This is a genomic window from Nakamurella endophytica (assembly GCF_014646215.1).
Lineage (GTDB): Bacteria > Actinomycetota > Actinomycetes > Mycobacteriales > Nakamurellaceae > Nakamurella > Nakamurella endophytica.
Genome location: NZ_BMNA01000003.1, coordinates 287,188 through 342,006, shown reverse-complemented (window position 1 = coordinate 342,006; position 54,819 = coordinate 287,188). Strand labels below are relative to the sequence as shown.

Below are 54,819 nucleotides of genomic sequence, written 5' to 3'. Positions count from 1 at the left end.
TGGACGCGGTGAGCGTCTGCACGCCGTCCCCCACGCACGCCGACCTGGCCGTCGCCGCCCTGGCCGCGGGCACCCACGTGCTGTGCGAGAAGCCCGTCGCGCGGACGCTCGCCGACGCCGACCGCATCGTCGAGGCCGGCCAGCGAGGGCCCGGTGTCCTGATGGTCGGCCACGTCTCGCGGTACGAGCCGGACCACCGTGCGGCGCGTCGGGTCGTCGCCGAGGGCACGCTCGGCCCGGTGCGGATGATGTCCCAGTCGCTGGTCGGGCCGTTCCCGGACTGGAGCGCGGGCGGTTGGCTCGGCGACGAGACCCGCTCCGGGGGACCGCTCGTCGACCTGGCCATCCACAGCTTCGACTTCCTGACCTGGGTCGTGGGTGACGTCCCCGAGCGGGTGCACGCGGTCGGGTCGCGCCGGCCGGACGGGCTGCTGGACTACGCCGTCGCCACCGTCGTCTACCGGGGAGGGGCGATGGCCGTCGTGGAGACCAGCTGGGGTCACCCCGCCGTCGCCGGGCTCACGCTGAGCTGCGAGATCGTCGGCACCGAAGGCCGGCTGGCGTGGGACTACCCCGGCATCTCGGTCGGCCGGCTGCACACGGCGTCCGGGCACACCCGGGACTTCAGCCCGCTGGGTCGGCGCGGGTTCCACGACGAGATCGCCGCGTTCGTCGACGCCGTCCGGGCCGGCGGTCCGGCGCCCATCCCCGCAGAGGACGGTCGTACCGCGCTGCGCATCTCGCTCGGCGCCGTGGAGTCCGTCCGGACGGGCACCGCGGTCGACCTCACCGGCGATCCCGCCGTCCTGGACGGTGCGCGGTGAGCGGCCCGCTGACCGTCGCGCTGCTCGGGTGCGCGCACGGGCCGCATGCGGCGTCCTACGCCGCCGCGCTGGCCGCCGGCGACCTCGGGCGGCTCGTCGCCGTCGCGGACAGCCACCCCGCGCTCGGCGAGCCGTTCGCCCGCGCGGCCGGTGTCCCGTACCACCGCCAGGCGGCCGACCTGCTGGAGCGGCACCGGCCGGACGCGGTGCTGGTCTGCAGCATCACCGCGGACCACCGCCCGCTGGTCGAGGCAGCAGCCGCGCACGGGGCCGCGGTGCTGTGCGAGAAGCCGCTGGCCACCACGGCTGCGGACGCTGCCGCGATCGTCCGGGCCTGCGACGAGGCCGGCGTGCAGCTGCACACCGCGTTCGTCACCCGGTTCTACCCGGTCGTCCGCGAGGTGCGGGAGCTCGTCCGCGGCGGCGAGATCGGCGCGGTGCGCGGCATGGTCGGCGGCAACCGCGGCCGCCCGCCGCTGGCGCCGCGCTACCCGGCCTGGATCACCGACGCCGGGCAGGCCGGTGGCGGTGCGCTGATCGACCACAGCGTGCACGTCCTGGACGCCATGCGCTTCGTCACGGGCCTCGAGACGGACGGCGTGCTGGCCGAGGTCGGCACGCTGTTCCACGACATCGCTGTCGAGGACGGCGCCCTGGTGTCGCTGGTGTTCGACGGCGGCGCCGTCGGCAGCATCGACCCGAGCTGGTCGGTGCCGGCCGCCAATCCCTGGAGCTACGACTTCTACCTCCGCATCCTGGGTACGGACGGGTCGCTGGCCATCGCGTCGGCGCCGGAGGCGCTGCGGGTGGCAGCCCGGCAGGGCGACCGGACCCTGGTCGACGCGTCGTTCGAGCCGGACGTCAACCGCGACACCGTGGACGCGTTCCTCCGCTCCGTTCGCGCCGGCACGTTGCAGGAGCCGTGCGCGACCGGCGTCGACGGCCTCCGCGCCGTCGAGGTCGCGGAGGCCGCCTACCGGTCCTCCCGGACCCGGCGGCTGGAACCGGTCGCCCGGGCGACGGTGGCGGGTGGCTGATCTCCGCGTCCTCGCCGGGGACCTGGTCGTCGACGGGCGGGCGACCGGCCCCTCGGTGGTCGAGGTGACGGCCGGCCGGATCTCCGCGATCGTCCCCGGGGGCCGGGCCGGCCCCGGTCCCGTGTTGGACGCCCGCGACGCCACGGTGGCCGCCGGCTTCGTCGACCTCCACACGCACGGCGCCGCCGGCGCGCAGGTGATCGACGGCCGCGCCGACGACGTGTCCCGGATGGCGCGGTTCTACGCCGCCCACGGCGTCACCGGGTTCCTGGCCACCGTCGGCGGCTCCGACGAGCACATCGAGGCCGGACTGTCCGCCGTCCGCGCCTATCTCGACCGGCCGGACCCGTCGGGCGCGCGATGTCTCGGCGTCCACCTGGAGGGCCCGTTCATCAGCGGGTCCTGCCCCGGCGCCTTCCGGCCCGACTCGGTGGTCCCGGCCGACGCGGCCGTGCTGGCGCGCTACCTGGACCGCGCAGGCGGCACGCTGCGCCTGCTGACGCTGGCGCCCGAGCTGCCCGGTGCCGACGAGCTTCTCGGGCTGGCCGCCGCGCACGGCGTCGTGTGCTCGGCGGGCCACTCGGCCGCCTCGGCGGCAGACATGACGCGGGCCGTCGACCTCGGGGTGCGCGGCGCCACCCACCTGTTCAACGCCATGGCGCCGCTGCACCACCGCCGGCCGGGGATCCTCGGCGTCGCGCTCACCGACCCGCGGGTCGTCACCGAGGTGATCGCCGACGGCGTGCACGTCGACCCGCTGCTGCTGCGACTGACCGCCCGGGCCAAGGGTCTCGACGGGATGGTGCTGATCACCGACTCCATCGGGGCGACCGGGCTGCCGGACGGCGTGCACCACTTCGAGGAGCAGGAGATCGTCGTCGACGGTGGGGCCGCCCGGCTCGCCGACGGCACGCTGGCCGGCAGCGTCCTCGACATGGCCACCGCCGTCGCGAACTTCGCCGCCGCGGCCGGGGTCTCCTGGGAGCGGGCGACGATCCCGGCGACCCGGGTACCGGCACGGGTGCTGGGGCTGGGCCGGGAGACCGGGACGGTGGCCGTGGGGTTGGCGGCGGACCTCGTCGCCGTCGACGCCGCGCACCGCGTGCTGTGGACGCTGGTCGGTGGTCGGGTGGTCCACCGGCGCTGACGGACCCCGGAGCGGGACGGGCTCAGGACAACCGGTCCTCGGGGTCGTGCACCGCGCGCCCGTCGACCATGGTGGCCAGTACCGGGATCTCGCCCAGCGCCGCGGGTTCCACCGACAGCGGGTCGCAGCCCAGCACCACCAGATCGGCCAGCCGACCCTCGGCCAGCGACCCGATCTCGGACTCCGCGCCGGCCGCGAACGCCGCACCTGCGGTGTACGAGTGCAGGGCCGCCGCGACCGGGATCCGTTCCTGCGGCCCGTAGCAGGCGCCCGTGCCGGTCCGTCGCTCGACCAGCGCCTGCAGCGCCGCCAGCGGCGTGGCCGGCGCCACCGGGCGGTCCGAGCTGGCGGCGACGGGGACACCGGCCGCCAGGAAGCTCGCCGCCCGGATCGACCAGGGCACCCGGGCCGCGCCGAAGCCGTCGGCGAGCAGGTCGCCGAACAGCGGGATGAACAGCGGCTGGATGACGGCCAGCACGCCCAGGTCCGCCATCCGCTGCACCTGGTCCGGCCGCACCAGGCCGGCATGCTCGACGCGGTGCCGGCGGGCGCGGAGCTCGTCGACCGGGCCGGCGGAGGCCAGGGCGTCCAGCAGGAGGTCGACCGCGGCGTCGCCCATCGCGTGACCGGCGACCTGCCAGCCGCTGCGATGGGCGTCGGCGATCTGCCGGCGCATCCGCACCGGGTCGTCGGCGAAGGACTGCCGCGCCGGCGGTTCCCCGGCCGGTCCGGTCACCGCGGCGGTCCCGGCGGTGCCGGCTCCGTCGATCCAGATCTTCATGGCCCCCAGCCGCAGCCACGGATCCCCGAGACCGGTCCGGGCACCGAGGTCCAACCCGCTGGCCGGCGTCTCACCGCGACTGCCGGCCACCTCGTGCAGCAGCTCGCTGTAGACCATCAGCTGCGCCCGCGCGTGCAGCCGACCGGTGGTCCGCGCCCGCTGGTAGGCGCCGATCTCGGCCGGACCGTGGTCGATGCCGGGACAGCCGATGCCGGCCTCGGTGAAGCTGGTGATGCCCTCCGCGACGTACCGCCGGGTGGCCCGGTCCACGGCGTCCGCCAGCTGCTCCTGCGACGCCGGGCCGACGAGGTCCTTGACGGCGTCCATCGCCGTCTCCTCGAGCAGTCCGGTCGGCCGGCCGGTGCCGTCCCGGTGCACGAACCGGGCGGCGTCACCCGGTAACGGGTCCGCCAGCTCTCGCAGCACCGCGGAGGACACGGCGCAGGAGTGACCGGACCGGTGGGTCAGCCACACCGGCCGGCCGGATCCGGCACGGTCCAGTTCGGCGGCGGTCGGGAAGCGGTCCGGTCGGGACCGGTCCAGGTACCCGAACCCGATGACCCAGGCGTCGTCCGGCAGGCCGTCCGCGTACACCGCGACCCGCTCGAGCACGGCGTCGGTGGAGGCACATCCACCGAGATCCAGGTGCAGCTCCTCGATGCCGACGGACGTGGTGTGGCAGTGCGCGTCGTGGAACCCCGGGACGACGGTGGCGCCTGCCAGGTCGACGCGGCGGCGGGCGGGCAGGTCGTCGATGTCGCCGTCCAGGCCGACGATCCGGCCGCGCCAGATGCCGACGCTGTGCGCCGGCGGACGATCCGGACACACGGTGTGCACCACGGCGTTGTGCAGCAACAGGTCCAGCACGCAGCCTCGTCTCGTCGGCCGACCGGTGGGCCGAGCCTAGCGCCGCACCGCCGGGACGGCGCGCTACCGGACGGCCGGGGCAGGCAGGGCCGTCCGCGGACGGGCCGGTGCCGCTGCGGCCCGGCGGATCAGCGGGGACCGGCGGCGTGCTGCCCGGCGTGCGAGCGGTCGTCCGGAGCGGCGGTGTCCACGACGCCGTCCGGACGGGTCGAGGTGTTCCGACCGCGCAGGTACAGGAACCAGTAGGCCCCGGCCACGAACAGGCCGCCGCCGATGAAGTTCCCGACGTAGGCCTCCCACAGGTTGTCCCAGACGTCACCCCAGGTGAGCCCCGGCACGTGGGCGAACATGGCCGCCGGCAGGAAGAACATGTTGGCCACGACGTGGTCGAATCCCATGGCCACGAAGGCGGTGATCGGGAAGACGATGGCCAGGACCTTGCCGGCGATGTCCTCGGCGGCCAGCGCCATCCAGACGCCCAGGCACACCAGCCAGTTACAGGCGACCGCGCGCAGGATGACTTGGAGGTGCGTCTCCACCAGCGCCTTGCCGTCGGCGATGCCGCTGAGCCGCTGGAAGGTCAGCGCGCCGGTGCTCCCGGGTGCCGACGACGGGGTGCCGATCACCCCGGTCTTCACCGCGAAGACGTAGGCGACCAGCAGCGCGCCGAGCAGGTTCCCGATGGTGACCAGCGCCAGGCTCATCCCGACCCGGCCGACGGTGATGCGCCGGGAGAAGAACGCCAGCGGCAGCAGTGCCATGTTGCCGGTGAGCAGCTCGGAACCGGCGACGATCACCAGGATCAGCCCGAGCGAGAAGGCCAGCCCGAAGATGAGCGTGGGCAGCGTGCCCCAGGTGGCGGTCGGCAACCCGGAGGTGCCGATGATGCCCACCAGGCCCGCGAAGCCGATGTAGGCGCCGGCGAGCACACCGCCGACGAGCATCCGGTCCGGCGACAGGTTCGCCTTCGCGATACCGCCGTTGACGGCGGCCACCGCGATCTGGTCGGGAGTCTTGTAGCCCATCGGTCCTCCAGCGCGTCCGACGTCCTGCCGGTGCGCAGGGCGGAAGTCCGGTTCCCGGCGGACCGACACGCCAACCGGCCGGCGGTGCGCCGGGCCGGAGGACCTTTCCGCCCGCGGGTCGGACGGTCGCGCTGCCCGGTCAGCAGGTCCGGCGCCGCCGGAGGAACGGGTCGGTGAGCGCGTCGGTCGGGTAGGCGTCGTCGTCCTGCGAGACCGTCCGTCCCGGCGGCACGATCTCGTCGATCCGGTCCAGGACGTCGCCGGACAGCCGCACGTCGGCCGCACCGAGCTGGGTCTCCAGCTGGTCCATGGTCCGTGGACCGATGATCGGCGCGGTGACCGCCGGGTGCTGCAGGACGAAGGCCAGCGCCAGGTGGATCAGCGACATCCCGGCCTGCTCGGCGAGCAGCGCCAGCTGCTCGACGGCCTCCAGCTTGGCCTGGTTGCCGGGCGCGGACAGGTCGAAGCGATCGGGCATCCGCTTGGCCCGGTTGGTCTCCGGTGCGTCCTGACCCTTGCGGAACCGGCCCGTCAGCCAACCGCCGGCCAGCGGGCTCCAGGCCAGCACACCCATGTGGTACCGCTCGGCCACGGGCAGCACGTCCCGCTCGATGCCACGGTGGATCAGCGAGTACGGCGGCTGCTCGGTGACGAACCTGCCGAGGCCGCGCCGCTCCGCGATCCACTGGTCCTCGACCATGCGGTACGCGGGGAACGTGGACGACCCGAACGCGCGGATCTTGCCGGCGCGCTGCAGGTCCGTGAGGGCGGCCAGGGTCTCGTCGTCGTCGGTGCCGGTGTCCGGACGGTGCACCTGGTACAGGTCGATCCAATCCGTCTGCAGGCGCCGCAGGCTGTTCTCGACCTCCTGCACGATCCACCGCCGCGAGTTGCCACGCCGGTTCGGGTCGCCGCCGGGCGCTCCCATCTCGACGTCCATCGGCCCGTGGAACTTCGTGGCCAGGACGACGCCGTCCCGGCGCCCGCGCAGCGCCTTTCCGACGATGGTCTCGGACTCGCCCTGCGAGTACACGTCGGCCGTGTCGACGAAGTTGATCCCGGCGTCGAGCGCGCGGTGGATGATCGCCACGGAGGTGTCGTGGTCGGGTTCGCCCCAGGCACCGAACATCATGGCGCCCAGGCACAGCGGGCTGACGAACATTCCGGTGTGGCCGAGGTTGCGATGCTCCATACCGGTCAGCGTAGGCGCGGCCGCGATCGACGCTCCTCCGGTGTCCGCCGGCCCGGCCCCGTCCGCCGGCGCGCGGGCCGCTGCCGGAGCGTCCTGCCGGGCCTCGTCAGGACAGCGAGGCGCAGGCCGGGATCCTGGCGACCGCGCGGCTCACCTCGGGACTGAGGTCGAGACCCTGGAGCGCCTTTCCGGCCTCCTCGGTGGTCTTCTGCAGGTTGCCCAGGATCTGCCGCCCGGCGGCGGCGTCGTTCACGTCGAGCGTGCTGAACTGCTGCCCGTACTTGGTGAACGCCTGGCCGGTGCGGGTCAGCCCCTGCGAGGCCGTGGCCGCCAGCTTGCTGCCGCCCTCGAAGGTCGGCGCGGGCAGGCTGCCGAGCTTCTGTCCGGCCTGCACCAGGCCGGCTCCGGTGGTGCGCAGCAGCGTGGCGAACGCGGCCAGCGCCTGCTGCTTGCCCTTGGGCGTGGAGGTGGCACCTGCAGAGATCTTGGAGAACTCGTCGTCGAGCCGGGTGAGCGGCGCCAGGCCCGTGCACGCCTGCTCGAACCAGGCCGTGGACCTGGCGTCCAGCGCGGTGGTGGTGCCACCGACCGTCGTGCTGGCCGATCCCGACCCGCTCCTGGACGCGGTCGCCGACGGGTCGCTGCCGGAGGACTGCCCTTCGGACGGCGCAGCAGCCGACGAGGGGGTGGCCGCCGTCGAGCCGGCCGTCCCGGACGTCTGCGCGGCCGTCGACGAGGGCTGGGTGATGGACGCCGCCGCCGAGGTCGAGGACGCCGAGCTCGACATCGAGGAGACGGACGACGCTGCCGAGGACGAGGACGCGGACGCGACGCTGCTGCTCGACGCCGAGGACGGCGAGGAGGCGTCGTTCGACCCGCAGGCGGACAGCGCGAGAGTGGCGGCGGCCGCGAGAGCGGCCCAGGTTGCGGTCCTGCGCTGCATCGAATGACCTCCGGCGTCGACCCTGTGGACGCTGCGCGACGCTACCCGCCGGCGTGCGGTCGACCGGCGCCGCCTCCGGACGGTCTGGCCGGCTGCGACCGCATCGACGGCCGGCGGTCACCACACCGGGCGACCGGACCCGGGCGACGTCCGGTGTGGCACCTACATCGTGAAGGCCGCTGGGCGCCGCGGCACTCCACGGGGTGGCGGGCGACATCGCCCGTCCGGTCCGCGGTGTGCGAGCTCGGCAGGGGAGGCTCCTGCTGCACCAGGCCGCCCGGCCCCGTTCAGCCGTGCTCGACGTCCTCGATGAGCCCCCGCAGTTCCGCCACGGTGCGCGGATCGGTGACCGGCGCCGGCCCGCGGACGGTGTCGTGCCGGATGATCCCGCGCTCGACGAACAGCTGCTTGCGGATCGACACCCCGCCGACGCCCAGCTGGGCCTCGTACCGGATCAACGGCAGGTGCTGGAAGAACGTCCGGCGCGCGCCGGCCCGGTCCCCCGCGGCGTGGGCCGCGCAGATCCGGACCAGGACGTCGGGCAGCGCGAAGCCGGTCATCACGCCGACGGCGCCCCGGTCCAGCTCCTCGACGGCGTAGAGCCCGCCCAGGCCACCGAAGCACCGGGCGTCCGGGTTGGCGTCCAGGATGGCCGAGATCTTCGTCGGGCTGGGGACCTGCTCGACCTTGACGGCGACAGCCGTCGGATGGCGGACGATCTCGCCGAGCGTGGCGCCGGACATCGCCACGCCGGTGGTCACCGGCTCGTCCTGCACCACCACGGGTACGTCGGCCGCGTCGCAGACGGCGCGGTAGTAGGCGACCTGCTGGCCGGCCGCGCCCGCCAGCGCCCGGGGCGGCGCCACCATGACGCCGGCGGCACCCAGCTCGGCGGCGCGCCGGACTCGTTGCACCGTGGCACGGGTCGACTCGGCGGTGCAGCCGGCGATCACCGGGACCCGTCCGGCCACCGCGGACACCACCCGCTCCACCACCAGGTCCCGCTCGGCGTCGGTGAGCTTGTGCGCCTCACCCATGATCCCGAGCGGGATGACGGCGGACACCCCCGCCCCGACGGCGTAGTCGACGACGGACGCGAGCCCGTCCTCGTCGACGCTCTCGTCCGGCAGGAACGGCGTGATCATGATGTGGCCGAGGCCGGTCAAGGTGTGCAGGGAGGTCATCGGCGAGCTCCGGAAGGGGTGGGGGCGGGAAGGGTAGTCACAAAGGTGCGGAGCGCCTGCAGGCCCGTGGTGAGGTCGGCGGTCGGCACGGCGAGCGACACCCGCACGTGGTCGTCCTGCGGCGCGCCGAAGGGGCCGCCGGGAAGGACGGCGACGCCGGTGCTCTCGAGCAGGCGGGCGGCGAACGGGCCTGCCTCGAGGCCGGTGCCGCCGACGTCCAGGTAGCCGTATAACGCACCCTCCGGCGGGGTGAACCGGAGTCCGTCCGCGCCGTCGAGGATGTCGATCAGCAGATCCCGCCGGAGCCGGTAGGTCTCGACCATCTCGCGGGTGTAGCTGTCACCGGCGGTGAGTGCGACGACCGCGGCGTCCTGCACGAACAGCGGCACGCAGCTGAGCATGTGCTGGTGTGCGACCAGGGCGGTGGAGACCACGTCCGCCGGACCCGACAGCCAGCCGAGCCGCCACCCGGTCATCGCGTAGGCCTTGGACACCCCGTCGACGACGACCGTCCGGTGCGGTGCCGCCACGGCGGGGCTGCGGTGCTCGCCCCGGAAGACCAGGTGCCGGTAGATCTCGTCGCTGACGATGACCAGATCGTGCTCCTCGGCCACCCGGACGACCGCGTCGACCTCGGCGGCGTCGAGGACCCGCCCGGTGGGATTGGTCGGACTGTTGACCAGCAGCACCCGGGTGCGCGGGGTGCAGGCGCCGGTGAGCGCCTCGGCCGTCACCCGGAACCCGTCCCTACTGTCCAGGTGCACCGGCACGGGGACGCCGCCGTGCAGGCGGACCAGCGGCAGGTAGCTGACCCAGGCCGGGGTGAGGACGAGGACCTCGTCCCCGGGGTTCAGCAAGGCCTGCAGGGCCAGCGACAGGGCGAACTTCGCCGAGCCGGTGACCAGCACCTCGCTGTCCGGGTCGCGGGTGACGCCGACGGGCAGGGCCTGCGCGACGGCGCGACGCAGCTCGGCGGTTCCCCGGCTGGGCCCGTAGTGCGTGCGCCCGGCCCGCAGGGACGCCACCGCGGCGTCGACCACCGGCGCGGGGGTGTCCGCGTCCGGGTCACCCGACGCGAGGTCGACCACCCGGCGGCCCGCGGAGCGGAGCGCGGCGATCCGGTCGGACAGGCCGACCGTGGCGGACCCGGGGATCCCGTCGAGCAGGCGGCTGGTCCGAGACTCCGGATGGCTCACTCCTTCGGTGGGTTGCACGCGACGGCGACCGTCATGCCGTCCGGGCCGATCTCGAGGTCGTAGTGGAACTCGAGCGGCAGGTAGATGGCGGCACCGGGGGACATCTCGCGGCGCACCCCGTCCTCCGTCGTCACCTGGGCGGACCCGTGGGTGCAGTACATGACCACCTCGTGCACGCCGTCGCCGTCGACGGACGCGGTGAAACCGGGTGCGTATGTGGTGACGTGGAAGCTGAGCGCCTGGGACCCCTGGCGCTTGGTGGTCACCACGCGGTGGCTGTACTCCTGCTCCGGATTGATCCAGAGGCGTTCCACGTCCTCGGCTCTGGTGATCGAGATGGCGGTCACGCTGGTTCTCCTCGCTGCTGGGGTGCGCTGGTAGGGACGGTGCCGGCGGCTCAGGGCAGGGACAGCACGAGGCCGCCGTCGACGGGGACCACGGCGCCCGTGACGTAGCCCATGGCGCTCGAGGCGAGCAGGGCGACGACCCGCCCGAACTCCTCTGGCGTGCCGTACCGCCCGAGCGGGATGCGTGCGATCGCCTGCCGGCGGACCTCGTCGGCGCTGATGCCGGCCGCGGTGGCGCGTCGCTCGTCCAGGCCGGCCACCCGGCCCGTCGCGATGCGCCCGGGCGCCACCCCGTTGATCCGGATCGGGGCGATCTCGGAGGCCAACGACTTGATCAGCCCGACCAGGCCGGGCCGCAGCACGTTCGAGGTGACCAGGCCCTCCAGCGGCATCCGCACGGAACTGGACAGCACCACCGTGATCGACGGCGCTGCGGAGGCGCGCAGGTGCGGCAGCGCCGCCCGGATCAGCCGTACCGCGGCCATCAGCGTGCCCTCGACACCCTGCTGCCAGCCGTCGTCGTCGACCGAGCCGAAGGTGCCCGGCGGCGGCCCACCGCCGTTGACCACCAGCACGTCGAGCCCACCCAGCTCCTGCACCGCACGCTCGACGGCGGTCGCCGGTCCGTCCGGTGCGCTCAGGTCCACCCCCACCGCCACCCCGCCGACCGTCCCGGCGGTCGTCGCCAGGCGTTCGCTGGGCCGGGCGGCCAGGGCCACCCGCGCGCCTTCACCGGCCAGCGCGGCGGCACAACCGGCGCCCAGCCCGGCGCTGGCCCCGCCGACGAGCGCCCGCAGTCCCTGCAGTCCCAGATCCATTCCGTCCTCCGTCCCGCCGCTCAGTGCCCGAGCCGGTCGATCCACGCGGCGTAGCGGACCTGTTCCCGGTCCAGCACCTCGCGGAAGCCGGCGCTGTCCCAGTCGGCGTCCTGCATGCCCGCGCCAGTGACGTAGTCGCGCCACGGCGGCGTCCGGCGCGCACCGGCGAGCAGCCGCTCCCACGCGGCGAGGTCCGACGCGGCCAGCCCGGGCGGAGCCACGACACCGCGCCACAGCGGGAACCGGACGTCGATGCCGGCGTCGGCCAGCGCCGGTCGATCCGGCGTCCCGTGCTCGGCGAAGGTACCGATCACCCGGAGCCGGCCGTCGCGGAGGCCGGCGGCGAAGTCCGAGCCGACGCCGGTCGTCCAGTCGGCCGTGCCGGCGGCGACCTCCTCGACCGCCGCGGCCGGCGAGTCGACGATCCGCACGTCGACGCCGGGCACCTGGTCCCCGACGAGCAACGCCTGGATGTGGGTGTTGCCGCCGTACGGGGCCGCCGCCGCGACGGTCGGTGCGTCGAACAGGGAGTCGAGCCCGGCACGCGGATGGTCGGTCCGCACGGCCAGCAGGTAGGTGTCCTGCACCAGGCCCGCGACCGCGGTGAAATCGGCTGCCCGCCAGGGCAAGTCCTGCTTGAGCGGCGTCGTGAGGTAGGTCGGCGTGCAGCTGCCCAGGACGGTCGCGTCGCCGGGACGCTCACCGAGGTGGGTGATCGCCTCGGCGCCGTCCCGCGCCGGCAGGTCCACGGTGCGGATCTCCAGGTCCGGCTGCACCGCCCGGACCGCCTCAGCCAGGGCGGCCATCATCAGCGATGGGCCGCTGCCGGCGGGACCGTGGGAGACGAACGTCAGCACACGCACTCCTGTCAGAAGTCTTGTCTCAGAGGATCTTGTCGAGGAACTCGCGCACCCGCGGCCCGACAGTGCCGGTGAAGAACTGCTCGGGCTCGCCCTGCTCGACGATGCGCCCGCCGTCCATGAACACCACCCGATCGGCGACCTCGCGGGCGAAACCCATCTCGTGCGATGCGATCAGCATGGTCATGCCACTCTCGGCCAGTTCCTTCATGGCGCCGAGGACCTCGTGCACCATCTCCGGGTCGAGCGCCGACGTCGGTTCGTCGAAGAGCATGACCTTCGGACGCATGGCCAGCGCCCTGGCGATCGCGACGCGTTGCTGCTGTCCCCCGGACAGCTGGGCCGGGTAGTTGTCCGTGCGGTCGCCCAGTCCGACGCGGCGCAGCAGCGCCCGCGCCTCCTCCTCGACCTCCGCGCGCGGGCGCCGGAGCGTCTTGACCGGTGCCAGCATCACGTTCTGCAACGCGGTGCGGTGCGGGAAGAGGTTGAAGTTCTGGAACACCATGCCGACGCCCAGCCGGGCCCGCACGAGTTCCCGTTCGGGCAGCACCCGGTGGCCGTCCCCGGCCTCCCGGTAGCCGTGCAGGCGGCCGTCGAGGAGCACGCACCCGGTGTCCAGCGGGGCCAGCAGTGCGACGGCCCGCAGCAGCGTCGTCTTGCCGGACCCGCTGGGACCGATCAGGACGGTCACCGACCCCCGGGGCACCGACAGGTCGACGTCGTCGAGGACCCGCAGCCCCGACCCGAAGGTCTTGGAGCCCCAGACATGGAGGAAGTCGCCGTCCGGCGTCGTCCGGGTGGCCGTCCGCGTCATGTCCCTCTCCTGCCCGTTCACAGGTGTGCACCGGGGATCTCGATCAGCCCGGACAGCCGGCGCCGCGCCAGCACCCGGCCCGGTCCCACCGCGGCCTTGCCCGCGGCGACCCGCTGCTCCACGAAGCGCTGCAGCGCACCCCATACGGAGGTGATCGCCAGGTACACCGTCGCGGTGGCCAGGTACACGGCCAGCGGCGCGTTGGTGAACTGCGCGGCCTGCTGCGTCTCCCGCAGCAGCTCGACGATGCCGATGAAGGCCACCAGCGAGGTCGTCTTGAACATGTAGTTCATCTGGTTGCCCAGCGGACCGATGATGAGCCGGGCCGCCTGCGGCAGCACCACCCACCGCGCCGTCGCCCACGGGCCCAGACCCAGTACCCGGGCGGCGTCCGTCTGCCCGCTGTCCACCGACGACAGTGCGCCACGGACGATCTCGGTCATCCGGGCACCCTCGTTGACGCCCAACCCGAGGATGCCGACCGCGATCACCGGCAGGTCGACGCCCACCAGGGGCAGCACCGAGTACCACGCCAGGATCTGCAGCAGCTCCGGGGACCCGCGGAAGAACCAGACGTAGGCCGCGGACACCCAGCGCAACGGGGCCAGGCGGGAGCGGCGCAGCGGCGCCATGACCAGTCCGATGACCAGTCCGAGCAGCTGCGCCACCACGGCGAGCCAGATCGTGGTCCAGGCTGCCGCCCACAGCGAGCCGCTGGTCAGCGAGCCGAGGAAGCCCGGGTGCGGGTTCATTCCGGCGCGGACCCGACCTGCTCGAGCACGATGTGCCCCGGCCGGGACGCCGCGCCGTCGACCAGGTAGCGCAGGTCCGACCGCGGGGTGCGCGTCGGCAGGTCCAGCACCGACACCAGGCCCAAAGGAGCCGCCGGCAGCAGCGGCACCGTGTTGGCCAGGACGATCGCGGCACCCAGGATCGACACGGACGCCGGCTCGATGCGCAGGTGGATCCGGTGCAGCCCCTCCAGCACGATCTCGTCGTGCGGGGACTCGAAGCCCTCGCCGTAGTACATCGCGAGCCGCGCGGTCATCACCTCGGCCGAGCCGCTGAAGGCGTGGGCCTGCTGGACGATGCCGACGACGTGACCGGGCGCGATGTCGCCGATCGCGGACGGCGTCACCCGGTCCACCGACACCGGCTCCCAGGACTCGGTGATCCGCTCGATCGGCAGGTCCAGGCGCTCGGCCAGCAGCGCGAACGACTCGGGCAGCCCCATGTGCCCCTCGACGTGCCCGTCCGCGACGCGCCGCCGGAACTCCTCGACCGACAGGCCGAACCCGACGTGCTCGACGTCGCCAGGGCCGGTGTCGGAGACCTCGACCGCGCGGCTGAGCCGGATGCCGGTGATCCCGGTGCTCGCCGCGGCCACGTCCAGCACCAGCTGGTCCGAGACGAAACCCGGGTTGATGCCGGTGCCGGTGACCGTCACGCCCGCCGCCGTCGCGGCCTCGTGCAGGCGCCGGGCGTGCTCGGGGTAGCGCAACCACGGGTGGAACATGCTCTCCGCGGCGGACAGCACGTGCAGTCCCGCGGCGATGCCGTCGAGCAGCGGCTGCAGGATCCGGTCGGGCCGCGACTCGGTCATGTGCACGAGGACCTGCGGCCGCACCGGGACCTGCCGGATCAAGGTCGCCAGGTCGCCGGCCACGGGCAGGCCCGCACCGGTGGACTCGCCGGTCACCTGCTCCACGGTCCGGCCGATCTTGGCCGGATCGGTGTCCACCGCGCCGACGATCGCGATGCGCGGGTCCGCCGCGGCGGCCCGGACGAAGAACCGGCCGAGGGCGCCGAGCCCCACGACGACGACGGGAACCGAGGCGGAGTTGTTCACGGGGCACCGATCCGGGAGAGCTGGGCAGGGACGGCGGGGCGGCGGCGGCCGCCCCGGCGGGTGACGTCGGACCGGCGCTCGAGCGCCCACTGCACGAGGTTCCACAGGCTGGAGATGGCCAGGTAGTAGACCGTCGCCACGGCGAAGGCCTCGAAGGGGCGGTACGTCTCGGAGACCGTGTCCCTGGTGTGCGCCAGCAGTTCCTGCACCGACAGCACGGAGACCAGTGACGTCGTCTTGATCATGCTGTTCACCTGGTTGCCCAGCGCCGGCAGGAAGGTGCGGATCGCCTGGGGCAGCAGGATCAACCGGATCCGTTGCCATCGACGCAGTCCCAGCACGCGCCCGGCGTCGGACTGTCCGACCGGGACGGCGAGCAGGTTGGCGCGCAGCAGGACGGCGATGTACGCGCCCTCGTTCAGCACGAGTCCGAGCAGCGCCGCCTGCAGGACGCTGGGCCGGATGCCGATCTGGGGCAGGCCGAAGTACAGGACGAGCAGCTGCACCAGGATCGGCGTGCCGCGCCAGATCCACACGTACAGGCCGCTGATCGCCACGACCGGTCGCGAGGTGCTGAGCATGCCCAGGGCCACCACGCCGCCGAGGGCGACCGCGAGACCCTCGGCGACGACGGTGAGCCACACCGTGGTCCACGCCGCCTCCAGGAAGCCCGTGCTCGTCAGCTGCTCGACGAAGAGGTCCCAGTCCCAGACCATGCCGTCCCTCCTCCCGCTCGGTCCCCGCGCACCGCCGGACGGGTCAGCTGGCCGGCGCGGGGTTGATCGTGAAGTCGTCCACCCCGGCGATACCCCAGTCCTTGAGGATCTTCTGGTAGCTGCCGTCCGCCTTGATCGCCTGCAGGCCGCGGATCAGGGCATCGGCCAGCGCGGTGTTCTTCTTGACCGTCGTGAGCGCCAACGCCCGGGACTCCACGCCGGTCATGACGGTGGCGTACTCGTCGCCGTTGGTCTTGTTGAAGTACGCGAACTGCGGGTCGTTGACGTACGCGGCGTCGACCGAGTCGTTCTGCAACGCCTGGTAGACCTGCACGTTGCTCTCGAAGGGCAGGATCTGCATCGGCGGCGAGAGGGTCTTGTTCGCCTCCTGCAGCTGCGCCACCTCGCTGCCGCCGCTGGGCGCCGCCACCTTCTTCCCGGCGAAGGCCTCCCAGCACGGCGTCTTCGGGCAGTCGTACCCGGCCTTGGCGGCCTTCTTGACGCCCATCGTGTTGCCCCACTGCACGTACGGCACCATGTTCATCACCTTCTCGCGCTCGGCGGTGATGAAGACCGAGGTGCACAGGGCGTCGTACCGGCCGGCCTGCAGACCGGGGATCAGGCCGTCGAACGCGAGGTTCGTCCACTCGATCCGCACCCCCAGCTTGCCGGCGATGGCGGTGCAGAGCGCGGGGTTGAGCCCGTCCTCCTTGCCGTTGTTCAGGAACTGGTTCGGCGAGGACGAGAAGTCCGCCGCCAGCTTGAGGACACCGGGTGTCTGCGTGCCGATGTCGCCGGTCTGGCCGGTGGCGGTGATGGTGCTCGCCGTCGGGCTGGGACCCGTGGTGTCGGCGGACGAGACGGCCGCCGACGACGACGCGCTCGTGGACGACGCGCTGCTCGACGGCGCGCTGCTCGACGACGTGCTGCTCGACGACGTGCCTGCGTCGGAACTGCCGCCGCAGGCCGCCAGTGACAGCGCGACGGCGACCACGGGGACGGCGAGCATCGTGCGACGCACGGATCGGTACCGGAACACGGGATGCCTCCAGGAGTGTCGGTCGGACAGTGGGGTTTGTCAGCTCACCGCAGTGGTCACTATAGTGAGGACTGTAGGGATGGGGCGTGGACTGGTCAAGCCGCACGGAGTGGTGCGGATACGGGAGTGGGGGCGATCACGTGGCGCGACAGGCGCTCTGGGAAGGGGTGTATCGGGCGGTGCGGCAACGGATCCTGACGCTGGCCATCGCGCCGGGCACGCGGCTGTCCGAGTCCGGGCTCGCCCAGGAGTTCGACCTCAGCCCCACCCCGGTGCGGGATGCCCTGGGCCGGCTGATGCAGGAGGGCCTGGTCGTCTCCGGGCGCGAGCGCGGCTACTGGGTCGCCGGCCTGGACATCGGCGACCTGCAGCAGCTCGCGGCCTTCCGCTACATCCTCGAACGCGGCGTGGCGGAACTGCTGGTCGCGGACCCGCCCGACTACGGCCCGCTCCGCGAGCACAACGCGGCCCTGCGAGCGCCCGGCCTCACGCTCGACGAGGTGGTCGACGTCAATGCCGACTTCCACATGGGCCTGGCCGAGCTCACCGGCAACCAGCGCCTGGTGCGGACCCTGCGACGCGTCCTGGAGGACTCGGCGCGGTACTTCCGGGTCGGCGCGCACCACTACTCGGCCGCCCAGATGGCCGATGATCACGACGATCTCGTGGACGCTCTGGTCGAGGCGGACATGGCGCGGGTGGGCCGGCACCTGCACCACGAGGCCTTCGGCACCCGCGACCGGGTCATGGACGTGCTCGTCCGGTCGCCCCGGGCGCTGTCCGGACTCATCGGAACCCCATTGACGGGAGCGCACCGTGGCCCCACCGGCTGACGGCCCACCGGGCACCGATCCCCGCACCGCGGTCGTCGTCGGTGCGGGCATCGTCGGCGCCAGCTGCGCCTACCACCTCGCGCGCCGCGGGCTGCGCACCGTCGTCCTGGACAGCGGGGGGATCGCGCAGGGAGCGACCGGCCTGGCCTCCGGCGGCGTGCGGACGCAGTTCCGGTGGCCGCTCGAAGCGGCGATGACCGTCCGGAGCCGGGAACTGTGGCGGGACTTCGAGACGGCCCACGACGTGGACCTCGGGTACCGGCAGGTCGGCTACCTGTCGCTGGCCGCGGACGACGCCTTCGCCGGCGAGCTCCGCGGGCGGCTGGACGCGCAGCGGGCGCTCGGCATCCCGGTCGAGGTCCTGGACCAGGCCGGGGTGGGGCGGATGCTGCCCGGTGCACGCACCGACGACCTGCAGATGGCGGCGTTCACACCGCTCGACGGCTTCGGATCACCCGGGGACGTCACCACGGAGGTCGCGGCACGCGGGCGCGACCTCGGTGTCCGGTACCGCCTCTACGAGGGCGTCGTCGACGTCCAGCAGGCGGGCGGCCGGGTGACCGGCGTGCGTACCGCCGCGGGGGAGCGGATCGCCGCGGACATCGTGGTCAACGCGGCGGGTCTCGGCTCACCGGCCCTCGGCGCCCTGGTCGGGGTCGACCTCCCGGTGACGCCGTACCGCCAGCACCAGTTCCTCACCGAGGACCTGCCCGACCTGGACACCTCGCGCCTGCCGAACGTGCTGGAGCCCGACCTTGACCTGTACCTCCGCGGTGAGGGCGGCGGCGTCCTGCTCGGCGTCGCGTCCGACGCCGAGGCCGGCCGGTCCGACACCACGGTCACCTGGGAGCTGCTGGAGAAGCTGGGCGAGGCGCTGGAGCACCGGTGGCCGCGGCTGGCCGGCGCCGGCATCGCCCGGGGCTGGGTGGGCTGCTACGAGGTCACCCCCGACCGCCGCGCCCTGGTGGGCGCCGCGCACGGGGTCGACGGCTACTTCTACGCCACCGGTTTCAGCGGCCACGGCTTCATGCACGGCTTCGCCGCCGCGGAGGCCGTGGTCGGCCTGGCCCTCGACGGTCACTGGCCCACCGTGGACCTCACCGAGCTGTCGGCGGATCGGTTCGCCACGGCCGCCCACCGGACGGCCACGCATGGCTGACTCGCTGGTGCTGTCCGGGGCCCTGCTGCCCGACCGGCCCGAGCTGGGCCCGGTCGACGTGCGGGTGGACGGCGAGCGCATCGGCGCGATCGGCCCGGCCGGCACGCTGGAGGCGGGCGGGACGCTCCACGTCGATGGCGGCTGGCTGCTGCCCGGCGTGGTGGACGCCCACGTCCATCCCATCCACGCAGAGACGTTCGACAGTGTCGGCGGGTCCGCGGTGGCCGGGGGCATCACCACGGTGCTCGACCACCTGTACCCCGCCACCGGGGAGGATCTACCCGACGCCGTCGCACGGGCCACGGCGCAGTCCCGCCGGGGTCACGCGGATTTCGGCTTCCACCTGCGCATGACACCGGACCGGCTGGTCGACCGGCACGGGCCGCCCGCGGGGCTGACCCGGTCGCTGCAGGAGGCCGCCGCGGTCCCGGGGGTGCTGTCGGTCAAGGCGTTCCTGGCGCACACCGATCCGGCCGTCATGACGACGTGGGGACAGCTGGTTCACATCGCCGCGGCAGCCTCGGCGGCCGAGCTGCCGGTGATCGTGCACGCCGAACCGGGGGACGTCCTGTCCGAGCTGGAGGTCCTGCGGGGGGCTCCCGACTCGCTCGCCCAGCACGACGCCCGGCGCGCCGAGGACCTCGAGGCCGCCGCCGTCGCGATGGCGGCGGCCGTGGCCCGCTCGGTCGACGCCCGGATCTACATCGCGCACATGTCCTGCGCGGCCGCGGTGGACGCCGCCACCCGCGCACACCAGCGGGGAACCCGTATCCGGGGCGAGACCTGCGCCCACTACCTGGATCTGGACAGCGGGCGGCAGCTCGGGGCCGCCGGCCGGGTGACTCCCCCGCTGCGCGGCACGGACTCGGTCGCCGACCTGCGGGAGCGCCTGACGGACGGGCGCTCCGCGGTCCACCTGGTGGCCAGCGACCACTGCGGCTACGCCGCCGAGGAGAAGCCGGACCAGGACTTCGCCCATGCCGGCAACGGGCTGCCCGGGCTGGACGCCCTGCTGCCACTGCTGCTCGACGGTGTGCTGTCCGGCGGCTGGCTGACCGCTGCGGACCTGGTGCGACTGACGGCCGCGGGGCCGGCCGAGGCCTTCGGCCTCCCGGACAAGGGCGCCGTCGCGGTGGGTCGGCATGCGGACCTGGTCGTCGTCGACCCCGGGGCGACCACCGTGCTCGCCGCCCACCCGCCGGGCCCGGCGTCGGCCGCCAGCCCGTATGCGGGCCGCCGGCTCTCCGGCGCCGTCCAGCACGTCGTCCGCCGTGGGACGGTGCTCGTCCGGGACGGCGCACCGGTCGCCGGACCGGACGCGGGTGGCCGACCGGCGCGCAGGCAGGTGCCGGCGTGGTGAGCGTGGACGCGATGCTCCAGGAGTGGCGCGAACGGCTCGCGCCCGAGGTGGCCCGCCTCGTCCGCATCCCGAGCGTGTCCCCCGCGTTCGACCGCTCCTGGGCCGAGCGCGGCCACCTCGACGAAGTGGTCGGCGCGGCGGCGGACTGATTCACGGCCGAGCTCGGCGGCGGCGTCACGGTGCGCCGCCTGCAGGGCGCCGGGCGGACACCGGCGCTGGTGTGCGACATCCCGGGTACGGCAGCCGGTCCGGCCACGCTCGTGTACGGACACCTGGACGTGCAACCCGCCGGCGAGGGGTGGTCGGTGACCTCGCCGTTCGACCCGGAGCGGCACGGTGACCGGCTCTTCGGCCGCGGCAGCGGCGACGACAAGTACGTGCCGGCCATGGTCACCGCGGCGGTCCGGGCGCTCGCCGCCGACGGGCTCGGGCACCCCCGCGTCGTCGTGCTGCTCGAGACCTCCGAGGAGAGCAGCAGCGTCGACCTGCCCGCGTACCTCGACGCCGAGCGGGAACGGATCGGTGACGTCGGCGCCGTGGTCTGCCTGGACGCCTTCGTCCCGGCCAACGACCGGCTGTGGATCACCTCGTCGCTGCGCGGCATCGTCGTCGCGGACCTGTCCGTGACGGTCGCGCGCACCGGCGTGCACAGCGGGCTCGGCGGGGGCGTCCGCCCGTCGACGTTCCGCCTGCTGCGCCAGCTGCTCGACCGGCTCGAGGTCGCCGGCACGGGCGAGGTCCTGGTGGAGGAACTGCACGCCGATCCCTCTGCCGACGTGCTGGCGGACCTGCGGGCGCAGGCCTCCGCCGCGCCACCGCCCGCGGACGGTCTCGGCCTGCTGCCGGGCGTGCGGCCGATGGCCACCGAGCCGGCCGACCAGCTGCTGGCGCAGACGTGGCGGCCGAGCGTCGCCTACGCCGGTGTGGACGGCATGCCACCGGTCGACCAGGCCGGCAGCGTGCTGCGGGCCGCCACCACCGTGCGGCTGTCCATCCGCCTGCCCCCCACGGTCGACGCGCGCACCGCGGCGGCGGCGCTGCGGCGCACGCTGGAGAGCGATCCACCCTCGGGCGCCCGGGTGCAGCTGTCGGTCGTGGGAGCCGAGAACGGTTTCGTCGCACCGCGACCGGCGGACTGGGAGCCGAGACTGCAGGCCGCGTCGGCGAGCGGGTGGGGCACCACCGCCGCCTGGGCCGCCGGCGGGGCCACCATCCCGTTCCTGGCCATGATCGCCGCCCGGTACCCGGACGTCCCGGTCCTGGCGGTCGGACTGCTGGATGCCGCATCCCACCCGCACGGGCCCGACGAGAGCCTGGATCTCGTCGCGGCCGCGAGGCTGACGCTGGCTCTCGCCCAGCTGTTGCGCGGGTGAGCGTCGCCCCTACGGTCGACGCATGGACCCCCGGACCAGCAGCCGACTGGATGCCCTCACCACCGCGCACCTGACCGACGCCTGCCTCCGCGCCGGCGTGCCGGTGCGCTGCGCGCCGGCGGGGACGCGCGCGGTCGAACCCGGCAGCCGGGTGGCGGGCCGCGTCCTCCCCGCCCGGCACGCCGGCAGCGTCGACGTCTTCCTCGAGGCGCTGGCCGGTGCCCTGCCCGGCGACGTGCTGGTGGTGGACAACGGCGGTCGGCTGGACGAGGCGTGCGTCGGCGACCTCGTCGTGCAGGAGGCGGCGAGCGCCGGGCTGGCCGGCCTCGTCCTCTGGGGCCTGCACCGGGACACCGCGGACATCCGCGCCATCGGCCTGCCGGTCTTCAGCCTCGGTGCGCTGCCGACCGGTCCGCTGGAACTGCGGGACCGCCCGGACGACGCGCTCGACCGGGCGGGATCCGGCGCCTGGTCGGTCGGGACGTCCGACGTGGTGGTCGCCGACGACGACGGCGCGGTCTTCCTGCCCGCGGACCGGCTCCCGGAGCTGCTCACCCTGGCCGAACGGATCCGGGACACCGAGCGCCGGCAGGCGGACCGGATCCGCAGCGGCGAGTCGCTGCGCGACCAGCTGCGGATGACCGAGTTTGTCGAGCGGCGGAACAGCGAGCCGGGCTTGACCTTCCGCGCGCACCTGCGGGAGATCGGCGGCGCCGTCGAGGAGTAGCGCCAAGGGGTACGCGAGTCCCCCGGCCGCCGGCACGGTCACGCCGGTGCCGGTTCCTCCCCCGGCTCGGTGAACCGGTCGACCAGCGCCGCGAGGCAGACCCCGAGCAAGGTCCACTCGCGTCCGCCCTCCTCGGGGAGCCGGACGGACGGATGCCCGTCGCCGGTGGCGGTCTGCACCCCGAAGCCCTCGACGACCGCGGTGAAGGCCGCGCACAGGTGCTCCATGGTGAACGGCGGCCGCAGTCGCCGGCCGAAACGCTGCATCATCCGGCCGTACAGGTCGCCGAACGAGGCCACGGCGTCCTGCCGGCGTTCCGCGGCGGCCCGCAGCAGGCTGGGTTGGCGGTATGCGGCCGCCCGCAGCGCCAGGGTGACCAGGATGCCGACGTCCTCGGGCATCCGCTGCACGTTCGCCTCCGCCCCGGCCCGGAGCACGTCGGCCAGCGAGCCGCCCGACCGCACCACCGGTGCGATCGCATCGGTGGTCTTGGTCATCAGCGACCGGTCGCGCCACCGCAACGCGGCGATCGCCAGGTCGTCGTGGAAGTCCCGCTGATCGGACCACAGCCGGTAGGCGGCGCCCGTGGTGAGCCCGGCGCGGGCCACCACGTCGCTCAGCCGGATGTGCAGCACCCCGGCCGCCGGACCCTGCTCGTGCAGCAGTCCCACCGCGGTGTCCAGCAGGAGTTGCCGGGTCTCCGCCGCCGACCGTCGACCCATCGGCCGAGGGTAGGTCGCGGGAGGCCGGCCGCACCGGGAACACGCCTCGCGCCGGCCGCGAAAGAATAATTTACTTATCCACCGCCGATCTTGACCGGCCGGCGGCCGTACACCCATTGTCTGTGTGTCGCAGCAATTCCGGCGCCCCGACAGAGGAGTCCCCGTGCGGATCTGGCAACGAGCAGTCATCATCCCGGCCCTTGCCCTGGCGCTGCTGGGCGGGTCGGTCACCGCGGCGGAGGCCGCGCCGAGCCGCGCCACCCTCAAGGCCGCAGCGAGCAAGGTCGAGTACGAGACCGTCGGCGGCAGCAACTACGGGCACTACAAGAAGAAGTACCCGACCCAGCTGAACTGGACCAAGGACGGCTGCAGCGTGCCGAAGGCCGTCTGGATCAGCCCGGCGCTGGCCCTGGTCCTGGCCCACTACAGCGGTGTGTTCAAGGCGTCGTGCGACCGCCACGACTTCGGCTACCGCAACTACGGCAAGGCCTCCGGCCCCGGCGTCCGGCCGAAGTTCGACCCGACCCGCGCGCGCAAGAACTCCATCGACAGCCGGTTCCGCAGCAACATGAGGGTCCAGTGCCAGCGCGAGTACGGCAGCTGGTGGGAGATTGGTGCCAAGGAGGCCTGCTACAAGGCGGCCGACGTCTACTACACCGCCGTCAGCCTCGGTGGGGACAAGGCGTTCTTCGGCTGAGTGACCGGCGGCCGAAAGGCCGCGACAGCCGCCGCTGCCCGGTGGGATCGCCCGATCCCACCGGGCAGTTGCCGTCCGGGCGCCGACGAGCCGGGGTGAGGCGGTCGGGCGGCACCAGCGGTCCCGGGTCCCGCGCCGCGGGGGCATGATCGACCGCGGGCAGGTCACCGGTCCTGCCGCACCGACAGCAGGGAGCGGACAGCGATGAGCGTGCACGACTTCACCGTCACCACCGCGGAGGGCACCGACTCGTCGCTCGCCGACTACCGCGGGCGCGTGCTGCTCCTGGTCAACGTCGCCAGCCGGTGCGGACTGACCCCGCAGTACACCGGACTGGAGCAGCTGCAGGAAGACCTCGGCGAGCGCGACCTGCAGGTGCTCGGCTTCCCCTGCAACCAGTTCGGCGGCCAGGAGCCGGGCAGCGACGCCGACATCCAGACCTTCTGCAGCACCACCTACGGGGTCACCTTCCCGGTCCTGGCCAAGATCGAGGTCAACGGCGACCACGCCCACCCGCTGTACGGCCACCTGCGCACCGAGGCGCCGCGCGACCTCGACGCCGACGGCCGCCCGCTGCGCGGATTCGACGGCGAGTACCCCACGACGGACGACATCGCCTGGAACTTCACCAAATTCCTCGTCGACCGGGACGGCGCCGTCCTCGCCCGCTTCGGACCGTCCGTCACCCCGGACCAGCTGCGGCCCGCGGTGGAGCGGGCGCTGGCCGGCTGACCGGTCGGGTGCCCGGCGCGGATCAGCGCGCGGGCGACCCGCCCGTCCCCGACCGGGACTCCCAGGCGTGCAGCAGATCACGGAGCAGGGCGTCCAGCCGGCGGCGGTCCGCGGCACCGAGCACGCCCAGCAGCTCCTCCTCGCGGGCGACGTGCTCGGTCACCGCCCGGTCCACCACGTCCAGCCCCGCAGCGGTGAGCGTGACCAGCATGCTGCGCCGGTTCGCCGGATCCAGCCGGCGCGTCAGCGCACCGGCCGCCTCCAGCCGGTCCAGCCGATTGGTCATCGCGGCCGCCGACAGCATCAGGCCGCGGGCCAGCGCCGACGGCGTCAGCGTGTAGGGGTCGCCGGCCCGCCGCAACGCGGCGAGCACGTCGAACTCGCCGATCGACAGGCCGAACCGGGCGAAGGTCTCGCCGATCAGCGGCGTCGCGACGCCCGCCAGCCGGCCGAGCCGGGCGAAGGTCGCCATGGCATCCAGCGGCAGGTCCGGTCGGACCCGTCGCCACTGCTCGACGTTGCGGTCGACCGCGTCCTCGGTCCGCTCGGTCGCCACGGCGCCATCGTACGTCTGCTCGAATTGTTTGACGTCGAAGACTTCGACACCGTACAGTGTCGTCGCGAGCATCCGTCCGGTCGAGAGAGGTGCCCCGATGATCCGGCTCAGTGTCGAGAGAGTCGTCGCAGTACCGGCGGTCGCCGTGTGGCAGGTCCTCGCCGACTACCACTGCGACGCGCAGTGGCGCGCCGGGGTGAGGTCGATGACCGTCGAGCCGAGCGGCATCGCCGCGCCCGGGGCGCGCACCGACGAGCGGTACCGGTTCGCCGGGCGCACGACCCGCAACATCGGCGAGGTGCTCGACGTGCAGACCGGTCCCGCGGTGTCCCGGCTGCGCTGGCGGACGACGGCCGGGACGGACGCCGACGGCGAGCGGCAGGTGCGCGCCACCGGCGCGGACAGCTGCCGGGTGCTGCTCGTCCTGCGGATCCGACTGCACGGCGCCGAGATCCTGCTGGCTCCGCTCGTCCGGCTGCTGATGGCCGGCCGCCTGCGGGGCGACCTCGCGCGCCTGGCAGCACTCACCGCCGCCGCGGTGCCGGCCGCGCGCTGAGCACGAGCCGCCGGGCGGTCAGTCGCCGAGCAGCCGGCCGATCGGCCCGTCGTCCAGGTGTCGCAGGATGTCGTCCGGGCTGTCGAAGACGTCCACCGCCTTGGCGCTGCGCAGCTCCTCCTCGGCGACACCACCGCTCCGGACGCCCAGGAAGGTGATGCCGGCCTTGTCGGCGGACTGGCCGTCCCAGATGGAATCGCCGATCATCACCGCGCGGTCCGCCGACACCCCCGCCCGCTCCAGCGCCACCTCGAGGATGTCCGGCTCGGGCTTGGCGGTCTCGATGTCCTCGTCCGAGGTCACCACCGAGATCCACTCGTCCGCGTCCAGCAGTGGCAGCAGCAGTTCCAGCTCGTTCTGCGGCGCCGACGTCGCCAGCACCACCTGCAGCCCGCGCCGTGCGACCTCCCGCAGGAGCTCCCGGGTGCCCTGGAACAGCCGCAGCCGGTCGCCCAGACCCTCGTAGCGGGCCTTGTGCTGCTCCTTGGCATCGTCGCCCAGCTCGTCGACGCGGTCGCCGAGCAGCGCCGCCAGCAGCTTCTTGGAATCCAGTCCGATGGCCCGGTGGATGCGCCAGGTGTCGACCGGAGTGCCGAGCACCTCGAACGACTCGGACCACGCCTGGATGTGCAGGTAGTTCGAGTCGACGAGGGTGCCGTCGATGTCGAACAACACCGCGGGCCGTCCGGTCGCGTCCGTGGCCATGCCGGGCCTCCCTGCTTGCCGGGCGCCCGTGCGGGGCACCGAGAGCGTGCGTCACCCTTCATTACCCGCGGCGAAGAGAGGGCACACCCATGACCACCCCCACCAGCAGCCACGCCGGCAACAGCTTCTCCCCGAGGGCGGCGATCGTCGTCGGGTCGGACTCGGGCATCGGCAAGGCGACCGCCGTCGCCCTGGCAGAAGCGGGGATGGACGTCGGCATCACCTGGCACGACGACGAGCAGGGCGCCCGGGACACCGCCCGCGAGGTGGAGGGCAAGGGCCGCCGGGCGTTCGTCGCCCGGCTGGACACCACCGACCTGGAGGGCAGCCAGCAGGTGGTCCGCGACCTCGCGGAACAGCTGGGCCGCCTCGACGTGCACGTCCAGGCGTCCGGGACGGGCGCCAGCACCAAGCTCGTCGACCTCACCCTGGACGAGTGGCGGTCCGTGGTGGCCACCGACCTGGACGGCGCGTTCGCCTGCATCCAGCAGGCGGCGAAGCTGATGGTGGCGCAGGGCAGCGGCGGCCGGATCATCGGGATCACCAGCGTGCACGAGCACCAGCCACGGGTCGGCTCCAGCGCCTACGACGCGGCCAAGCACGGCCTGGGCGGCCTGCTGAAGACCGCCGCTCTCGAGCTCGGCCAGGACGGCATCACGGTCAACGCCGTGGCCCCGGGCGAGATCGCCACCCCGATGACCGGGCAGGAGGACGAGAACCCGCGCGTTACCAAGCGTCCCGGCGTCCCGCTGGGGCGCCCCGGCGACGCCTGGGAGATCGCTGCCGTGGTGGCCTTCCTGGCCTCGCCGGCCGCCGGCTACGTCACCGGCGCATCCTGGCCGGTCGACGGGGGCATGCTGCAGATGGGCCCGCAGGCCGGGTCGCACATCGAGTCCGACGACTGGCGCGAGCGCTGAGCGCCGTCGTCACGGGCGGTCGGCCGCCGGCAGCAATCCGATCGGGACGACCAGCGGGGCACCGGACGTCGGGTCCGCCATGACGTGGGCCCGCAGGCCGAACACCGCGCCGACCAGCTCGGGCGTCAGGACCTGCGCGGGCGGTCCCTCGGCCACGATGCGGCCGTCCCGGACGGCCAGCAGGTGATCGGCGTACCGGGCCGCCTGGTTCAGGTCGTGCAGCACCATGGCCACCGTCGTGCCGCGCGCGTGCAACTGCCGTACCAGCTCGAGGACCTCGATCTGGTGGGCGATGTCGAGGAAGGTCGTCGGTTCGTCCAGCAGCAGGATGTCGGTCTCCTGCGCCAGCGTCAGTGCGATCCAGACGCGCTGGCGCTGGCCGCCGGAGAGCTGGTCCACCGGACGGTCCGCGAGGTCCAGGGTTCCGGTGAGCTCCAGGGCACGCACCACGGCGTCCTCGTCGGCCCGGGACCAGCGACGCAGCACGCCCTGTCGCGGGTACCGGCCACGGGCGACCAGGTCGCCCACCGTCATGCCGTCCGGGGCGGTGGGTGACTGCGGCAGCAGGCCCACCGCCCTGGCGACCTCGATCGTCGGCATCCGGAAGATGTCGCGGCCGTCGAGGACGACCCGGCCGCCGACCGGCCTGCGCAGCCGGGCCAGCCCGTGCAGCAGGGTGGACTTCCCGCTGGCGTTCGCGCCGATGATCGCGGTGACCGCGCCCGTGGGGACGGCCACGTCGACGCCGTCGAGCACCACCCGCGGGCCGTACGCCACCCGCAGCCCTTCCGCCGCCAGCCGTGGCGGCCGCGGTCCCGTACCGTCCGCCGGCGCCGGACGCTCTCCGTGCAGCTCCTCCCGGGCCTGGACTGCGGACGCGGACATCAGCGGATCCCTCTCGATCTCAGCGGGCGGGGGGTGCGGGACCGCAGCAGCACGGCCAGCAGGTACGGGGCGCCGGCGAGGGCGGTGAGGACGCCGACCGGCACGTCGATCTCGCCGAACAACGTGCGCCCCGCCAGGTCGGCGATCAGCACGGCGAGAGCACCGCACAGCGCCGCGGGCAGCAGCGCGAACCCGGGCCGCCCGGTCACCGCGCGGCCCAGCGGTGCGGCGATCAGGCCGACGAACGACAGCGGCCCGGCGATCGACACGGCCAGCGCCGCGAGCAGCGCCGCGACGCAGACCGACGCGAACCGGGCGCGCTGCACCGGGACGCCGACCGCGGCCGCGGTCGAGTCGTCCAGCTCGAGCAACGGCATCCAGCGCAGCAGCAGCGGGGTTGCGGCGAGCAGCAGCACCACCGTGACCGTGGCGACGGCGACGTCGCCCCAGTCGGCCCCGGACACGCTGCCGGTGAGGAAGAACAGCACCCGCTGGGTCTGCAGCGCGGGGCGGATGGTGAGCAGGTACGACGTCACCGCGGTGGTCAGTGCGGCCACGCCGATCCCGACCAGGATCAGCCGCTGCCCGCTGACCCCGCGCCGCCAGGCGAACAGGTACAGGAACGCCGCGGCCCCGGCCGCACCCACCAGGGCGAGCGGGCCGGCCGCGACGTCGGTCAGCCCCAGTCCGAGCACGGCCACGGCCACGGCCGTGGAGGCGCCGCCGCTGATGCCCAGCAGGTCGGGGCTGGCGAGCGGGTTGCGGGTCAGCGACTGGAAGATCGCTCCCGACACGCCCAGCGCGGCACCGACCACCACCGCGCACAGCGCCCGCGGCGCGCGCAGGTCGCGCACGGCGAAGACCGCGCCGGCGTCGCCGTGGCCGGTCAGCGCCGGCACGATGTCGGCCCAGGCCACCGGCGACTCGCCGACGGACAGGCTCCACACGGCCAGGCCGGTGAGCAGCGCGGCGAGCCCGGCTGTGGCGGCCAGCGCCCGCGGACGCCGGGCGGGCGGCGGCAGCCGGTGCCGCCGCCCCGGCGTCCCCACGGGACCGGCGGGACCGACCGGCCGGATCGGCGCCGCCGTCACCGGGCCACCGCCCGGCGGCGGGCGAGCACGAGCAGCACCGGCACGCCGATCACCGCGGTGAGCACACCGACCGGCACCTCGGACGGCGGGTGCACCACGCGGCCGACGACGTCCGCCGCCAGCAGCAGGCACGGACCCAGCACCGCCGACAGGGCCAGCACCCGGCGGTGGTCCGGACCGGTGAGCAACCGGGCCAGGTGCGGGACGGCCAGGCCGACGAAGCCGATCGGCCCGGCCAGGGCGACCGACGCGCCGCACAGCGCCACCACGCCGGCCACCGCCAGCACCCGGGTCCGCCCCGTCCGCTGACCCAGCCCCCGGGCCGCCTCGTCGCCGAGCGCCAGGGCGTCGACGCCGCGCGCCGTCACGACGACCAGCACCGCGCCGACCAGCAGCACCGGCCCGGCGGTGGCCAGCGTGCCGAGATCCCGCCCGGAGACCGCGCCCACCTGCCAGACGCGCAGCTGGTCGAACGTGGTGCTGTCGCGCAGCGACAGGAGCTGGATGACCGCGGTGGCCAGCGCCGTGACGGCCATGCCGGCCACCACCAGGGTGACCCCGCTCTCGCCGCTGCCACGCCGGCCACCCCGGGCGCCGAGCGAGGAGAAGGTCACCACCAGGGCGGCCACCACGGCCGCGCCGACCAGCGCGCCGGTCACGTACCCGGCGGGCGTCGAGATCCCGAAAAGCTGGATGGACAGCACCACGGCCAGCGCCGCACCGGCGTTCACCCCGAGCAGGCCCGGGTCGGCCATGGGGTTCCGGCTCACGCCCTGCAACACCGCTCCGGACACGGCCAGCGCGGCCCCGGTGAGGACGGCCAGCACCGTGCGCGGGATCCGCAGCTGCCACACGATCACCGCGTCGATGGACGTCCGGTCGCCACCGAACAGGCTGTGCCACAGCGCCTCGGGCGCCACGAACCGGGACCCCACGGTGACACTGGCCACACCGCAGGCGAGCAGCACCGCCAGCGCCGTGACCAGCAGCGACATCTGCCGGCGGCGCCCGGATCGGCGACGGGACCCGCCGGGGACCGCGAGCGGCCGTGCGGCCGGCGGGTCGGTGGTCGTTGCGGTCATCGTCAAGCCTCTGATTAGGTTAGGCGAGCCTTACCGCAGCACCGTAACCCACGCCGTCCCCGGAGGAGAACCCATGCCCGCACCGCGAGCCCTGTCCCGCCGAGAGCTGCTGCGTGCCGGAGCACTGGCCGCCGTGGGCGGCGTGGCGGCGGCGTGCGGCTCGTCCGGTGCGGCCGGGGCGGCCGGCGGCAGCAGCGCGGCCACCACGGGCGCCACCTCGACGGCCGGCACCCCCGGTGCGTCCCCGTCGGCCGGTGCGAGCGCGGCCGGCACCGCGGCCACCTCAGCAGCCGCATCGGCAGCGGCGTCCGGAGCTGCGTCCGGATCTGCGGCCGGGTCCGGCTTCCCCGTGACGATCACCCACAAGTTCGGTACGACGACGGTTCCTGCGGCGCCGCAGCGGGTGCTGTCGCTGGGCTACACCGACCACGACCCGCTGCTCGCCCTGGGCATCGTGCCGGTCGGGGTGATCCAGTGGATCCCGGAGTGGAAGCGCGGCGTCGGACCGTGGGCGGAGCCGCTGCTGAAGGGGACGACGCCAGCCCTGTTCGGCTACGAGCTGGACTTCGACAAGGCGGCGTCGCTCGAGCCGGACCTGATCCTGAACATCGGGTTCGACCCCGACCAGAAGACCTACGACCGGTTGTCCGCCATCGCGCCGACCATCGCCCCGCCGGCCGGTGTGAAGCCCTACGGCGTCGCCTGGGAGCAGATGACCGACCTGGTCGCCACCGCGGTGGGCCGCAAGGCCGACGGCCAGCGGTTGATCGCCGACACCAAGGCCCGGGTGGCCGAGGCCGCCGCCGCGCATCCCGGCTTCGCCGGAAAGACGTTCAGCATCGCCGGCACCTACCAGGGCCAGATCTCGTACTACCAGAAGACCGACATCCGCAACCAGCTGATGCGCAGCCTGGGCTTCGAGGACACGCCGTTCGTCGCCCAGCAGGATCCCGAGGACTTCTTCGCGTCGCTGTCGCCGGAGCAGGCCACGTCGCTGGACGCCGACCTGATGATCTTCTTCGGCGAGGCCGGCACCACGCAGGCCAGCGTCCTCAAGGCCTACCCGACGCTGGCGACGCTGCCGGTGGTCGCGGACGGCAGGATGCTCTTCATGACCGACAGCAAGACGACGATGGCGTTCTCCGCGTCGTCGGTGCTGTCCATCCCGATCGCCCTGGAGGCCGTCGTGCCGGCCGCCGCGAAGGTGCTGTGAGCGCAATGACGGTCACCCTCCCGCCGCCCGCCCGTCCCGACCTGCGGCCCGCCGTCGAGCCCGCCTACCGTGTCTTCGACGTCCGCGTCCAGCGCGTCCGCCCGCTCGGTCACAGCTTCGTCCGGATCACGCTGTCCGGCCCCGACCTGCAGCACTTCGCCGACAACGGGGACGACCAGCGCATCAAGCTCGTGCTGCCGCTCACCGATGGCGGTACGGACGGCTACGAGCGATTCCCCAGGGACCTGGACTGGTACGCCGCCTGGCGCTCGCTGCCCGACGAGCGGCGGAACCCGTTGCGCACCTACACCGTCCGCGCCGTCCGGCACTGCGGCACGACGGGGTGCGAGGTGGACGTCGACATGGTGCTGCACGGCCTCGAAGGGCCGGCCTCCCGCTGGGCGTCCGCGGCGCGGGCGGGGCACCGGCTGCTCGTCGTCGGGCCGAACCGGCGGTGCAGCGGCGACACCCGCGCCGCGGCCTGGGCGCCGCAACCGTCGGCGCGCTGCGTCCTGATCGGCGCGGACGAGACCGCGGTGCCGGCCGCGGCCGCCATCCTGGAAGGGCTGCCCGCCCACGCCACCGGCGTCGCCGTGCTCGAGATCCCCTCGTCGGACGACCGTCTCCCGCTGTCGCACCCCGCGGGCGTGCACGTGCGGTGGTTGGTGCGGGACGGCGCGCCCGGAGTCCGGCTGGCGGACGCTGTTGTACAGGAGGTCTCGACGCTGCTGCCCCGCGCGTCGCGACATCCCCGGCTGGACGGCGGTTGCGACGCGGCCGACACCGAGATCGTCTGGGAGGTGCCGGACACCCGGGCGGCTGCCACGGAGTCCCCGCTGTACGCCTGGCTGGCCGGAGAGGCGCAGGCCATCACGGCGCTGCGCCGCCGCCTGGTCCGCGACCTGGGCATGGACCGGCGCTCGGTGGCCTTCATGGGCTACTGGCGGCAGGGCCGCGCCGAGTGCTGATCCACCGTCCACTCCGGAGCGGCCGGCCGCCGGCCATGCCCGCCTGACCCGCGGCGGCCGAGCGGCGGCGCGCCGTCATCCCCGGACGGGACCGCCCCGTCCCGTCGATCCGTCGGCGGTCCCGTCGGGGGTCCCGTTTCGAGCTTCGTCGGCGGTCCCGTCTGGAGTCTCGTCGGCAGTCCCGTCCGCACTGCCGGCCGCGTCGGTCCCGTCCGCTCCACCGACCACCGGGTCGGCACCACCCCGCCGACCGGCCACCGTGGACACCACCCGGGTCAGGGACGGCGCCGTCGGTGTCGACCCGAAGCCGAACCGCACCGGCGGCTCGACCGGTCGAAGCTCACCGAGGTCGCGGCCCTCGAACCGCCCGGACAGCTCGATGATGCGGTGCAGGTCCAGGGCTCCGTACCACTCGCGGCGGTCGTTGCCCGCGGTGCCACGGGTGCGGACGCCGGGCAGGATGCGGCGGGCGATCGGATCGAGCACCGTGGCCCACCAGCGGGCGCGGGCCAGCGGCCGCGGCACCGCCCGCAGCAGCAGGCCGAGCAGCGGGCGCCGGCCGACGGTCCACTGCAGTTCCAGGTCGGGGCCGGTCACCGTCCACCGCGCGCCGCGGATCGTCACGGTGGTCGGCCCGACGCGGACCTCGTCGAAGCGGTAGGTCGCCGCGATGAACCCGGCCGCCGCGCCGGTCGGTGCGAGCAGCACCCGGTGGCCGTCCCGCCGCTCCACCATCATGTCGACGAGCAGCCCGAACGGGGACCGGGGCCAGAGGCCCACCACGAACCGGGTGCCCTCCGCCGTCCCCATGCCGGCGATGGCGCCGTCGAACCTGAGCATCCCGCCAGGGTAGGTCGGGCCGGCAGTTGTCCGGCTGTCACCGGACGCCGAGATGTAACAGCACTTGTATAAGTGCTGTTATATTGTTCCGATGACCGACCTGCCCGACCCCAGCGAAGAAGGTGCCTGGCGCGAGCTGCGGCTGCTCCAGGCCGAGATGGACGCCGACATCGCGCGGCTCTACGAGGAGGCCGCCATCCCGGGCATCCGCCCGAGCTTCGTGGGCGAGCTCCTGCGGCTGCACCACCGCGGACCGATGACGATCGGCGAGCTCGCCGCGTCGCTGGATCGCACCCACTCGGCCGCCAGCCAGAAGGTGGCAGCGCTGCGCGCGGCCGGCCTCGTGCGCACCGTCCCCGGCGCCGACGCCCGCAGCAAGCGGGTGGTGCTGACCCAGCGGGCGGAGGCCATCGTCGACCGGCTGGCCGCCGAGTGGCGCGCCACCGAGGCGACCGTCGCCGAGTTGGAGGCCGAGATCCCGTACCCGCTACAGCAGGTGGTGCGCGATCTGCGGACGGCGCTGGCGCGGCGCAGCTTTCACGACCGCATCCTGGACCGTCTCCGCGAGGACCCGGCATGGCATTCCGACACGCATTGATCGACCTCACGCCGCTGAGGATCTCGCCCGCGTTCCGGCGGTTGTGGTTGGGCCGCAGCGCCTCCGGCTTCGGGTCGCAGATGACCCAGGTCGCCGTCCTGCTGCAGATCTGGCAGCAGACCCGCAGCACGGTCTGGACCGGGCTGGCCGGCCTGGCGCAGGCCGTGCCGATCCTGGTCCTGGGACTGGTCGCCGGCACCATCGTCGACCGCACCGACCGGCGGCGGTTCTACCTGGTCACCACTACGGGACAGGCGCTGTGCTCCGCGGCGCTGGCGGCGCAGGCCCTGGCCGGCGGCTGGCGGCCGCCGGCCGTGCTCGCGGTCGTGGCACTGCAGTCGTGCTTCGTGGCCGGCGGCGGGCCGGCCTCCAGGACCTTCCTCCCCCGGCTGCTGCCCGCCGACAAGGTCCCGGCAGGACAGGCGCTGCAACACCTCTCGTTCCAGGCGGCGATGCTCGGGGGGCCGGCGCTCGGTGGCGTCATCGCGGGCGGGTTCGGGCTCGCCGCCTGCTACCTGGTCGACGCGGTGAGCTTCGGGCTGGCATTCCTCGGCGCGCGGGGACTCCCCGCCATGCGGCCCACCGGCGAGCCGGCCCGCGCCGGACTGCGCGGCGTCGGGGACGGACTGCGGTTCCTGGCCGGCCACCGCACCGTGCGCGGCGCGCTGCTCACCGACCTGGCGTCCACGGTTCTCGCCATGCCGATCAGCCTGTTCCCCGCCGTGAACGCGGAGCGCTTCGGGGACGACCCGCGGACGCTGGGCCTGTTCCTGAGCTCCATCGCGGTGGGTGGCGTGCTGGCCGGTGTGTTCTCCGGGCACTTCACCCGGGCGCGACGCCAGCAGCGGGTGATGTTCGCCGCCGCCGCCCTGTGGGGCCTGGCGCTGGCCGCGTTCGGCGTGGTGGACCAGGCCTGGCTGGGGCTGGGCTGCCTGGTGGTGGCGGGAGCGGCGGACACGGTGGCCGTGGTGGCGCGGGGCGCCCTCGTCCAGCTGCACACGCCGGACGAGCTGCGCGGCCGGGTGGCGTCCGCGGAACAGATGGTCGGCCAGGCGGGCCCGGACGTCGGCGACATGCGGGCCGGCCTGGTGGCCCGCTGGACCTCACCGGGGACCGCCCTGCTCACCGGCGGGCTGGCCTGCGTGGCCGTCGTGGCGGCGCTCGCGCTCACCGCCCACACCGGCGGCCGGGCAATGCCTCCGGGCGGCGCCTCCACAGCGGACGCCGCCGCCGAGGACCCGGACAGCCACCGGGCGACCGCCGGCTGAGCCCGCCGGGCACGCGCCGGTCAGTACCGGACCAGCAGCCCACCGTCCTGCGGGTCGATCCGTACCGCGGTCAGGTCGGCGACGGTGTCGGCGTCCAGTGACGGGTAGGTGGTGCGCAGCCCCAGCACCGGGCACCCGGCCGCCCGCGCCGCCGCCACGCCGGCGGGCGCGTCCTCGACGACCAGGCAGCGGGACGGGTCCCGGTGCAGCGCCGCGGCACCGAGCAGGAACGGCTCAGGGTCCGGCTTGCCGGTGGTGACGTCGTCGGCGGTCACCATCGCGACCGGCGCCGGCAGCCCGGACCCGGCCATCCGGGCGGCCGCCAACCGGCGGCCCCCGCTGGTCACCACCGCCCACCGGTCGGCCGGCAGGCCCGCAAGCAGCTCGGCGGCCCCCGGCGTCGGTACCACCGACCCCGCTTCCGCCACCTCGCCCTCGCTCACCACCCGGTGCAGCTCGTCCAGCCGGTCCTCGGACAGGTCCGGGGCGCGCATCCGCAGCACCTGGCGGGCCGGGATGCCGTGCAGGTCGCCGATCAGATCCTCGCCCGGCCGGCCGAGCAACCGGGCGATCACCGCCCAGTTGCGGTGGACGCTGGCGGTGCTGTCGACCAGCGTGCCGTCCAGGTCGAACAGCACGGCATCGACCGTCAGCGTGGTCACCGTCGAGATCTCCGATCGGTCTGCGGTGCCCACGCCGGTCAGCCGGCGGGGCGGGAGGCGGGAACCGGGACCTGGCTGGACTCCCGGACGACGAGCGTCACCGGCAGCACCAGCTGCCGCTTCAGGCGGCGCCCCGGCGACTCGATGCGCTGGAACAGCCGCTCGGCCGCCACCCGGCCGAGCGCCGCCGGATCCTGGTCGACGACCGTCACGGACGGCCGCAGGGCGGCCGCCATCGGGAAGTCCCCGAAACTGACGAACGCCAGGTCCGTACGGGCGCGTCGGTGCAACTGCGCGAGCACCGCCTGCGACGTGAGCGAGTCGGACGAGAAGATCGCGGTCGGTGGCCGGTGCAGGCCCAGCAGCGCGTCGAGCACCTCGGTCGCCGTCGCGGCCTGGGGCCCGTCCAGCGGTCGTTCCAGATCCGGATCCGCCGGCAGCCCGGCCTCGGCCAGCGCCGATCGGTAGCCCTCCAGCCGCCGTGCCGTGGTGGCCACCGAGCGGCCGCGCCCGACGAACGCCACCCGCCGGTGCCCCTGCTCCACCAGGTGGCGGACGGCCGTCCCGGCACCCCCGAAGTCGTCCTCGACCACGCTGTCCGCGACGGCGCGGCGCGGCGGCCGGTCGACGAACACGACCTCGGTGTGCTCCTGCCACGGCCGCAGGTAGCTCTGGTCGGCGGCGGTCGGCGCGAGCAGCAGGCCGGTGACGTGCCGGCGCAGCAGCGACTCCACCGCAGGGCGCTCGAGGTCGGCGTCACCGCCGAGAGTGGTGACCAGCACGGCGGAACCGGCCATCCGCGCGTGCTCGGCGACGGACTGCACGACGGCCCCGAAGAAGGCGTCGGCGATGTCCGGCACCGCGACGCCGATCGCCCGGTCCCGCCCGGTGCGGAACGTCCGGGCCAGCATGTCCGGGACGTACTGCAGGTCGGCGATGGCCTGCTCGACCCTGGTCCGCACCTCGGCCGAGACGTACCGGTCGCCGTTCACCACCCGGGACACGGTCTTCCCGCTGACCCCGGCCCGGGCCGCGACGTCGCGCATCGTGGTCACCGGCACCTCCGTCCCGGGTCGCGGGTCGATCTGTCACCGGTGACAGTAGACGACACCCGCTCTTTCTGTCACCGGTGACAGAGGCCGTGCTCTACGCTCGGGGCCAGCACGGCCGGGCGCTGCACCGTCCGGGCCGACCGGTACCGCGACAGAGAGGTCAGGCCGATGAGAGCCGTCCACTACGACGCCGCCCGGAGCTTCCGGGTCGCCGACGTGCCGACGCCCACGCCGGGGCCCGGCCAGGTGCTCATCAAGGTGCTGCAGGTCGGGGTGTGCGGCACCGACCTGCACATCCACAACGGCGACTTCAACGCGGTCTTCCCGCTCATCCCGGGACACGAGATGGTCGGCACCGTCGCCGGACTGGGCGCGAACGTGGACCGCTTCCGGGTGGGCGAGCAGGTCACCGTCAACCCGAACGTGTACTGCGGGCACTGCGACTTCTGCCTCGCCGGCCGGCTCATCCTGTGCCGCAACGCCAAGGGCCTCGGGGCGAACACCGACGGCTTCTTCGCCGAGTACGCCAGCGTCGACGCCGACCTGGTGTTCTCGGTCGACGGGATCGACCCCGACACCGCGGTCTTCACCGAGCCGTCGGCCTGCGCCATGCACGGGCTGGAGACGCTGCAGGTCCGCCCGGGCAGCAGCGCGCTGGTGATCGGTGCCGGGCCGACCGGCCTGCTGCTCGCCCAGCTGATCGCCACCGGCGGGGCCGCGTCGGTGACGGTCGCCGGGCCGACCGCGTTCAAGCTGGAGACCGCGCGGGGTCTGGGCATCGAGAACACCGTGCTGATCCCGCGCGACGACGCGGCCGCCGCCACCGAGGCGTTGCTGGCCGCCTCCCCCGGCGGCGACGGGTACGACGTGGTGGTGGAGGCCACCGGGGCCACCACGGTGGGCGACATGTGCGTCCCGCTCACCCGCAGCGGCGGCACCGTGCTGATCTACGGGGTGACCCGGGCGGACGAGACCATGACGTTCGCCCCGTTCGACGTGTTCCGCCGCGAGATCACCATCAAGGGCTCGTTCGCCGAGATGACCTCGTTCGGCGCGGCGATCGCGGCGCTGCGCGCCGGCAGGGCACGTACGGACGGGATCATCACCCACCGGTTCCCGCTCGAGGAGTACGGCACGGCGCTGGAGACCCTGGCGCGGGACAAGACCGCGCACAAGGTGGTCATCACCCTCTGACCCGATCCTCGTTGCGCGCCCGGCGGCGCCGTCACGAGGCCAGGAAGGCCGCCCGGTCGACCCGGGCTGCCCGGTCGTCCGCGACGTTGTGGTCGCAGTCGTACTCGCGCCACTGCCGCGGCTCGGCGGCCGCCTCGTACAGCCGACGCGCCTCCCCGGTCGGTACGACCGGGTCGTGCCGACCGTGCTGGAAGAGCAGCGGCGCGCTGCTGTGGGCAACGTACCGCGCCGCGTCGAACCAGTCGATGGCCGCCGTGTCGGCGTCGGTCCACGGCAGCCCGCTCGCCTCCCGCTGCCCGCGGCCGATCCGCAGCATCGTGCCCGCACCGAACGACATCACCACCACCCGACGCAGCCGCGGTTCCACCGCGGACAGGTAGGCGCCCTGGCCGCCGCCGGCGCTGTGGCCGACGTACGACACGTCGCGCGGCGCGCCGACCCACTCCAGCAGCACCGTCAGGGCGCGTCGCAGGGTGAGGACGGCGTCCCGGATGCCGGCGACGGCCACGTCGATGTCCGGTCCGGGCCCGGACCGCGTCACCGGCAGCAGCACCGCGGCGCCCGCCCGCGCCATCTCCGCACCGTCGTCGACGTGGAAGCGCCGCCCGTCGTCGCTGCCGCCGTGGGCGAGCACGACGCCCCGGACCGGATCCCCGCCGGCCGGCAGCACCACCGTGGCCGGCGAGGACAGCCCGTCGCGGACGTCGAACCGGATCTCGCGCCACGACAGCCCCGGGGTGGTCCACTCCCGGTCGACCCGGACGCGCAGCGGCGCCCGCGCGGGCTCGAAGAACCGCCGCGCCGCGGCGATGGTCCACGGCCCGGTGTACGGGCGGTCGGGGTCGGGGGCTTCGCGACTCATCCGGTCACCGTCGCACGGTGCGCCACCGAGTTCCGCGGTCGAGCGTGGCGCGCTCCGACCCGACCGTGGACTCCCGACCCGTGGTTGCCACGCAACACATCTTGTGCGTTTGCGAACATTCTCGCTACGATGAAGCGGTCGACGCGCAGGCCTGGCCGGTGCCCAGTCGGGCGCGCGGCGTCCCCGCCCACGGCGAAAGGTCAACGGTGCCACTCTCTTCGCTCTCCCTGCAGCTCTACAGCGTCCGCCACGCGCTGGACGAGGACATCCCCGGCACGATCGCCCGGGTGGCCGGGATCGGGTTCCGGCAGGTCGAGTCGTCCTACAAGATCCACTCGAAGGGGCGAGAGCTCCGCGACGCCATCCGCGACAACGGGCTGACGTCGCCGACCATGACCGCATCGCTGGTCGACGTGGACGTCGACCCGGTGTTCCCCATCGCGGTGGACCTGGGGGCGCACACGGTGATCGAGACCTTCGTGCCGGACCAGTTCTGGGGTTCCGTCGACGCTGTCCAGCACATCGCCGACCAGTTGAACGCGGCAGCGGCCAAGGCCGCCGACTTCGGTCTCCGCGTCGCCTACCACAACCACTGGTGGGAGCTGGAGCACCGGTACGACGGCAAGACGGCGCTCGAAGCGCTGGTCGACCGGTTGGACCCGGCAGTCCTGCTGGAGGTCGACGCGTACTGGGTCGCCGTGGGCGGACAGGACCCGGTCGACCTGGTCGGCCGGCTGTCCGACCGGGTCCACTTCCTGCACCTCAAGGACGGCCCGGTCAACCACGACAACTCCCAGCAGCGCCCCGCCGGGCAGGGGGACCTGCCGATCGAGGCGATCATCGCGGCGGCTCCCCAGCTGGAGGTCGGGGTGATCGAGTTCGACGACTACGCGGGCGACGTGTTCGACGCCGTGGCGCAGAGCTTCGCCTACCTCGACGCGCAGGTGCCGGCGTGACAGGCCCCGTCGGTGTCGGCGTCATCGGTGCCGGGACGATCAGCAACCAGTACCTGGCCAACCTCACCCGCTTCCCCGACGTGCAGGTGCACGTCGTCGCGGACCTGTTCACCGACAAGGCTGCCGAGCAGGCGGCCACCTACGGCGTGGCCGAATCCGGGCCTCCGGAGGTGGCGCTCGACCATCCGGACGTCGAAATCATCGTCAACCTCACCATCCCGGCGGCGCATGCCGAGGTGTCGATGGCGGCGCTGGGCGCCGGCAAGCACGTGTGGACCGAAAAGCCGTTCGCGCTGGACCGCGAGACCGGTCGGCAGCTGCTGGAGAAGGCGGACGCGGCCGGGCTGCGCATCGGCGGGGCGCCGGACACCGTGCTCGGTGCCGGCCTGCAGACCGCATTGCGGGTCATCGAGCGGGGCGACATCGGCACGCCGCTCTCGGGTCTGACGCTGTTCGAGGTGCCAGGACCGCAGGACGACCACCGCAACCTCGAGGTACTGCTCTCCCGCGGAGCCGGACCGCTGTGGGACATGGGGCCGTACTACCTCACGGCGCTGTCCCGCACCTTCGGCTCGTTCCGCTCGGTCATCGGGAACGGCCGGATCGCGCGACCCAGTCGCACCTGGTTGGTCGGCCCCAGGGCCGGTACCGAGATCGTGGCGAAGGTGCCGACGCAGGTCAGCGTGCTGGCCGACTTCGCGTCCGGGGAGACCTCGACCACCGTGCTGTCCTGGGACTCCCCCCACCGGCGCGTGGGCCACGTCGAGATCGTCGGCACGGAGGGGACGCTGGCCGTCCCGGACCCCAACAACTTCGACGGCGACCTGCGCATCCGGCACCGGGGCGACGACGACTGGACGGTCGTCCCGGCCGAGGGCCCGGTGGGTGGGCGAGGGCTGGGCGCGCTCGACATCGCCCGCTCCGTCCGAGCCGGGGTACCCCACCAGGTGCCGGGTGAGCTGGCCTACCACGTCCTGGACACGCTGTCGGCGGTCACCGAATCGATGGAGCAGCGCCGCTTCGTCCAGGTCGAGAGCACGGCTCCGCGGGCGACGTCGCTCCCGGTCGGCTGGGATCCCTACGCCCGCACGCTCTGACCGGAACACCCCCGCGACAGCCCGCCCGCTGCCCGGCCTCCTGCGGCCGGTGGCCGGCGGGCTGTCGTGCGCTCACCCCCCGGTCGCGTGCAGGTCCTCCAGGATCCGGACGCCCACGAGCGCATCCGCGGGATCGACCGGCAGCGGGCCCCGGCCGCGCACCGCGGCGGCGAACAGGCGGTAGAACTCGCGGTAGCCACCGTGCTCCGTGGGCACCGTTGCGGCGTCCTCGTCGTTGCCCAGCCGGCCCCACCGCTCCGGTTCCTCGACACCGAAGGCCGGGTCGGTCGCCGCTATGCCGGACGCCAGCTGCGACTCCTGCGGATCCAGACCCCACTTGGTGAAGGCCTGTTCCGACCCCAGCACCCGGAAGCGGAAGCCGCGCTGCGCCACCAGGGAGCTCATGGACAGGTGGGACCGGACGCCCGAGACGTGGCGCAGGGCGACGAACGAGTCGTCGTCGTTGACGGCGCCGGCGCGGTGGGTGAGCAACTCGCCGTAGTACGAGTCGACAGGTCCGAACAGCTGGACCGCCTGGTCGATGAGGTGCGCTCCGAGGTCGTAGGCGACGCCGCCGCCGTCGGCGCCGGCGGTACCGCTCTTCCAGGCAGGGCGTGGGCGCGGGTTGAGCCACTCGAAGCGGGACTCGAACCGCCAGACCTCGCCCAGCGCCCCGCTGTCCACCAGCCGACGCACGGTGCGGAAGTCCCCGTCCCAGCGTCGGTTCTGGAAGGCCGTCAGCGGGACGCCCAGTCGCGCGGCGAGGGTCAGCAGCCGCTCGACGTCGGCACTGTGCACCGCCAGCGGCTTGTCGACGACCGTGGGCAGGCCGGCCGACAGGGTGCGCTCGGCCAGCTCCGCATGCACGGGCGTCGGCGCGGCGACCACCGCGAGGTCGTAGTCGCCGGCACGGGCCAGCAGCTCGTCGACCGTACCCAGGACGGTGGCCCGCGGGTACCGCTCGCCGGCCGCCGCTGCCCGATCGGGATTGCCGGTGACGATGGCGGCCACCGTGCAGTCGGGCTCGGCCGTCAACAACGGTGCGTGGAACACGCTGCCGGCCAACCCATATCCCAGCACGGCCGCGCGGAGCGGAGCGGTCATCGGGTCGGCTGGAGCGGCAGCAGCGCCCCGACCTCACCGCCGACGCGCGCGCCGGTGCGGGCGGCGTACGCCGCGACGATCTGCTGGCAGATGCGGATGTCGTCCCTGCCCTCGGACAGCGCGGACTTCGGCGGTCGACCGTCCCGGAGCATCGCGTGGAATGCCACCAGCTGGTTCTCGAAGGCCTCGGAGATGCTGCGCCGCACCATCTTGCGTTCGGCGTCACCGTCAGGGGTGGTCACCGTCAGCTCGGTCGGCGCCTGCAGCAGGTACGGGGACGGGAAGACGAGCTCGACGGTGCCGCGGCCGTGGACCACCCGCACGGTCTCCCGGTAGGCCGGGAAGTCCGGCAGGTAGTGCCAGCCCAGGGTGTACCGGCCACCGCTGGCCAGACCGCCCTGCACCGCGATGGACGCGGGGTGCGCGCCGTGCGACATCCGGTCCCGCCCCACCTCGCGCACCGCGAACCGCGACCGCTGGCGCCAGATGTCGGCGTACTCGACCGTCTCCGGGACGGTCCCCAGGCTGCGCAGGACCGACAGGTCGTGCGCCAGGCTGCTCACCAGGGATCCGCGGTAGGTGCGCCAGAGGGCGTCGTCGGCGTCGCCCACCGCCGCCGCCCAGAGTGTCGCGTCCTCGGCGGCGTTGGCGTCGACGGCGCGCTGCGGCAGGGGTTGCGTCGACCCGACCACGCGGGCGAAGTCCAGCTGCGACGCGCCGGTGGGATGCAGCACCATGGCCTCCACCAACCGGACGTCGTCCACCTCCGCCAGCGCCTGCGCGGCGGCCGTCACCGCGGGGTCGTACTGCTTCATGTACGCCAGCAGGAGGGCCGGGTGGCCGAGGTCCGGCTGTGCGGCCAGCACCTCGTCGACCTCGGCCGTGGTGAAGGCCAGCGGCTTCTCGCAGAAGACGGCCAGCCGACGCTCGAAGGCGGCCAGCACGGCCGGCGCGTGGGATCCCCGGGACAGGATCATCACCGCGTCGAGGCCGCCGGCGTCCAGCATCGCGGTGTAGTCGGCGAACCGGCGCGATCTCTCGATCCCGTACCGGTCGCCGATGGTCTCGAGGACGTCCGGCGCCAGCTCGCAGACCGCGGCGATGCGATAGAGGTCGGAGCGCCGCGCCAGCAACGGCAGGTGGACGGCCTGCGCGACCGCCCCCAGGCCGAGCAGTCCGATCCGGATCGGTGCGCTCATCGGGCGGCCTCGGACTCCAGGCAGAACGGCATGCGCAGCACCGACTTGATGTTGCGGCCGTGCTGCATCGCCGAGAACGCCTCCTCCCACTCCTCGATCGGGTAGACGCCGCCCAGGATCCGTTCCGGGCGCAGCTGTCCGCTGGCGAAGAGCCGAAGTACGTTCTCCCACGTCGTCCAGGTGTGCGAGTAGCAGCCGTACAGGGTGACGGCCTTCTTCACCAACGGATCCAGGCTGAAGCCCAGCGGCTGCGGTCCCCACCCCACCTTGGCGATCGCACCAGCCGGTCGCACCAGCTCCATGCTCTGCCGCAAGGCCCCGCTCACGCCCGTCGCGTCGACCACCAGGTCCGCACCCAGCCCGTCGTGCAGGGTGGACAGCAGCTCGAGCGGGTCCTCCGCCGTGACGTCCACGGTGCGGGTGGCGCCCAGCTCCCGGGCGATCCCCAGCCGGTGCGCGTCGATGCCGGTACCCAGCACGACCGTGGTGGCCGCTCCCTCGAGGAGTGCCACCTGCAGGGCGTTGATGCCGATGGCTCCGGCTCCCTGGATCACCACGAGGTTGCCCGGCGCGACGTGGGCACGCTCGACCACGGCGTTGTAGGCCACCGCGTACGGCTCGGTCATCGCCGCCGTGGAGAAGTCGACCCCGTCCGGGATGCGGTGCAACACGCGCGGTTCCGCCACGACGTATTCGGCCATGGCTCCGTCCCGCTTGAGGCCGTACCCCTCCCGCCACGGGCACAGGTTGTACCGACCGGTCCGGCACAGGGCGCACACGCCGCAGATCGACGCCGCCGTCTCGCACACCACTCGGTCACCCACGACCCAGCCGGACACGCCGTCGCCGACGGCGGCGACGATGCCGGCGGACTCGTGCCCGAGGGTGACCGGCAGGACGCCCTTGCTGCTGGCGCTCTGGGAGTTGTGCCACATGTGGACGTCGGAGCCGCAGACACCCACGGTGTGGATGCGCACCAGGACCGTGCCCGGCCCGGCCGCGGGCTCGCGGACGTCGCGGACCTCCAGGGCTCCGTCCTCGTAGGCGTACTTGACCAGCGCCTTCATCGGCGAGTCTCCTTCACTGGAGGTCGTTGGGCCTGCGCCGCGCGGGGCACCTCGGCGTCCCGCACCGGTGCCGACGACCTCGCGCCCAGGAACCACGGTTCGTGCGCACACTACCAAACTTTGTTCATTCGCGATCATTTGAGTGTTACCGTTGAGGCGCGGGTCCGGCGGAGTCGCCGGCCCGCCGACACGGTGCAGTCGACGAGGAGCTGACGTGAGGATCGCGGCCTTCCCCAAGGGCGACCTGCCGGACATGGTGCTCCGGCGGACCAAGTCCGTCTTCGAGTGGATCGACGAGGCCCGGGCGCTTGGTGTCGACGGCCTCGAGCTGCACACCGGCTTCCTGTGGTCCGCCGACCCCGGATACCTGCGAACCGTCGGTGATGCCCTGGCAGCGGCCGACTTCGAGATGCCGATGATGTGCGCCTCACCGGACCTCACCCACCCCGACGCCGACGCGCGCGCCCGCGAGATCGAGCAGCAGGCCGCCGCCATGCGCGTCACCGCCCAGCTCGGCGGCCGCGGATCGACCTGCCGGGTGCTCTCCGGCCAGGCGCATCCCGGCGTGGACGTCGACCGGGGCGTCGAGTGGGCGGTCTCGGCGATCGAGTCGCTGCTGCCGCTGGCGGCCGAACTCGGCATCACGCTGGCGATCGAGAACCACTACAAGGCCAGCACGTGGGCGTACCCGGAGTTCGCCCAGCGGCCGCAGGTCTTCCGCCGGATCGTGGACGCCGTCTCCGACCGGGTGCACTTCGGCGTCCAGTTCGACCCGTCCAACGCGATCACCGCCGGGGTCGACTCCGCCGACTTCCTCGACGACGTCGTGGATCGCGTGGTCACCATGCAGGCCTCCGACCGCTACCTCGAGCCGGGCACGACACTGGACGACCTGCGCCAGGCGGACGGCACCCTCGGCTACTCCCCCGCGCTGCGCCACGGGGTGATCGGTCGGGGCCTCAACGACTACGACAGGATCTTCAGCACGCTGGTCGCCGCCGGCTACGACGGTTGGATCAGCATCGAGGACGGGGTCAACGGTTTCGCCGAGCTGAAGGCCTCCGCCGACTTCCTGCTGGACGCCCGCGACCGGTGGTTCGGCGGTTCCCGCGCCGTCGCCGTCCGATCCCACGACCGCGCCAGGGCCGAAGCCGCGCGGACGCTCACCGGTGGCACCACATCCGACGACGGCACGAGAGAGGAAACCCCATGGGCCGCTCGATCCGGGGCCTGAAGCGCTCCGACCTGGACCACGGCATCGTCCAGGTCTCGCTGGACCTCAAGAGCATGGACGACGCGCTGCGGATGGCGGCGATCGCCGTCGAGGCGGGCGCCGACTGGTTGGAGATCGGGACACCACTGGCGATGGCCGAAGGCGCCCACGCCGTACGCCGCCTGCGTCGCGAGTACCCCGACCATCCGCTCGTCGCCGATCTCAAGATCATGGACGGCGGGTACGGCGAGGCCCGGATGTACGCGGAGGCCGGAGCGGACGCCGTGGTGGTGATGGGCAGGGCCCACGACGCCACCGTGCAGCGCGTCTGCGAGGCCGGGGCGGACTTCGGGGTGCTGGTGATGGGCGACGACATGGGCGCCCCCGACCGCGTCGCCGAGGCCCGGCGACTCGAAGAGCTGGGCGTCGGCATGGTGCTGCACCACATCGGCCACGACCACCGCAACATGCACCGCGAGCTGAAACTGTCGCCGCTGACCGACCTCCCGGCGATCGTCGCGGCCACCTCGGTGCCGGTGCAGGCCGTGGGCGGCCTGTCGATCGACCAGGCCGTCGGCTGTCCGGCGATCGGGGCCGGCGTCGTGGTGTTCGGCGCGCCGCTGGCGATCGACGACGAGACGTCCTTCACGATCCCGGAGGGCGACCTGCCCCGGGTGCTGGGCGACGCCATCGACCGGGTGCACGCGACACCGGTCGCCCGGTGAGCACCGTCGGCACTGTCGGCACCGTCACCTACCGGCACTTGCACCACGCGGCGTTCACTCTGCCGCCGGGTCAGGAGGACCGGGCCCGGGCGTTCTACACCGGCGTGCTCGGTCTGACCGAGATCCCCAAGCCCGCGACGATGCGTCCCATCGGCTGCTGGTTCCGGCACGACGGCATCGAGATCCACGGCGTCCCCGACGCGGACTTCGTCCCGAACAGGCTCGGGCACCCGGCGATCGTGGTGGACGACCTGGACGCCCTGGCCGAACGGCTGGCGGCGCACGGGATCGTCGTGCAGCCGGACGACCGGTTCCCCGGACATCGGCGCTTCCACACCTACGACTGCTTCGGCAACCAGCTGGAGTTCCTGCAGCCCGTCGATCGCGAGGTGCCCGCATGACCCGTCCCGTCACGCTGTTCACCGGCCAGTGGGCCGACCTGGAGTTCGAGGAGCTGTGCCGGCTGGCCCACGACTGGGGCTTCGACGGCCTGGAACTGTCGTGCAAGACGCAGCATCTGGACGTCGACCGGGCGCTCGAGGACGAGGGGTATCTGCGGCAGCGGCTGGACGTCCTCGACCGGTACGGCCTGAAGGTCTGGGCACTGTCGAACTCGGCGCAGGGTCAAGCGGTGTGCGACGACCCGATCGACTTCCGGCACCGATCGATCGTCGGGCCCCGTACGTGGGGAGACGGTGACCCGGAGGGCGTGCGCGCGCGGGCCGCCGAGCAGATGCGCCGGACCGCGGTGCTGGCCCGACGGATCGGCGCCGAGGTGGTCATCGGCTTCACCGGATCCAAGATCTGGCGCTACGTCGCGATGTACCCGCCGGTCCCGGAGTCCGTGATCGACGAGGGTTACCAGGACTTCGCCGACCGCTGGAACCCGATCCTCGACGTCTTCGACTCCGAAGGCGTGCGCTTCGCGTTCGAGGTGCACCCGAGCGAGATCGCCTACGACTACTGGACGACCACGCGCGCGCTGGAGGCGATCGGCCATCGCCCGGCCTTCGGCCTCAACTGGGACCCGAGCCACCTGATGTGGCAGGACGTCGATCCCGTCAACTTCATCGTCGACTTCGCCGACCGCATCTACCACGTGGACTGCAAGGACACCCGCATCCGACCCCGCGACGGCCGGGCCGGACGCCTGGGCTCGCACCTGCCGTGGGGTAGCCCGCGGCGCGGCTGGGACTTCGTCTCCGCCGGACACGGCGACGTGCCGTTCGAGGATGCGTTCCGGGCGCTGGACGCCATCGGGTACCGCGGGCCGATCTCCATCGAGTGGGAGGACGCCGGGATGAGCCGCTTGCACGGGGCACCGGAGGCCCTCGCCTACGTGCGGTCGCTGTTGTGGGATCGGCCGGCGGCCCGGTTCGACTCCGTCTTCACCCAGCACTGACCCGCTCGTGCCCTGTCGGGGCGGCCGCCGGTCGGCGGCCGCCCCGGATCGATGGCCGTCAGGGCTTGAGCACGACCAGCTTGTGGTGCAGGAGTTCGTGGATCGCGTACCGGACGCCCTCCACTCCCTGCCCGGAACCCTTCACACCTCCGTAGGGCATGTGGTCGGCGCGGTACGAGGGCGGCATGTTGACCAGCACGGTGCCCGCCTCGGCGCGCCGCGCGTACTCCATCGCGGAGCCCAGATCGCTCGTGTGGATCGCCGTGTTGAGCGCGTAGTCCGACGCGTTGACCGCCTCGATCGCGGAGTTCAGATCCGGCACGACGAGCACGCTGGCGATCGGGCCGAAGGCTTCCTGGAGCACCAGCGGATCCCCGGACGCCGGTTCGGCCAGCAGGGTCGGCTGGAGCACGCCGTCCACCACGTCGCCGCCGGCGAGCAGCCGGGCGCCCGCGGCGACGGCGCGGTCGATCGACGACTTCAGCTGCTGCGTGGCGGCCGGGGTGATCATCGGACCGACGACGGTGGTCTCGCGCCGCGGGTCGCCGCTCGGAGTGGCCGCGAAGCGCTCGGCCAGTGCCGCCAGGAACTGCTCCGCGACCCCTTCGGTGACGTAGATGCGCTGCAACGACACGCACGCCTGACCCGCGTTCGTCAGTGCCGCGACGAGCGCGTCGTCCGCCGCACGCGCGAGATCGGCGTCGTCGGTCACCACCATCGCCGTGTTGCTGCCCAGCTCCAGCACGTGGAACTTGCGCGGCGACCGGGCCTTGATGTCCCAGCCGACCCTGCTGGAGCCGGTGAAAGTGACCACCGCGACGCGCGGGTCGTCGAACCAGACTTCGGCGACGTCCGCGGGCGGCCCGGTCACCAGGTTCAACCAGCCACCCGGGAGCCCGGCCGCCTCGAACGCCTCCACCAGCAGACCGGCGACCAGGACCGACTTCTCGGATGGCTTGAGGAGCACCGGGCACCCTGCGGCCAGTGCCGGCGCGACCTTGTGCAGCACCAGGTTCAGCGGGAAGTTGAACGGCGTGATCGCCGCCACGATGCCACGTGGCTCCGGCACCGTGACCGCCAGGGTCCCCGCACCGGACGGGATCGCGTCCAGTGCGACGGCCTCTCCGACCAACCGCTTGGCCTCCTCGGCCGCCCAGGTCAGGGTCTCGACGGCGCGGGCGACCTCGCCGCGGGCGGCGGTGATCGGTTTGCCGGTCTCGGCGGTGATCGACTGCGCGAAACTCTCCGCGCGTTCCCTGACCGACGCCGCGGTGGCGGCCAGGACCGCGGAGCGCTGGGGGACGGCGAGGCCGGCCGCCAGGGCTTTCTCGGCCGCGTCGACCGCCTGCCGGGCGTGCTCGGCCGAGCCGACGGCAACCGTGCCCAGCGGGACACCGGTCCATCGGTCGGTCACCGGGACGGTGCCGGCGCCCGGCGTCCATCGCCCGTCCAGGTACAGCAGTTGGTCGCGCACTGCGGGCCTTCCTCTCAGGATGCGGCTGTCAGGCCGTGAAATTCGGTGCCAGCGAGTCGATCTCGGTCAGCACCGCCGCCGTGACCTGCTCGGTGAGGGCGGTGCCCCCGAGGTCCCGGGTCCGGGTACCGGCGGCGAGCGCCGCCTCGAAGGCCGCGACGAGATGCGCCGCGGCCGCCGGGTACCCCAGCGCGTCCAGCATCATCGCGCCGCTCCAGATCTGGCCGATCGGATTGGCGATGCCCTGCCCGGCGATGTCGGGTGCGGAGCCGTGGACCGGCTCGAACATCGAGGGATGCCGCCGCTCCGGGTTGAGGTTGGCGCTCGGTGCCGATCCGATCGACCCGGTGATGGCTCCGGCCAGGTCGGACAGGATGTCGCCGAACAGATTCGATGCGACCAGGACGTCGTACCGGTGCGGATGCAGGACCAGACCTGCCGCCAGCGCGTCGATCAGCTCGCTCCGCAACCGCACCTGCGGGAAGCCTGCGCGCACGGTCTCGGCGACGACCTCGTCCCAGAACGGCATGGTGTGGACGATGCCGTTGCTCTTGGTCGCCGAGGTCAGCAGACCGCGGCGGCCGGCCGCGAGCTCGGCGGCGAACCGTGCGGCCCTGCGGATGCCGCGGCGGGTGAACACCGCCTCCTGGACAGCACTCTCCTCCTCCAGGCCGCGGTACATCCGGCCGCCGATCTCGGAGTACTCCCCCTCGTTGTTCTCGCGGACGACGACCATGTCGATCGGGGCGCTGTCGGCCAGCGGCGACGCGACACCGGGCAGGGTCTTGACCGGTCGGAGGTTGATGTACTGCTCGAAGGCGCGGCGGATCGGGATGAGAAGTCCCCACAGCGTCTGCACGTCGGGGATGTCGGGCACGCCGACGGCACCGAGGAAGATGGCGTCGTACCCGGCGAGCGTCTCGAGACCGTCGACCGGCATCATCCGGCCGTGCGCCCGGTAGTGGTCCGATCCCCACTCCAGATGCTCCCAGCCCAGCGTGAAGCCGTGCAGGCGCGCCACGGCGGTGACGCAGTCGATACCGGCCGGCATCACCTCGAGCCCGATGCCGTCGCCGGCGATCACCGCGATCCGCTGCCGCTGCGCTGCCGCGCTCACGAGGACGAGTCCGCGGTGACCGCCACGGTGTCCCGCGCCTCGTGCGCCATCCGACCGTCGGTCACCGGCACCTTGACCACGTCGACGTCGCGCTGGTCGAGCATCCGCTCCTGGTCCTCGGTCACCCCGTCGTCGATCACCACCCGGTGGATCACGTCCCAGTCGCAGATCTTGACCATGGCCGGGGTGAGGAACTTCGAGGAGTCGGCGACCAGGACCACCTGCTCGGCGACCCCGATCAGCGCCCGCTTGGTGATGGCGTCGAACCCGTTGCCGCAGAATGCTCCCCGCTCACCCAACCCGCTGGCGGCCAGGAAGAACGTCTCGACCTGCAGGTTCGAGATGGCCGCCAGGGTCGACGGACCGTCGAAGGACAGCGACTCCGGATGCAGCAGGCCGCCCAGGCACTCGACCTCCACCCCGGACCGGCCGACCAGGCTGGCGACGACCGGGAACGAGTGGGTGACGACCTTCAGCCCCTGGTCGACCGGGATGAGCTCGGACATCTGGTGCATGGTGGTGCCGGCGTCGACCGCGATCACCGAGTGCGGCTCGATCAGTTCGATCGCCCGCCGGGCGATCGCCTGCTTGGCGTCGGCCATCTTCCGGTCGCGCAGCCGGTAGTCGCTGCCGGTCATGTCCTGCCGGGACAGCGAGCCGACACCGCCGCGGAACCCGCGGACCTTGCCCTGCTCCACCAGCCGGAGCACGTCCCGCCGGATGGTCATCTCCGACACGGCGAAGGCCTCCGACAACTCGGTGATCGTGCAGTACCCCTGTTCACCGATGAACTGCAGGAGTCGCTCCCGTCGCTCGGGTGCCGAGGTGTAGCGGAACGTGGCCTCACTCGCCTGCATCACGGTCGTCTCCGTTCCTCCACGTCAGCGGGCCGCCACAGTGTCCGGCGGACCGACAACCGTCGCACGCGCAGCGGTACCACGCCGCGCCGCCCGAGGTCCCGTTCACCGTCGCAGGCCGCGACGGACGATGTCGGTGAGGGTCCGCAGCCGTGCGGTGGACCGGTCCCGCAACGCCGCCTCCGGGTCCGGGTCCGTCACCGTGTCCGCCCAGATGGCCCGGCCGGCCAGGAAGCCGCTGGCCCCGCCGGCCACACTGGCGGCCACGGCGTCGGGGAAGTCGCCGGACGCCACACCGTTGGACAGCACCACCCACGGTCCGGGCACCAGCTCCGACAGCCGGGCGGCCTGCTCCTGCACCTCCGACAGGTCCCCGGGCACGTAACCGGGGACCTCGGCCTTGTAGATGTCCGCACCCAGCGCCGACAGTTCCTTCGCCGCATCGAGGATCGCGGCGTGCCGCTCGCTCGCGTCCGGCCAGTCGTCCACGGTCGCCGGCCGCACGATGCCCTCGACCAGGCTCACCACGCCGGCCCGCCGCGCCAGCTCGAGGAAGCGCCCCACCAGGTCGGCGCGCTGTTCCTGGCGCCCGTCCGGCCGCCAGATGACGAGCAGCTTGACGGCCGCGGCGCCCACCGACCGCACGAAGTCCGGGGTCACCTCGGCGTCGAGGCCGGACCCGACGACGCCCCGGCCGGGCGGCTGGTCGAGCTCGTCGGCGGCCAGGATCAGCGGGCACCCGCCGATCTCCGCCGGCCGCCCGTCCCGGACGGCCAGCGGCCTGTCCAGCAGGATCGCCGAGGCGAGCGGTGCCAGCACGGACTCGGCCGCCGTCTTGAACCCACGGAGCACCTCGTCGCCGACCTCCTGGCCGCCCACCAGTGGGAACATCCGGCGCAGCGACTCCCGCTGGTCCAGCGCCACCATGGTGAAGCCACCGTGGGGACCCCGCAGACCCGCGGTGGTCGGATCCGTGGAGGATGCCGATCCGCCGGACGTCTCCCGGCGTTCGGCGGCCACTTCGTTGCCAGACATCTTGCTCCGTTCGTGCATCGGTGCTGCCCCGCGTCAGCTCTCACCGACGCGGCGGGCTCCCGCGACGCCGACCGGCGCCGCGGTGGTCTGCTGGTACTGCTCGGTCTCCGCGGCGTCGGGGATGCCGCTACGGCCGTCGAGGGCGCGACACGACAGCGCAGCCACCAGGTTCGCCCGCGCGGTCGCGTCCAGGAGGTCCAGGCCCTCGACCAATCCGGCCAGCAGGGCGCCGTGGAAGACGTCGCCGGCACCCATCGTCGAGACGGGATCGATCGACACGCCGGGCACCAGGTGCGGTCCGTCCTCGGTGAGCACCCAGGTGCCGGCTGCGCCGTCGGTGGCGACGACCTGCTCCGCGCCGGCCGCGCGGGCCGCGGACAGGCTGCCGGCCAGGTCGGCGGCCGGGAACGCCGCCCGGAGCGCCGTCACCGTCGGTGCGTACAGCCGGACCCCGGTCAGGTCCAGACCCGGGATCGGGTTGCCGCCGTCGACGCTGAGCAGCGGGCGGCCGGCCTGCCGGGCCGTGTCCGCCGCCGCGCTGCGGTATCCCGTCTGGTCGACGTGCATCCAGGTGGCCGCACCCGCCGGGACCCGGACACCCACCGGCGGTGCGGACGGGGTGGTGACGATCGCCCTGGCCCCGGTGGAACGTGACACGATGATCATGCTCTGCGGGGTCCGCAGCCCGGGGTCTGCCACGAGCCACCGGGTGTCGACCCCTTCGGCGCGCAGCATGTCGCGGATCGCCGCACCCGCCGGGTCCTCGCCGACGGCGCCGGAGAAGCCGACGGCCGCTCCCAGCCGGGCCAGCGCCACCGCAGCCGTGGCGGCCGGGCCACCGCCGGCCACGACGAACGGCTCGGACACCACTCGGCTGTCCGGGCCCGGAGCCTGGTCGACCAGGGCGATGGTGTCGAGGGTGGCGACCCCGACGCAGAGCACGTCCAGCGACACGGCCATCCCTACTTGACCGCCCCGGCCGTGAGCCCGGCCACCAGGTAGCGCTGCAGGAACATGAACCCGACCACGATCGGCACGCTGACCACCAGCGACGCCGCCATCACCTGGTTCCAGTAGACGTTGGCCTCGGTCGAGTAGCTCTGCAGGCCGACGGATAGCGTGCGGCTCGCGCTGTTGGTCATCTGGGATGCGAACAGGATCTCGCCCCAGGCGGTCATGAACGAGTACACCGCGACGGCGATGATGCCCGGCCGCGCGGACGGCAGGATGATGCGGAACAGCGCCCCCATGGCGCTGGCGCCGTCGACCCTCGCGGACTCGTCCAGGTCGCGGGGGATGCCGTTGAGGTAGCTGGCCAGCATCCAGATGGAGAACGGCAGCGTGAACGTCAGGTAGGTGGCGATCAGGCCGAGCCTGGTCTGGTACAGCAGCGTGAAACCGAGCGACTTGTCGATGTTGACGAAGATCAGGAACAGCGGCAGCAGGAAGAGCACGCCCGGGAACATCTGCGTGGCCAGCACCACGCCGGAGAACGCCCCCTTGCCCCGGAACCGGTAGCGGGAGATGGCGTAGCTGGCAAAGATGGCGATGACGACGCTGAGCGCGGTCGCCGAGGTCGTCACCACCAGGCTGTTCACGAAGTAGTGGGCCAGGGGCACGGTGGACCAGATGTCCACGAACGGCTGCAGCGTGATTGTCTTGGGCACCCAGCGGAACTCGCCGAGGACGTCACCCAGGGGTTTGACCGCCGTGGACACCATCACGTACAGCGGCACCACGGTGAAGAGCACCGCGGGGACCAGCACCACCCAACGGAAGATCCGGAAGGACGTCTGCTCACGCATAGCGACGGTTCACCCTTCGGTTCCACAGCGCCCAGAGCGCCGACACCACGATCAGGAACAGCATCAGCAGCACCGACATCGCGGACCCGAAGCCGAAGTTCCAGGTGATGAAGGAGCTGTTGTAGATGTGCACGGTCAGCAGGTCCGCGGACTTGGGTGGGACGGCACCGAACAGCACGAACGGGGTGTTGAACTCGCGGAACGTCCACAGGAACAGCAGCAGGAGCAACACCGAGTTGATCGGCGTCATGATTCCCAGGGTGATGTACCGGATCTGCTGCCACACGCTCGCCCCGTCGATCGCCGCGGCCTCGTAGAGGTCGTCCGGGATCGACTGCATGCCGGCCATCGTCATCAGGAATGCGAAGGGCCACTGCTGCCAGATGCTGACCACCAGCACCGCGACGAACGCGTTCCCGCCGATCAACCAGAAGGGGCGGTCGCCGGTCAGGTGCAGGTCGTTGGTGAGCAGCTCGTTGATCAGGCCGTTGTCGCGCTGGAACATGAACTTCCAGGTGATGATCCCCGCGTACGCCGGCAACGCGTACGGGATGAGGAACAGCGTCCGCAGCAGCCCGCGGCCCCGGAACTTGCGCTGCAGCACCAGCGACGTCGCCATGCCGAAGAGGAACGAGATTCCCACGCACAGCACCGCGAAGGCCAGGGACAGACCGAACGACTGCAGCAGCGCCTTTCCCTGCGAGTTGCCGAACCGCAGTGCGACGCCGTAGTTGTCCAGCCCCGCCCACGGCGCCGAGGACCAGTTGGTGATGTAGACCTGCGTCAGCTTGATGAAGCTGATGAAGATGCCGACGACCATCGGGATGACGTGCACCAGCAGTTCCATCAGGACGGCGGGCACGATCAACAGGTACGGCGTCAGCCGGGCCCAGTTGATGCGGTCTCGCCACGGAGGCTTGCCCGCGTCGTCGAGCTGGCCCGCCGGCGTCTTCGCCGGCTGATCGGGCAGTGTGACTGTCACCTGTCATCTCCTCGGAGCGCCCGCGCCCAGGACGAACGGGTGGCGGCTTCGTCGCCGCGCGGGGGGCCTGGCCTGTGGTGGCCGATCCGGGATCG

The 54,819-nt window shown here is 73.2% G+C and carries 59 protein-coding genes (1 of these 59 only partly in view); 25 read left to right on the top strand and 34 right to left on the bottom strand.

Annotated elements, in window-relative coordinates; translation table 11 throughout:
• The 3 genes in view from IEY37_RS08715 to nagA are tightly spaced (each overlapping or abutting the next) and all read left to right on the top strand, a layout consistent with a single transcriptional unit that may run on beyond the window.
• On the top strand, nt 1-824 hold the 3' portion of the coding sequence (locus tag IEY37_RS08715) for a Gfo/Idh/MocA family protein (protein ID WP_188941145.1). It extends 199 nt beyond the left edge of the window; only the last 824 of its 1,023 coding nucleotides appear in the window; its start codon lies beyond the left edge, outside the window; the stop codon is at nt 822-824.
• On the top strand, nt 821-1,861 hold the full coding sequence (locus IEY37_RS08710; RefSeq protein ID WP_188941144.1) for a Gfo/Idh/MocA family protein: 1,041 nt from the start codon (nt 821-823) through the stop codon (nt 1,859-1,861). Before IEY37_RS08715 ends, IEY37_RS08710 begins: the two co-directional genes overlap by 4 nt.
• The gene (gene nagA, locus IEY37_RS08705; RefSeq protein WP_188941143.1) at nt 1,854-3,008 is read left to right on the top strand and encodes an N-acetylglucosamine-6-phosphate deacetylase; all 1,155 of its coding nucleotides are present in this window, start codon (nt 1,854-1,856) and stop codon (nt 3,006-3,008) included. The genes IEY37_RS08710 and nagA overlap by 8 nt, the downstream gene beginning before the upstream one ends.
• A gap of 22 nt (nt 3,009-3,030) precedes the next feature.
• Here nagA and IEY37_RS08700 read toward each other — a convergent pair whose 3' ends face one another.
• From IEY37_RS08700 to IEY37_RS08685, 4 genes are all read right to left on the bottom strand, one after another.
• Nucleotides 3,031-4,656: an amidohydrolase gene (locus IEY37_RS08700; RefSeq protein ID WP_188941142.1), complete on the bottom strand. Its 1,626-nt coding sequence runs from the start codon at nt 4,654-4,656 to the stop codon at nt 3,031-3,033.
• Nucleotides 4,657-4,784: 128 nt separating this feature from the next.
• A complete protein-coding gene (locus IEY37_RS08695) occupies nt 4,785-5,681 on the bottom strand; it encodes a formate/nitrite transporter family protein (protein ID WP_188941141.1) in 897 nt (298 codons plus the stop codon).
• A 139-nt stretch (nt 5,682-5,820) separates the two neighbouring features.
• Nucleotides 5,821-6,873 carry an aldo/keto reductase gene (locus tag IEY37_RS08690; RefSeq protein WP_188941140.1) on the bottom strand — a complete coding sequence of 351 codons (1,053 nt, stop codon included), beginning with the start codon at nt 6,871-6,873 and terminating at the stop codon, nt 5,821-5,823.
• A gap of 106 nt (nt 6,874-6,979) precedes the next feature.
• Entirely contained in the window at nt 6,980-7,660 is a 681-nt protein-coding gene (locus IEY37_RS08685) for a hypothetical protein (RefSeq protein WP_188941139.1), read from the bottom strand.
• Here IEY37_RS08685 and IEY37_RS08680 point away from each other — a divergent pair.
• On the top strand, nt 7,617-7,823 hold the full coding sequence (locus IEY37_RS08680) for a hypothetical protein (protein ID WP_188941138.1): 207 nt from the start codon (nt 7,617-7,619) through the stop codon (nt 7,821-7,823). The two genes, IEY37_RS08685 and IEY37_RS08680, sit on opposite strands and share 44 nt — an antisense overlap.
• A 280-nt stretch (nt 7,824-8,103) precedes the next feature.
• Here IEY37_RS08680 and IEY37_RS08675 read toward each other — a convergent pair whose 3' ends face one another.
• From IEY37_RS08675 to IEY37_RS08630, 10 genes are read right to left on the bottom strand one after another with little or no spacing between them, the layout of a single operon-like run.
• Nucleotides 8,104-9,000, bottom strand: a complete 897-nt coding sequence (locus IEY37_RS08675) for a dihydrodipicolinate synthase family protein (protein WP_188941137.1) — start codon at nt 8,998-9,000, stop codon at nt 8,104-8,106.
• Entirely contained in the window at nt 8,997-10,214 is a 1,218-nt protein-coding gene (locus tag IEY37_RS08670) for a pyridoxal phosphate-dependent aminotransferase (protein ID WP_188941136.1), read from the bottom strand. Before IEY37_RS08670 ends, IEY37_RS08675 begins: the two co-directional genes overlap by 4 nt.
• A complete protein-coding gene (locus tag IEY37_RS08665) occupies nt 10,193-10,543 on the bottom strand; it encodes a hypothetical protein (RefSeq protein ID WP_188941135.1) in 351 nt (116 codons plus the stop codon). Before IEY37_RS08665 ends, IEY37_RS08670 begins: the two co-directional genes overlap by 22 nt.
• Before the next feature lie 50 nt (nt 10,544-10,593).
• Nucleotides 10,594-11,361: an SDR family oxidoreductase gene (locus IEY37_RS08660; RefSeq protein ID WP_188941134.1), complete on the bottom strand. Its 768-nt coding sequence runs from the start codon at nt 11,359-11,361 to the stop codon at nt 10,594-10,596.
• A gap of 20 nt (nt 11,362-11,381) precedes the next feature.
• The gene (locus IEY37_RS08655) at nt 11,382-12,218 is read right to left on the bottom strand and encodes a type 2 periplasmic-binding domain-containing protein (protein WP_188941133.1); all 837 of its coding nucleotides are present in this window, start codon (nt 12,216-12,218) and stop codon (nt 11,382-11,384) included.
• Between the two features lie 25 nt (nt 12,219-12,243).
• Nucleotides 12,244-13,035 (bottom strand): amino acid ABC transporter ATP-binding protein, encoded by a 792-nt coding sequence (locus tag IEY37_RS08650; protein ID WP_188941132.1) that lies wholly within the window; start codon nt 13,033-13,035, stop codon nt 12,244-12,246.
• Between the two features lie 17 nt (nt 13,036-13,052).
• Nucleotides 13,053-13,787 (bottom strand): amino acid ABC transporter permease, encoded by a 735-nt coding sequence (locus tag IEY37_RS08645; RefSeq protein ID WP_188941131.1) that lies wholly within the window; start codon nt 13,785-13,787, stop codon nt 13,053-13,055.
• Nucleotides 13,784-14,884: an NAD(P)H-dependent amine dehydrogenase family protein gene (locus tag IEY37_RS08640; protein WP_188941130.1), complete on the bottom strand. Its 1,101-nt coding sequence runs from the start codon at nt 14,882-14,884 to the stop codon at nt 13,784-13,786. The genes IEY37_RS08645 and IEY37_RS08640 overlap by 4 nt, the downstream gene beginning before the upstream one ends.
• Nucleotides 14,881-15,600, bottom strand: a complete 720-nt coding sequence (locus IEY37_RS08635; RefSeq protein WP_188941129.1) for an amino acid ABC transporter permease — start codon at nt 15,598-15,600, stop codon at nt 14,881-14,883. Before IEY37_RS08635 ends, IEY37_RS08640 begins: the two co-directional genes overlap by 4 nt.
• 43 nt (nt 15,601-15,643) lie before the next feature.
• The gene (locus IEY37_RS08630) at nt 15,644-16,621 is read right to left on the bottom strand and encodes a transporter substrate-binding domain-containing protein (RefSeq protein WP_229674203.1); all 978 of its coding nucleotides are present in this window, start codon (nt 16,619-16,621) and stop codon (nt 15,644-15,646) included.
• 104 nt (nt 16,622-16,725) lie between these two features.
• On the opposite strand from IEY37_RS08630, the gene IEY37_RS08625 reads away from it, so the two are divergent.
• The 6 genes from IEY37_RS08625 to IEY37_RS08600 are packed head-to-tail and all read left to right on the top strand — an operon-like array spanning nt 16,726 to nt 22,091.
• Nucleotides 16,726-17,472, top strand: a complete 747-nt coding sequence (locus tag IEY37_RS08625; protein WP_308426369.1) for a GntR family transcriptional regulator — start codon at nt 16,726-16,728, stop codon at nt 17,470-17,472.
• Nucleotides 17,456-18,631: an NAD(P)/FAD-dependent oxidoreductase gene (locus tag IEY37_RS08620; RefSeq protein WP_188941126.1), complete on the top strand. Its 1,176-nt coding sequence runs from the start codon at nt 17,456-17,458 to the stop codon at nt 18,629-18,631. The genes IEY37_RS08625 and IEY37_RS08620 overlap by 17 nt, the downstream gene beginning before the upstream one ends.
• Nucleotides 18,624-19,991, top strand: coding sequence for a dihydroorotase (locus IEY37_RS08615; protein ID WP_188941125.1), 1,368 nt, complete (start codon nt 18,624-18,626; stop codon nt 19,989-19,991). Before IEY37_RS08620 ends, IEY37_RS08615 begins: the two co-directional genes overlap by 8 nt.
• Nucleotides 19,985-20,140, top strand: a complete 156-nt coding sequence (locus tag IEY37_RS08610; RefSeq protein WP_188941124.1) for a hypothetical protein — start codon at nt 19,985-19,987, stop codon at nt 20,138-20,140. The genes IEY37_RS08615 and IEY37_RS08610 overlap by 7 nt, the downstream gene beginning before the upstream one ends.
• 30 nt (nt 20,141-20,170) lie before the next feature.
• Entirely contained in the window at nt 20,171-21,364 is a 1,194-nt protein-coding gene (locus tag IEY37_RS08605; protein WP_188941123.1) for a M20/M25/M40 family metallo-hydrolase, read from the top strand.
• 22 nt (nt 21,365-21,386) lie between these two features.
• The gene (locus IEY37_RS08600) at nt 21,387-22,091 is read left to right on the top strand and encodes an RraA family protein (RefSeq protein WP_188941122.1); all 705 of its coding nucleotides are present in this window, start codon (nt 21,387-21,389) and stop codon (nt 22,089-22,091) included.
• 38 nt (nt 22,092-22,129) lie between these two features.
• Here the strand turns inward: IEY37_RS08600 and IEY37_RS08595 are convergent, their stop codons facing one another.
• Nucleotides 22,130-22,813 (bottom strand): TetR/AcrR family transcriptional regulator, encoded by a 684-nt coding sequence (locus IEY37_RS08595; protein ID WP_188941121.1) that lies wholly within the window; start codon nt 22,811-22,813, stop codon nt 22,130-22,132.
• 163 nt (nt 22,814-22,976) lie between these two features.
• Here IEY37_RS08595 and IEY37_RS08590 point away from each other — a divergent pair, with 163 nt between their 5' ends.
• Together IEY37_RS08590 and IEY37_RS08585 are read left to right on the top strand one after the other, a co-directional pair.
• Entirely contained in the window at nt 22,977-23,510 is a 534-nt protein-coding gene (locus IEY37_RS08590; protein ID WP_188941120.1) for a phospholipase A2, read from the top strand.
• Nucleotides 23,511-23,714: 204 nt separating this feature from the next.
• On the top strand, nt 23,715-24,242 hold the full coding sequence (locus tag IEY37_RS08585) for a glutathione peroxidase (RefSeq protein WP_188941119.1): 528 nt from the start codon (nt 23,715-23,717) through the stop codon (nt 24,240-24,242).
• A gap of 22 nt (nt 24,243-24,264) precedes the next feature.
• On the opposite strand, the gene IEY37_RS08580 is transcribed toward IEY37_RS08585, so the two are convergent.
• On the bottom strand, nt 24,265-24,798 hold the full coding sequence (locus IEY37_RS08580; RefSeq protein WP_229674202.1) for a MarR family winged helix-turn-helix transcriptional regulator: 534 nt from the start codon (nt 24,796-24,798) through the stop codon (nt 24,265-24,267).
• A gap of 97 nt (nt 24,799-24,895) precedes the next feature.
• Between IEY37_RS08580 and IEY37_RS08575 the strand changes: the two genes are divergently transcribed.
• The gene (locus IEY37_RS08575; protein ID WP_188941117.1) at nt 24,896-25,354 is read left to right on the top strand and encodes an SRPBCC family protein; all 459 of its coding nucleotides are present in this window, start codon (nt 24,896-24,898) and stop codon (nt 25,352-25,354) included.
• Nucleotides 25,355-25,372: 18 nt separating this feature from the next.
• On the opposite strand, the gene IEY37_RS08570 is transcribed toward IEY37_RS08575, so the two are convergent.
• The gene (locus IEY37_RS08570) at nt 25,373-26,059 is read right to left on the bottom strand and encodes an HAD family hydrolase (RefSeq protein ID WP_188941116.1); all 687 of its coding nucleotides are present in this window, start codon (nt 26,057-26,059) and stop codon (nt 25,373-25,375) included.
• 89 nt (nt 26,060-26,148) lie between these two features.
• On the opposite strand from IEY37_RS08570, the gene IEY37_RS08565 reads away from it, so the two are divergent.
• Nucleotides 26,149-26,976, top strand: coding sequence for an SDR family oxidoreductase (locus IEY37_RS08565; protein ID WP_188941115.1), 828 nt, complete (start codon nt 26,149-26,151; stop codon nt 26,974-26,976).
• A 9-nt stretch (nt 26,977-26,985) separates the two neighbouring features.
• Here the strand turns inward: IEY37_RS08565 and IEY37_RS08560 are convergent, their stop codons facing one another.
• Genes IEY37_RS08560 through IEY37_RS08550 form a run of 3 tightly spaced genes read right to left on the bottom strand, consistent with a single transcriptional unit; the run spans nt 26,986 to nt 30,034 of the window.
• Complete coding sequence (locus IEY37_RS08560) at nt 26,986-27,861, bottom strand: ABC transporter ATP-binding protein (RefSeq protein ID WP_188941114.1); 876 nt, start codon at nt 27,859-27,861, stop codon at nt 26,986-26,988.
• Complete coding sequence (locus IEY37_RS08555; RefSeq protein WP_188941113.1) at nt 27,861-28,952, bottom strand: FecCD family ABC transporter permease; 1,092 nt, start codon at nt 28,950-28,952, stop codon at nt 27,861-27,863. Before IEY37_RS08555 ends, IEY37_RS08560 begins: the two co-directional genes overlap by 1 nt.
• The gene (locus tag IEY37_RS08550; protein ID WP_229674201.1) at nt 28,949-30,034 is read right to left on the bottom strand and encodes a FecCD family ABC transporter permease; all 1,086 of its coding nucleotides are present in this window, start codon (nt 30,032-30,034) and stop codon (nt 28,949-28,951) included. The genes IEY37_RS08555 and IEY37_RS08550 overlap by 4 nt, the downstream gene beginning before the upstream one ends.
• A 73-nt stretch (nt 30,035-30,107) precedes the next feature.
• On the opposite strand from IEY37_RS08550, the gene IEY37_RS08545 reads away from it, so the two are divergent.
• Together IEY37_RS08545 and IEY37_RS08540 are read left to right on the top strand one after the other, a co-directional pair.
• A complete protein-coding gene (locus IEY37_RS08545; RefSeq protein WP_188941112.1) occupies nt 30,108-31,247 on the top strand; it encodes an ABC transporter substrate-binding protein in 1,140 nt (379 codons plus the stop codon).
• Between the two features lie 5 nt (nt 31,248-31,252).
• On the top strand, nt 31,253-32,215 hold the full coding sequence (locus IEY37_RS08540; protein ID WP_188941111.1) for a siderophore-interacting protein: 963 nt from the start codon (nt 31,253-31,255) through the stop codon (nt 32,213-32,215).
• 75 nt (nt 32,216-32,290) lie between these two features.
• On the opposite strand, the gene IEY37_RS08535 is transcribed toward IEY37_RS08540, so the two are convergent.
• Complete coding sequence (locus tag IEY37_RS08535) at nt 32,291-33,055, bottom strand: hypothetical protein (RefSeq protein ID WP_229674200.1); 765 nt, start codon at nt 33,053-33,055, stop codon at nt 32,291-32,293.
• Nucleotides 33,056-33,146: 91 nt separating this feature from the next.
• Between IEY37_RS08535 and IEY37_RS08530 the strand changes: the two genes are divergently transcribed.
• Both IEY37_RS08530 and IEY37_RS08525 read left to right on the top strand, forming a co-directional pair.
• A complete protein-coding gene (locus tag IEY37_RS08530) occupies nt 33,147-33,653 on the top strand; it encodes a MarR family winged helix-turn-helix transcriptional regulator (protein ID WP_229674199.1) in 507 nt (168 codons plus the stop codon).
• On the top strand, nt 33,632-34,921 hold the full coding sequence (locus tag IEY37_RS08525) for an MFS transporter (RefSeq protein WP_188941110.1): 1,290 nt from the start codon (nt 33,632-33,634) through the stop codon (nt 34,919-34,921). The genes IEY37_RS08530 and IEY37_RS08525 overlap by 22 nt, the downstream gene beginning before the upstream one ends.
• Nucleotides 34,922-34,941: 20 nt before the next feature.
• On the opposite strand, the gene IEY37_RS08520 is transcribed toward IEY37_RS08525, so the two are convergent.
• Nucleotides 34,942-35,583, bottom strand: coding sequence for an HAD-IA family hydrolase (locus IEY37_RS08520; protein WP_229674198.1), 642 nt, complete (start codon nt 35,581-35,583; stop codon nt 34,942-34,944).
• Nucleotides 35,584-35,621: 38 nt separating this feature from the next.
• Nucleotides 35,622-36,629 carry a LacI family DNA-binding transcriptional regulator gene (locus IEY37_RS08515; protein ID WP_229674271.1) on the bottom strand — a complete coding sequence of 336 codons (1,008 nt, stop codon included), beginning with the start codon at nt 36,627-36,629 and terminating at the stop codon, nt 35,622-35,624.
• Between the two features lie 174 nt (nt 36,630-36,803).
• Between IEY37_RS08515 and IEY37_RS08510 the strand changes: the two genes are divergently transcribed.
• The gene (locus IEY37_RS08510) at nt 36,804-37,829 is read left to right on the top strand and encodes a zinc-dependent alcohol dehydrogenase family protein (RefSeq protein ID WP_188941108.1); all 1,026 of its coding nucleotides are present in this window, start codon (nt 36,804-36,806) and stop codon (nt 37,827-37,829) included.
• Between the two features lie 31 nt (nt 37,830-37,860).
• On the opposite strand, the gene IEY37_RS08505 is transcribed toward IEY37_RS08510, so the two are convergent.
• A complete protein-coding gene (locus IEY37_RS08505) occupies nt 37,861-38,691 on the bottom strand; it encodes an alpha/beta hydrolase (protein ID WP_188941107.1) in 831 nt (276 codons plus the stop codon).
• Nucleotides 38,692-38,897: 206 nt separating this feature from the next.
• Here IEY37_RS08505 and IEY37_RS08500 point away from each other — a divergent pair, with 206 nt between their 5' ends.
• Together IEY37_RS08500 and IEY37_RS08495 are read left to right on the top strand one after the other, a co-directional pair.
• Nucleotides 38,898-39,647: a sugar phosphate isomerase/epimerase family protein gene (locus tag IEY37_RS08500; protein ID WP_188941106.1), complete on the top strand. Its 750-nt coding sequence runs from the start codon at nt 38,898-38,900 to the stop codon at nt 39,645-39,647.
• Nucleotides 39,644-40,744: a Gfo/Idh/MocA family protein gene (locus tag IEY37_RS08495; protein ID WP_188941105.1), complete on the top strand. Its 1,101-nt coding sequence runs from the start codon at nt 39,644-39,646 to the stop codon at nt 40,742-40,744. Before IEY37_RS08500 ends, IEY37_RS08495 begins: the two co-directional genes overlap by 4 nt.
• A 72-nt stretch (nt 40,745-40,816) precedes the next feature.
• Here IEY37_RS08495 and IEY37_RS08490 read toward each other — a convergent pair whose 3' ends face one another.
• From IEY37_RS08490 to IEY37_RS08480, 3 genes are read right to left on the bottom strand one after another with little or no spacing between them, the layout of a single operon-like run.
• On the bottom strand, nt 40,817-41,848 hold the full coding sequence (locus IEY37_RS08490) for a Gfo/Idh/MocA family protein (RefSeq protein WP_188941104.1): 1,032 nt from the start codon (nt 41,846-41,848) through the stop codon (nt 40,817-40,819).
• Entirely contained in the window at nt 41,845-43,047 is a 1,203-nt protein-coding gene (locus IEY37_RS08485) for a Gfo/Idh/MocA family protein (protein WP_188941103.1), read from the bottom strand. Before IEY37_RS08485 ends, IEY37_RS08490 begins: the two co-directional genes overlap by 4 nt.
• Nucleotides 43,044-44,114 (bottom strand): zinc-binding dehydrogenase, encoded by a 1,071-nt coding sequence (locus IEY37_RS08480; protein WP_188941102.1) that lies wholly within the window; start codon nt 44,112-44,114, stop codon nt 43,044-43,046. The genes IEY37_RS08485 and IEY37_RS08480 overlap by 4 nt, the downstream gene beginning before the upstream one ends.
• A 214-nt stretch (nt 44,115-44,328) precedes the next feature.
• On the opposite strand from IEY37_RS08480, the gene IEY37_RS08475 reads away from it, so the two are divergent.
• From IEY37_RS08475 to IEY37_RS08460, 4 genes are read left to right on the top strand one after another with little or no spacing between them, the layout of a single operon-like run.
• The gene (locus IEY37_RS08475) at nt 44,329-45,348 is read left to right on the top strand and encodes a sugar phosphate isomerase/epimerase family protein (RefSeq protein WP_229674197.1); all 1,020 of its coding nucleotides are present in this window, start codon (nt 44,329-44,331) and stop codon (nt 45,346-45,348) included.
• On the top strand, nt 45,324-46,052 hold the full coding sequence (locus IEY37_RS08470) for an orotidine 5'-phosphate decarboxylase / HUMPS family protein (protein WP_188941101.1): 729 nt from the start codon (nt 45,324-45,326) through the stop codon (nt 46,050-46,052). The genes IEY37_RS08475 and IEY37_RS08470 overlap by 25 nt, the downstream gene beginning before the upstream one ends.
• Nucleotides 46,049-46,453: a VOC family protein gene (locus IEY37_RS08465; RefSeq protein WP_229674196.1), complete on the top strand. Its 405-nt coding sequence runs from the start codon at nt 46,049-46,051 to the stop codon at nt 46,451-46,453. Before IEY37_RS08470 ends, IEY37_RS08465 begins: the two co-directional genes overlap by 4 nt.
• Nucleotides 46,450-47,454 (top strand): sugar phosphate isomerase/epimerase family protein, encoded by a 1,005-nt coding sequence (locus tag IEY37_RS08460; RefSeq protein WP_188941100.1) that lies wholly within the window; start codon nt 46,450-46,452, stop codon nt 47,452-47,454. Before IEY37_RS08465 ends, IEY37_RS08460 begins: the two co-directional genes overlap by 4 nt.
• A gap of 58 nt (nt 47,455-47,512) precedes the next feature.
• On the opposite strand, the gene IEY37_RS08455 is transcribed toward IEY37_RS08460, so the two are convergent.
• The 7 genes from IEY37_RS08455 to IEY37_RS08425 all read right to left on the bottom strand — a co-directional run bounded on the left by IEY37_RS08455 (nt 47,513) and on the right by IEY37_RS08425 (nt 54,724).
• Nucleotides 47,513-48,928: an aldehyde dehydrogenase family protein gene (locus tag IEY37_RS08455; RefSeq protein WP_188941099.1), complete on the bottom strand. Its 1,416-nt coding sequence runs from the start codon at nt 48,926-48,928 to the stop codon at nt 47,513-47,515.
• 28 nt (nt 48,929-48,956) lie between these two features.
• Complete coding sequence (locus tag IEY37_RS08450; protein WP_373298301.1) at nt 48,957-49,979, bottom strand: isocitrate/isopropylmalate family dehydrogenase; 1,023 nt, start codon at nt 49,977-49,979, stop codon at nt 48,957-48,959.
• A gap of 62 nt (nt 49,980-50,041) precedes the next feature.
• The gene (locus IEY37_RS08445) at nt 50,042-50,902 is read right to left on the bottom strand and encodes a DeoR/GlpR family DNA-binding transcription regulator (protein WP_229674270.1); all 861 of its coding nucleotides are present in this window, start codon (nt 50,900-50,902) and stop codon (nt 50,042-50,044) included.
• Nucleotides 50,903-51,007: 105 nt separating this feature from the next.
• Entirely contained in the window at nt 51,008-51,937 is a 930-nt protein-coding gene (locus IEY37_RS08440) for an aldolase (RefSeq protein ID WP_188941096.1), read from the bottom strand.
• 33 nt (nt 51,938-51,970) lie between these two features.
• A complete protein-coding gene (locus IEY37_RS08435) occupies nt 51,971-52,897 on the bottom strand; it encodes a carbohydrate kinase family protein (RefSeq protein WP_188941095.1) in 927 nt (308 codons plus the stop codon).
• 2 nt (nt 52,898-52,899) lie between these two features.
• On the bottom strand, nt 52,900-53,742 hold the full coding sequence (locus IEY37_RS08430) for a carbohydrate ABC transporter permease (protein WP_188941094.1): 843 nt from the start codon (nt 53,740-53,742) through the stop codon (nt 52,900-52,902).
• A complete protein-coding gene (locus tag IEY37_RS08425) occupies nt 53,735-54,724 on the bottom strand; it encodes a carbohydrate ABC transporter permease (RefSeq protein ID WP_188941093.1) in 990 nt (329 codons plus the stop codon). The genes IEY37_RS08430 and IEY37_RS08425 overlap by 8 nt, the downstream gene beginning before the upstream one ends.
• Between the last annotated feature and the right edge of the window lie 95 nt (nt 54,725-54,819).

What these genes read in the sequence shown, in the direction of transcription:
- IEY37_RS08560 (WP_188941114.1), bottom strand. Translation starts at nt 27,861, where the DNA reads ATGTCCGCGTCCGCAGTCCAGGCCCGGGAGGAGCTGCACGGAGAGCGT.
- IEY37_RS08575 (WP_188941117.1), top strand. Translation starts at nt 24,896, where the DNA reads ATGATCCGGCTCAGTGTCGAGAGAGTCGTCGCAGTACCGGCGGTCGCC.
- IEY37_RS08460 (WP_188941100.1), top strand. Translation starts at nt 46,450, where the DNA reads ATGACCCGTCCCGTCACGCTGTTCACCGGCCAGTGGGCCGACCTGGAG.
- IEY37_RS08645 (WP_188941131.1), bottom strand. Translation starts at nt 13,787, where the DNA reads ATGAACCCGCACCCGGGCTTCCTCGGCTCGCTGACCAGCGGCTCGCTG.
- IEY37_RS08505 (WP_188941107.1), bottom strand. Translation starts at nt 38,691, where the DNA reads ATGAGTCGCGAAGCCCCCGACCCCGACCGCCCGTACACCGGGCCGTGG.
- IEY37_RS08480 (WP_188941102.1), bottom strand. Translation starts at nt 44,114, where the DNA reads ATGAAGGCGCTGGTCAAGTACGCCTACGAGGACGGAGCCCTGGAGGTC.
- IEY37_RS08510 (WP_188941108.1), top strand. Translation starts at nt 36,804, where the DNA reads ATGAGAGCCGTCCACTACGACGCCGCCCGGAGCTTCCGGGTCGCCGAC.
- IEY37_RS08485 (WP_188941103.1), bottom strand. Translation starts at nt 43,047, where the DNA reads ATGAGCGCACCGATCCGGATCGGACTGCTCGGCCTGGGGGCGGTCGCG.
- IEY37_RS08565 (WP_188941115.1), top strand. Translation starts at nt 26,149, where the DNA reads ATGACCACCCCCACCAGCAGCCACGCCGGCAACAGCTTCTCCCCGAGG.
- IEY37_RS08615 (WP_188941125.1), top strand. Translation starts at nt 18,624, where the DNA reads ATGGCTGACTCGCTGGTGCTGTCCGGGGCCCTGCTGCCCGACCGGCCC.
- IEY37_RS08435 (WP_188941095.1), bottom strand. Translation starts at nt 52,897, where the DNA reads ATGGCCGTGTCGCTGGACGTGCTCTGCGTCGGGGTCGCCACCCTCGAC.
- IEY37_RS08650 (WP_188941132.1), bottom strand. Translation starts at nt 13,035, where the DNA reads ATGACGCGGACGGCCACCCGGACGACGCCGGACGGCGACTTCCTCCAT.
- IEY37_RS08515 (WP_229674271.1), bottom strand. Translation starts at nt 36,629, where the DNA reads ATGCGCGACGTCGCGGCCCGGGCCGGGGTCAGCGGGAAGACCGTGTCC.
- IEY37_RS08570 (WP_188941116.1), bottom strand. Translation starts at nt 26,059, where the DNA reads ATGGCCACGGACGCGACCGGACGGCCCGCGGTGTTGTTCGACATCGAC.
- IEY37_RS08470 (WP_188941101.1), top strand. Translation starts at nt 45,324, where the DNA reads ATGGGCCGCTCGATCCGGGGCCTGAAGCGCTCCGACCTGGACCACGGC.
- IEY37_RS08490 (WP_188941104.1), bottom strand. Translation starts at nt 41,848, where the DNA reads ATGACCGCTCCGCTCCGCGCGGCCGTGCTGGGATATGGGTTGGCCGGC.
- IEY37_RS08685 (WP_188941139.1), bottom strand. Translation starts at nt 7,660, where the DNA reads ATGTCGAGCTCGGCGTCCTCGACCTCGGCGGCGGCGTCCATCACCCAG.
- IEY37_RS08660 (WP_188941134.1), bottom strand. Translation starts at nt 11,361, where the DNA reads ATGGATCTGGGACTGCAGGGACTGCGGGCGCTCGTCGGCGGGGCCAGC.
- IEY37_RS08545 (WP_188941112.1), top strand. Translation starts at nt 30,108, where the DNA reads ATGCCCGCACCGCGAGCCCTGTCCCGCCGAGAGCTGCTGCGTGCCGGA.
- IEY37_RS08525 (WP_188941110.1), top strand. Translation starts at nt 33,632, where the DNA reads ATGGCATTCCGACACGCATTGATCGACCTCACGCCGCTGAGGATCTCG.
- IEY37_RS08445 (WP_229674270.1), bottom strand. Translation starts at nt 50,902, where the DNA reads ATGCAGGCGAGTGAGGCCACGTTCCGCTACACCTCGGCACCCGAGCGA.
- IEY37_RS08600 (WP_188941122.1), top strand. Translation starts at nt 21,387, where the DNA reads ATGGACCCCCGGACCAGCAGCCGACTGGATGCCCTCACCACCGCGCAC.
- IEY37_RS08430 (WP_188941094.1), bottom strand. Translation starts at nt 53,742, where the DNA reads ATGCGTGAGCAGACGTCCTTCCGGATCTTCCGTTGGGTGGTGCTGGTC.
- IEY37_RS08675 (WP_188941137.1), bottom strand. Translation starts at nt 9,000, where the DNA reads ATGACCTCCCTGCACACCTTGACCGGCCTCGGCCACATCATGATCACG.
- IEY37_RS08540 (WP_188941111.1), top strand. Translation starts at nt 31,253, where the DNA reads ATGACGGTCACCCTCCCGCCGCCCGCCCGTCCCGACCTGCGGCCCGCC.
- IEY37_RS08440 (WP_188941096.1), bottom strand. Translation starts at nt 51,937, where the DNA reads ATGTCTGGCAACGAAGTGGCCGCCGAACGCCGGGAGACGTCCGGCGGA.
- IEY37_RS08550 (WP_229674201.1), bottom strand. Translation starts at nt 30,034, where the DNA reads ATGACCGCAACGACCACCGACCCGCCGGCCGCACGGCCGCTCGCGGTC.
- IEY37_RS08530 (WP_229674199.1), top strand. Translation starts at nt 33,147, where the DNA reads ATGACCGACCTGCCCGACCCCAGCGAAGAAGGTGCCTGGCGCGAGCTG.
- IEY37_RS08695 (WP_188941141.1), bottom strand. Translation starts at nt 5,681, where the DNA reads ATGGGCTACAAGACTCCCGACCAGATCGCGGTGGCCGCCGTCAACGGC.
- IEY37_RS08450 (WP_373298301.1), bottom strand. Translation starts at nt 49,979, where the DNA reads ATGCCGGCCGGTATCGACTGCGTCACCGCCGTGGCGCGCCTGCACGGC.
- IEY37_RS08635 (WP_188941129.1), bottom strand. Translation starts at nt 15,600, where the DNA reads ATGGTCTGGGACTGGGACCTCTTCGTCGAGCAGCTGACGAGCACGGGC.
- IEY37_RS08585 (WP_188941119.1), top strand. Translation starts at nt 23,715, where the DNA reads ATGAGCGTGCACGACTTCACCGTCACCACCGCGGAGGGCACCGACTCG.
- IEY37_RS08535 (WP_229674200.1), bottom strand. Translation starts at nt 33,055, where the DNA reads ATGCTCAGGTTCGACGGCGCCATCGCCGGCATGGGGACGGCGGAGGGC.
- IEY37_RS08595 (WP_188941121.1), bottom strand. Translation starts at nt 22,813, where the DNA reads ATGGGTCGACGGTCGGCGGCGGAGACCCGGCAACTCCTGCTGGACACC.
- IEY37_RS08690 (WP_188941140.1), bottom strand. Translation starts at nt 6,873, where the DNA reads ATGGAGCATCGCAACCTCGGCCACACCGGAATGTTCGTCAGCCCGCTG.